Below are 54,975 nucleotides of genomic sequence, written 5' to 3'. Positions count from 1 at the left end.
CAGGATCAGGTCTACGCCGACCTGAAAAACGGCCGCCTCGACGCCTCGATCCAGGACATGCTGCAAGCCGAACTGGGCTTTTTGAAGTCGCCGGACGGTGCCGCATACGAAGTCAGCAAGCCGGTTGACAGCGAATTGCTGCCGGCCAAAACCGCTGTCGGTATTAAGAAAGGTAACAAAGAGCTGAAGGCGCTTTTAGATAAAGGTATCAAAGCGTTACACGACGACGGCAAATACGCCGAGATTCAAAAGAAACACTTTGGCGATCTGAATCTGTACAGCGGCAAATAATGCACCGGCGCCCATCCTTCGATGGGTGCCTTTTTCATCCGCTCAGGTTGCTGATTTATGTTCGAAAACCTCTTACAAAATCTGGGGCTCTCCGCCTTCAGCCTCAAGGGCTTCGGTCCGTTGCTGTTGGAAGGCACCTGGATGACCATCAAATTGTCGGCGTTGTCGCTGCTGGTGGCCGTGTTGCTCGGCCTGCTGGGCGCCAGTGCCAAACTGTCAAAATCAAAACTGCTGCGCTTGCCCGCCCAGCTCTACACCACGCTGATTCGCGGGGTGCCGGACCTGGTGCTGATGCTGCTGATCTTCTACAGCCTGCAAACCTGGCTGACCGCGCTGACCGACGTCATGGAGTGGGATTACATTGAAATCGACTCCTTCACGGCCGGCGTGATCACTCTGGGCTTCATTTATGGCGCGTACTTCACCGAAACCTTCCGCGGTGCGATCCTCGCCGTGCCACGGGGTCAGGTTGAAGCCGCCACGGCCTACGGCCTCAAACGCGGCCAGCGCTTTCGCTTCGTGGTGTTCCCGCAAATGATGCGCTTCGCCCTGCCGGGCATCGGCAACAACTGGATGGTGATGCTCAAGGCCACCGCGCTGGTGTCGATCATCGGCCTGGCGGATCTGGTCAAGGCCGCCCAGGATGCCGGCAAAAGCTCCTATCAACTGTTCTACTTCCTGGTACTCGCCGCCTTGATCTATCTGCTGATCACCAGTGCCTCGAACGTCATCCTGCGCTGGCTCGAACGCCGTTACGCCGCCGGTGCCCGGGAGGCCGTACGATGATCGAACTCCTGCAGGAATACTGGAAACCCTTCCTTTATACCGACGGCAACAACATCACCGGGCTGGCCATGACCCTATGGCTGCTCAGTGCGTCGATCTTCATCGGTTTCATCGTGTCGATCCCGCTGTCGATTGCCCGGGTTTCCCCGCACTTCTACATTCGCTGGCCAGTTCAGTTCTACACCTACCTGTTCCGGGGCACGCCGCTCTATATCCAGCTGCTGATCTGCTACACCGGGATCTACAGCCTGGCCGCCGTACGCGCCCAACCGGTGCTCGATGCATTCTTTCGCGATGCTATGAACTGCACGATCCTCGCCTTCGCCCTCAACACCTGCGCCTACACCACGGAAATCTTCGCCGGGGCGATCCGCAGCATGAACCACGGCGAAGTCGAAGCGGCCAAAGCCTACGGACTGACCGGCTGGAAGCTGTATGCCTACGTGATCATGCCGTCGGCGCTGCGTCGCTCGCTGCCGTATTACAGCAACGAAGTAATCCTGATGCTGCACTCGACCACCGTGGCGTTCACCGCAACGATCCCGGACATCCTGAAAGTCGCACGGGACGCCAACTCGGCGACCTACCTGACCTTCCAGTCTTTCGGCATCGCCGCGCTGATCTACCTGACCATCACTTTTGCGCTGGTCGGCCTGTTCCGTCTGGCCGAACGCCGATGGCTGGCCTTCCTCGGGCCGACTCACTAGGACTTCTCTGCAATGCGCCACCAGATACATGACCTGCTGGCCCCACTGCCGGGGACCGCACGACAGATCCACAGCTTTCACTTCGGCCCGGAAAAGGCCAAAGGCAAAATCTACATCCAGTCCTCGCTGCACGCCGACGAACTGCCCGGCATGCTCGTGGCCTGGCACCTCAAGCAACGCCTGGCGGAGCTGGAAGCCGCCGGGCGGCTGATCAGCGAAATCGTGCTGGTGCCGGTGGCCAACCCGGTCGGCCTTGAACAGGTGCTGATGGACGTGCCGCTGGGCCGCTACGAGCTGGAAAGCGGGCAGAATTTCAACCGCTGGTTCGTCGACCTCAGCGAAGAGATCGGCAACGAAATCGAATCGCAACTGTGCGACGACCCGCAGCGCAATCTCGAACTGATCCGCACCAGCCTGCGCAACGCCCTCGCCCGCCATACCGCCACGACTCAGCTGCAATCCCAGCGCCTGACCCTGCAACGGCTGGCCTGCGATGCAGACATGGTGCTGGATCTGCACTGCGATTTCGAATCCGTGGTTCACCTCTACACCACGCCCGAGGCCTGGCCGCAGGTCGAGCCGCTGGCACGCTATATCGAATCACAGGCAAGCCTGCTGGCCACCGACTCCGGCGGTCAGTCGTTCGACGAATGCTTCACCCTGTTGTGGTGGCAATTGAAGGAACGCTTCGGCGAGCACTTCGAGATCCCCCTCGGCAGTTTCTCGGTGACGGTCGAGTTGCGCGGCCAGGGCGACGTCAGCCATCCCGTGGCCAGTCGTGACTGCCAGGCGCTGCTCGATTACCTGACTCACTTCGGCGCTATCGCCGGGGCTTCGAAACCGCTGCCGGAGTTGCCATTCCCGGCCACTCCGTTGGCCGGTGTCGAGCCGGTGACCACTCCGGTCGGCGGCCTGCTGGTGTACACCGCCACGCCCGGGCAGCATCTGGACACCGGGCAGCAAATCGCCGAAATCATCGACCCGGTCAATGATCGGGTCACGCCAGTCCATTGCACCGCTTCCGGTCTGCTCTATGCCCGCTCGCTGCGGCGCATGGCCACGGCCGGTATGGTGATCGCCCACGTCGCGGGCATCGAAGCCTATCGCAGCGGCTACTTACTTTCGCCTTGAGGATGCCTGTCCCATGTACAAACTGACCGTAGAAGGCCTGCACAAAAGCTATGGCGACCATCAGGTGCTCAAAGGCGTTTCGCTCAAGGCCAAAACCGGTGACGTGATCAGTCTGATCGGCGCCAGCGGCTCGGGCAAAAGCACCTTTTTGCGCTGCATCAACTTCCTCGAACAACCCAACGACGGCGCGATGAGCCTCGACGGCCAGGCGATCCGCATGGTCACCGACCGTCACGGCATGCACGTCGCCGACGCCGAGGAACTGCAACGCCTGCGCACGCGTCTGGCGATGGTGTTCCAGCACTTCAATCTGTGGAGCCACATGACCGTGCTGGAAAACATCACCATGGCCCCGCGCCGGGTGCTGGGCTGCAGCAAACAGGAAGCCGACGACCGCGCCCGTCGTTATTTGGAAAAGGTTGGCCTGCCGGCACGGGTCGCCGATCAATACCCGGCCTTCCTCTCCGGCGGCCAGCAGCAACGGGTGGCCATTGCCCGCGCGTTGGCGATGGAGCCGGAAGTCATGCTGTTCGACGAACCGACCTCGGCACTCGACCCGGAACTGGTCGGCGAGGTGCTCAAGGTGATTCAAGGCCTGGCCGAAGAAGGCCGGACCATGATCATGGTGACCCACGAGATGAGTTTTGCGCGCAAGGTGTCGAGCCAGGTGCTGTTCCTGCACCAGGGGTTGGTGGAAGAAGAAGGTGCGCCGGAAGACGTGCTGGGTAATCCGAAAAGTGAACGCCTGAAGCAATTCCTCAGCGGCAATCTCAAGTAAAACTATTGCCCTGCCGGCGCGGTCAGTGAAGGAACACCTTCAGAGCACACGTCGCCGGCATGGGCACTTCCACCGATTTCGCCAGACACTGGTTCAGCGCCCGCGACTGGAAGCCGTTCGACTTTCAGAAGCAGGTGTGGGCGGCGGTCAAACGCGACGAATCCGGTCTGCTGCACGCCAGCACTGGCGCCGGTAAAACCTACGCGGTGTGGTTTGCCGCGCTCGATCGTTTTGCCCACTCCGGGCCTGCCAGAGAAATCACCCGCAAACGCCCGCCGCCTGCCGAACCGCTGACTGTCCTGTGGATCACGCCGATGCGAGCGTTGGCCGCCGACACCGCGCGTGCCCTGCAAACTCCGCTGGACGATCTGCACATTCCCTGGAGCGTCGGCCTGCGCACCGGTGACACCGGCAGCAGCGAGCGCGCCCGGCAAAACCGGCGCCTGCCGACCACGTTGATCACCACCCCGGAGAGCCTGACCCTGATGCTCGCCCGCGCCGACGCAAAAACAGCGCTGTCGACGTTACGCATGGTTGTGGTGGACGAGTGGCACGAATTGCTCGGCAACAAGCGTGGCGTGCAATTGCAACTGGCCCTCGCCCGCCTGCGGCGCTGGCATCCGGGACTGATTGTCTGGGGTGTGTCCGCGACGCTTGGCAATCAATCCCACGCCGAACAGGTACTGATTCCACAGGGCGGCGGCGTGAGTGTTCAGGGACAAAGCGAAAAAGCGCTACGTGTCGATACCCTGCTCCCACCGGCTATCGAGCGTTTTCCCTGGGCCGGGCATATCGGTCTGAAGATGCTGCCGCAAGTGATTGACGAACTGGACGCGTGCGCCAGCAGCCTGGTGTTCACCAACACCCGGGCGCAGTCGGAAATCTGGTATCAGGCCTTGCTGGAAGCACGGCCCGACTGGGCCGGCCTGATTGCCTTGCACCACAGCTCGCTGTCCCGCGAGACCCGGGACTGGGTCGAGCACGCCTTGAAGAACGGCCAGCTTAAAGCCGTGGTCTGCACTTCGAGTCTGGATCTTGGAGTGGACTTTCTTCCGGTGGAGCGGGTGCTGCAAATCGGCTCGGCCAAAGGCGTGGCGCGTCTGATGCAGCGTGCCGGACGTTCAGGCCATGCGCCCGGTCGAACGTCGCGGGTCACCCTGGTGCCAACCCACAGTCTGGAACTGATCGAAGCCGCTGCCGCCCGCGATGCCGTGACGCAGCGACGGATTGAACCGCGACTGTCACCACACAAACCGCTGGATGTGCTGGTCCAGCATCTGGTCAGCATTGCATTGGGGGGTGGCTTTACTCCTGAGGATTTGTACGAAGAAGTCCGCAGCGCCTGGGCCTATTGCGACCTGACGCTCGCGGACTGGGCTTGGGCGCTGGCTTTCGTACGCCATGGCGGGATGTCACTGACGGCTTACCCGGATTACCGTCGGGTCGAGCCGGACGAACAGGGTGTCTGGCGAGTGCCAGACGCGCGTCTGGCCCGGCGGCACCGGATGAGTATCGGCACCATCGTCAGCGACGCCAGCATTCATCTGAAATTCTGGAGCAAGGGCGGAGGCGGCAAGCAACTGGGCAGCGTTGAAGAGGGCTTCATCGCACGCCTCAAACCCGGCGACGGTTTCCTGTTTGCCGGACGCTTGCTGGAACTGGTGCGGGTGGAAAACATGACTGCCTACGTCAAACGCAGCACCGCGAAAAAAGCCGCCGTGCCGCGCTGGAATGGCGGGCGCATGCCGCTGTCCAGCGAACTGGCTGAAGCGGTGGTCACCCGGTTCAGCGCGGCGGCACACGGTGAGTTTGCCGGCCCGGAAATGCAGGCCTTGCGCCCGCTGCTGGAAACGCAGCTGCGCTGGTCGGGCCTGCCGACGGCCGACAGCCTGTTGGCCGAAGTGCTGAAATCCCGCGAAGGCTGGCACCTTTTCCTCTATCCGTTTGCCGGACGTCAGGTGCATCTGGGGCTGGCCAGCCTGCTGGCGTGGCGGGTCAGCCAGCGCCTGCCTGTGACCTTCTCGATTGCGGTCAATGATTACGGACTGGAATTGCTTAGCGCCACGCCCGTTGATTGGTCTGTGCAACTGGATGGCGCTCTGCTCAGTCCCGAGGATTTGTTGAGGGATGTGCTCGCCAGTCTCAACGCGGGCGAACTGGCGCTGCGCAGGTTTCGGGAAATCGCCCGGATTGCCGGTCTGGTGTTCGCCGGTTACCCCGGTGCGCCGAAAAGCACTCGTCAGGTGCAGGCCTCCAGCGGTCTGTTCTTCGAAGTGTTCAAACAATACGACGCCGACAATCTGCTACTGGCACAGGCCGGGGAAGAAGTCCTGCGCGAAGAACTGGATATTCTTCGGCTGGAACAGACATTGGAGCGAGTCAACCGGATGAAACTGGACATGCACCTGATCAAACGTCCTACACCGCTCGGTTTTCCATTGCTGGTGGAGCGCATGCGCGAAAGCATGAGTTCGGAAAAACTCGCCGACCGCATCCGCCGAATGGTCGGCGATCTGGAAAAAACCGCCGACAAGGGCCTATCCTGATGAACGCGCCCTATCCTGTGCGCCTGGCAGGCGAAGACCTATGGTTGCTGCCGGAAAAGGCGCTGTACTGGCCTGCGCAACAAGCGTTGCTGATTGCTGACGTACATTTCGGCAAGGCTGCCGCTTACCGGCGCCTGGGGCAACCGGTGCCGCAGGGCACCACGGCGAGCAATATCGCCGTGATCGAGCAATTGCTGGCGAAACTGCCCTGTCGGCAACTGATCTTCCTCGGTGATTTTTTGCATGGGCCCGGCTCCCATGCCACTGGCACCTTGCAGGCATTGGCGCAGTGGCGGGCGCGTCATGCCGATCTGCCGATCACGCTGGTTCGCGGCAATCACGATAAACGTGCCGGCGATCCGCCGCAGGCGCTGAATATTCGGGTGGTGCCGGAGCCCTTGCTGCTAGGACCCTTCGCCTTGCAGCATGAACCCGATCCGCACCCTGAACGCCATGTCCTAGCCGGGCACGTGCATCCGGTTTATCGATTGAACGGCAAGGGGCGTCAGTGTCTTCGGCTGGCGTGTTTCAGGCTGGGAGAACGCATCAGCCTGCTGCCGGCCTTCGGTGCCTTCACTGGCGGTTATCCGGTGGAGAAGGAAGACATCTGTCGGATCTTTGTCATTGGTGATAACGAAATATGGCCCGTCGGCTGAAGTCCTGTTCAGGATTCAGCCGACGGGCCATACATTCAATCAAGCGACAGGCGCAGGTGGCGGTTTGTCCGGCAATGTAGGTTCGCCGGGCTCGGTCGGTTCTTCGTTGGGGGTATCGGGATCGGGCTGGTGAGGAATTCCGCCAGCCATGGCGATAGGCGGGTGTGCCAACAAGGACCAGGCCAATACGCCAACCTGATTGGGCTCGAGCCTTGCCAGTTCGGCAGTGATTTGCGGATCGATCTTCATGGAGCACTCCTCGGCGAAGGCCCGCTGCGCTGTTCGCGAAACGGGCAGTACACCCCATAGAGTGTCTACCCGCCGAAGAATTCCCGGTAACTGCCGGATGGACGGCTCAGGTGCGCGGCAGGGTCACGCCACGCTGACCCTGGTACTTGCCGGCACGGTCCTTGTAGGAGACTTCGCATTCCTCGTCGGATTCGAGGAACAGCATCTGCGCCACACCTTCATTGGCGTAGATCTTCGCCGGCAGGTTGGTGGTGTTGGAGAACTCCAGGGTCACCTGACCTTCCCACTCAGGCTCAAGCGGAGTGACGTTGACGATGATGCCGCAACGGGCGTAAGTGCTTTTGCCCAGGCAGATGGTCAGGACATTGCGCGGAATACGGAAGTATTCAACGGTCGTGGCCAGGGCGAAGGAGTTCGGCGGGATGATGCAGACGTCGCTGTGGACATCGACGAAGCTGCCGGCGTCGAAGTTCTTCGGATCGACGATGGCCGAATTGATGTTGGTGAACACCTTGAAATGGTTGGTGCAACGCACATCGTAGCCGTAGCTCGAAACACCGTAGGAGATCACCCGGCTGTCGTCGCTGCCACGTACCTGGCGCTCGACGAACGGCTCGATCATGCCGTGTTCCTGCGCCATGCGGCGAATCCACTTGTCCGATTTGATGCTCATGGCGGGTGTCCTGAATAGCGAGGTGGAAAAAATCTGTCCGGCATCTTACCGGGCGCGTCGCCGGGTTCAAAGTCCGGGCTGCAATTCTCGCCGAACGTGCAGGAATTACGCGGTCTGGCGACGAACCGTCACACCGCCGATCCTTAAAACGGAGAAACCTTCGCAAGAAGCATTGGCACGTTCCGGAAAAAGGGTTAAGGTGGCGCCACTGTGCTGCTTGTGTCACTGAGAATCTCTACACGATATGTTGAATTTCGATCCAACCATCTACAAGAATTTTTCCTGCTCTTTGCACTCAGTCTCGGCCAGGGTTCTTCCTGAGTCGCAGTTATCTTTGTTCAAGGAGTTACACCATGTCTAATCGCCAAACCGGTACCGTTAAGTGGTTCAACGATGAAAAAGGCTTCGGCTTCATCACTCCACAATCCGGTGACGACCTGTTCGTTCACTTCAAAGCTATCCAGTCCGACGGCTTCAAAAGCCTGAAAGAAGGCCAACAGGTTTCTTTCATCGCTACCCGCGGTCAGAAAGGCATGCAAGCTGAAGAAGTACAAGTTATCTAACTTGTAGCTTCTTAGCCAAGAAGCCCCGCCCTTAAAGCGGGGCTTTTTTGTGGGTGTCTGTTTTGTCGAGACAAAAAAAATCGCAACCTGTCGAAGGTTGCGATTTTTTTAAATGGCGTTACCAGGCTACGCCGAAACCTGCGGTGTAGCGGGTCTTGTTCAGGTCCGCGTCCTTGGTACCACTGATGATGTCACGCTCGGCCTTGAGATTGAGCGAGGCCCAGTCCGTCACCTTGTAGCGCAGGCCCACTTCCGAATCCAGGGCATAGTTGGCGACGTCCGACAGTGGCTTGCCAAGTTCGCCGGTGGTGAAGAACTGCACCTTCTTGCCGATCAGGTAGCGGTTGTAGTCCCACTTCATGGCAACGGAATAGAAGTTGTCCTTGCCGCCATCGCTGTACTCGTAGTCGGTGCGGTTGAGCAGTGAGCCGAGCGAGAACGCTCCGAGCTCGTCATCCCAGAACTGGTAACCCGGACCAGTACCAACCACCCGCTGGCGCGACAGCTCTTCGACGTAATCACGCTTGTAGTTCAGACGCCCTTGCCAGAACCACTTGTCGGTGAGGAAGCGGTCCAGTGCGTATTCAGCACGCCAGTTGTTGGTGGTGACCACCTCATCCTGGACTTCGCGGTTGTACTCGCCCTCAGCGGTGTGTCGCCAGCGCCCGTGACGCGCAGAGGTCTTGAAGCCGATGTCGTAGTCATTGGTGTCTTTTTCAGCACGCTGATAATCCAGGGCCAGATCGACATTGCCCTTCCAGACCAGATCCTCGACCACCGGCTTGGGCTTTAGAATCTGCTGGATACTCGCCAGCTCGACGGTTTTCGGCGCTTCGCCGTTGGCCAGAGTGACCTTGCCGTCTTCGGCGGCAGTCAGCGACTTGGCTTTTTCGCCGTTGTACGCGTCCTGCTTGACCAGCAGTTCCTGATCACTCTCCAGAGTCTTGACCTGCTTCCAGTCAATGGTGACCGCGCCGGCGTACTGGGTCTGGACCAGCAACTTGCCGCCATCGAACAGGGTGATTTTGCCGCTCAGCCTGTCACCGTTCTTCAACCAGACGGTATCGGCGAGCAAAGGCGTGGACGCACTGAAGACAGCAAGGCACAGCAGGGTTCTGGACAACATAAGCGAATCGGGAGCTCAAGTTTGCAAAAAAAGGGTCGGCATTATCCGTAGGAATAATCCCCTGACAAGGAATGACTCGGCTATTTCTGTTGAGTTCATTTCTCAATTGCGCGATCACGGATTAACCTTTAATCCATGAATCGACCCTGTTCAGGAACGGCGCACGTGACAGACCCGATACAAGCCTGCGAAAACGATCCGCAAATCCGACGCACGGCACTCTACTCGACCCTTGCCCAGGTACCTGAGGGCAAGGTGGTCAGCTATGGTCAGTTGGCCGAACTGGCCGGGTTGGGGCGCGCCGCCCGCTGGGTCGGCCGTACCCTGAGCCAACTACCCGGCGACACAAAGCTGCCCTGGCACCGGGTACTCGGTGCCGGCGGTCGGATCAGCCTGCCGGTGGGCAGCCCTTCGGGTGATGAGCAGCGGGCACGATTGCGTATGGAGGGCGTTACGATCCTGAACAATCGTGTGGATATTCGGCGCCATGGCTGGCGTCCGGTAGAGCACAGCGGTTAGAGTGCGCGCTTTGTTTTCGCAATCTTGAGGCAGACTTCAGCCCATGCCCCGTAAAACCTGGCGCGCCGCGCTCGCCGCCTATGCCAGTCCTTCGACGCTCGTGCTGTTGTTGCTGGGTTTCGCCGCCGGCCTGCCGTACATGCTGGTGTTCTCGACACTTTCGGTCTGGCTGCGTGAAGCCGGTGTAGCCCGGGAGACGATCGGCTATGCGAGCCTGATCGGCTTGGCCTATGCCTTCAAATGGGTCTGGTCGCCGCTGCTCGATCAGTGGCGCCTGCCTTTGCTGGGCAAGCTGGGTCGACGCCGTTCGTGGCTCGTGCTTTCTCAATCGCTGGTGATCCTCGGCCTGATCGGGATGGGCTTCTGCGACCCGCAGAAACACTTGTCCTGGCTGATCGCTATTGCCGTAATCGTCGCCTTCGCCTCCGCCACCCAGGACATCGCCGTCGACGCCTATCGCCTGGAAATCGCCGAAGACAACCGCCAGGCCGCGCTGGCCGCCAGTTATATGTCCGGCTATCGGGTCGCAGCGCTGCTCGCGACTGCTGGCGCCTTGTTCTTCGCCGAAGGTTTCGGCTCCACCGGGTTCAACTATCAGCATTCCGCCTGGACCGGCACCTACGTGCTGTTCGGTGCATTGATGATCCCTGCCCTGCTCACAACCTTTCTGATGCGTGAACCGCCAGTACCGCTGCGCACCCAACTGCAGGCCGGGCGCTATACGTTCATGCATCAACTGATGTCGGTGTTCGTGCTGATCGTCCTGCTGGTCTCCGTACCGGCGATGTTCACCCAGCTCTACAACACCGATTTCGCCAGCGTGCTGTTCGGCACCATGAGCCCGCTGGACCTGCTGCTGGAAGACCGGGCCTTCCTGCGCGCCATCCTCTATACCCTGCTGACCGGCCTGTGCCTTTCGACCATGGGGCGCCGTGGCTTGGCGCCGGTGCTGACCCCGGTAAACGACTTCATCCTGCGCTACCGCTGGCAGGCCCTGCTGTTGCTGGGCTTGATCGCCACTTATCGGATGTCGGATACGGTCATGGGCGTCATGGCCAACGTGTTCTATATCGATCAGGGTTTCACCAAGGACCAGATCGCCAGCGTCAGCAAGATCTTCGGCCTGATCATGACGCTGATCGGTGCCGGCATGGGCGGCCTGTTGATCGTGCGCTTTGGCATCCTGCCGATCCTGTTCATTGGCGGCGCGGCGTCGGCGGGCACCAACCTGTTATTCGTGATGCTGGCCGACATGGGCCCGAACCTGAAGATGTTGATCGTGACCATCTCCCTCGACAACTTCAGTTCGGGCATGGCCACGTCGGCGTTCGTCGCTTACTTGTCCAGCCTGACCAACCTGAAATTCTCCGCCACCCAGTACGCGCTGCTCAGCTCGATCATGTTGCTGCTGCCTCGCCTCATCGGCGGCTACTCCGGGGTGATGGTGGAGAAGTTCGGCTATCACAACTTCTTCATGATCACCGCGCTGCTCGGCGTCCCGACCCTGGTGCTGATCGCCTTGCACTGGTTCCAGGAAAGCCGCCGCGAAGGCCCGACGCCGACACCGGAACCCGTGCCAGCGTCAGTCGCCGAAGAGTCGTAAGACATCTCGCACCCGGCGGGAGGGTTCCCGCCGGACCTGCACTTCTGTACGTCGGCAGCTCTCGCCGGTACACTGCTCCGTCATTTCCAGTCATAGCAACCGACAACGGCCAACCATGCGCACCAGTCAATTTTTGCTCGCCACACAGAAAGAAACGCCTTCCGACGCGGTCGTGATCAGCCATCAGCTGATGCTGCGCGCCGGCATGATCCGCAAACTCGCCTCGGGCCTGTACACCTGGCTGCCGATGGGCTTGCGAGTAATGCGCAAGGTAGAAGCCATCGTTCGCGAAGAGATGAACGCCGCCGGCTCTCTGGAAGTGTTGATGCCGAGCACCCAACCGGCCGAGCTGTGGCAGGAGTCGGGGCGCTGGGAAGAATACGGCCCTGAGTTGCTGCGCTTCAAAGACCGTCATGGTCGCGATTTCTGCGCGGGCCCGACCCACGAAGAAGTGATCACTGATCTGATGCGCAACGAATTGAGCAGCTACAAGCAGCTGCCAATCAACCTGTACCAGATCCAGACCAAGTTCCGTGACGAAATCCGCCCACGCTTCGGTTTGATGCGTGGCCGTGAATTCATCATGAAGGACGCGTACTCGTTCCACGCCGATCAGGCGTCGCTGCAGGTAACCTATGACCGCATGCACGAAGCGTACTGCAACGTGTTCACACGCCTTGGCCTGAAATTCCGTCCGGTTGAAGCCGACAACGGCTCCATCGGTGGCGCCGGCTCCCACGAGTTCCACGTACTGGCCGATTCCGGTGAAGACGATATCGTCTTCAGCAACGGTTCCGACTACGCCGCGAACATCGAGAAGGCTGAAGCCGTTCCGCGCGAAACCTCCCGCGCTGCGCCGACCGAAGAGCTGCGCCTGGTCGATACCCCGGACACCAAGACCATCGCGGCCCTGGTGGAGAAATTCAATCTGCCGATTGAAAAGACCATCAAGACCCTGATCGTGCACGCCGAAGAAGAAGGCAAGCTGATCGCCCTGGTGATCCGTGGTGACCACGAACTCAACGAAATCAAGGCTGCCCAGCAACCTGGCGTTGCCAGCCCGCTGGTCATGGCGTCCGATGCAGAGCTGCGTGACGCCATCGGCGCCGGCGCCGGCTCCCTCGGCCCGCTGAACCTGCCGCTGCCAATCATCATCGACCGTTCGGTCGAGCTGATGAGCGACTTCGGCATCGGTGCCAACATCGACGACAAGCACTACTTCGGCGTGAACTGGGAGCGTGACCTGCCGGTTCCGACCGTGGCCGACCTGCGCAACGTCGTGGCCGGCGACCCGAGTCCGGACGGCAAGGGCACTCTGGACATCGCGCGCGGCATCGAAGTCGGACACATCTTCCAGCTGGGCAACAAGTACAGCAAGGCGATGAAGTGCGAAGTGCTGGGCGAGAACGGCAAGCCTGTCACCCTGGAAATGGGTTGCTACGGCATCGGCGTGTCCCGCGTGGTGGCGGCGGCCATCGAGCAGAACAACGACGAGAACGGCATCATCTGGAGCGACGCTCTGGCGCCATTCCAGATCGCCCTGGTACCGCTGCGCTATGAAACCGAGCAGGTGCGCGAAGCCACCGACAAGCTGTACGCGGAACTGACCGCTGCCGGCTTCGAAGTGCTGCTGGACGATCGCGACAAGAAAACCAGCCCGGGCATCAAGTTCGCGGACATGGAGCTGATCGGCATTCCACACCGGATCGTGGTCAGCGACCGCGGTCTCGCCGAAGGCAACCTGGAATACAAGAGCCGTACCGAAGGCCAGGCGCAAGCGCTGCCGGTTGCCGACGTGCTGTCCTTCCTGCAGGCCCGTATCCGCCGCTGAAACCAGATAGAGACCTCATGTTCAAGCGAAACACCTTAGGCCTCGGAGGCGTCACCTTGTGTGGCGCCCTGCTGGTCAGCGGCTGTGCCAATCACATGTCACAGCGCAGCGAGCACGAAGAGCGGGTCGAGCGGAAGCTGCTCGATCACAGCCTGCAGATCGATGTCGGTGAGCCTAAGGTGCTTGAGCTACCGCAGCGACGTGTGAAGATCAACGAACAGAAGACCTTCGAAGTCACCGAGTTCGAAGTCACCCGTCGTTATGACCGCTACACGCCTTACCAACCCTGGCGCGAAATCTACGAGATTCCGCTGGGTGCAGTGGCGGTGGTGGCTGGTGTCGGTGCGAATGTGGTCAACGTGTTCGCCCTCGGCACCCTGCCGGACAGCGTGACCAAGGACTGGTTGAGCTACGGATTCGCCGGGCTCAACCCGTTCATGAACGTGCAGTCCCATGGTCGTGCGCAGCAGAACCTGGCCGGTATCGATGAAGTCCAGCGCGACAAGCGCATGGAGTACTCGAGCCTGCCATGGAGCGAGCGTCCGGTGCAGGTCAAGGCCGGCAAGCAGAGCTTCGACATGACCACCGACCGTAACGGTGTGCTGCGCCTGAACCTGCTGGACAGTCCGTTCGCTGAAAACGATCTGAACCATGTGGGCAAACTGCAGATCAGCGTCGAAGACGCCAAGGATGATGTGCACTCCGACTCGTCCCTGACGATCAGCAGTCACCTGCGCGGCAAACTGCTGGAAGCACACGGGCTGATTTACGACGATCTGGAAGACGACGAAGTGAGCCAGTGGGTTCACCGGGTCAAACGCCTGTCGGAACTAGGCCTGGAAGAAGAAGCCAGTGAGCTGGAACAGAGCCTGATCGAGCTGACACGCAACGATCCCGAGTTGCAGGCCGAGTTCCTCAAGTCGCTGACCAAGGATGCCGGGCGACTGGTGGCAGACCCGGGTCCGAACTGACAACGCTTATAGAAGAGCCCGAACCTGTTTCGGGCTTTTTTATGCGTCCTACCGCTCAAACAACTCCATCTGCTCAAAGCCGCCGCGCAAATCCTCCAGCCGCACGCCCACCCCCAGCAACCGTACCGGTTTGCCACCCCGATTGAACGCTTGCGTCAGCATCGATTGATAACTGCCCAGATCCCGCCCTGCCCCGGCCTGCTCCAGTGTGGTCTGGGTGAAATCGTGAAATTTCACTTTGACGAACGGCTTGCCCGGCCGGTAGCTGCTGTCGATCCGCGCCATGCGGGTTTTCAGGGTTTCCAGCAATTCAGGGAGCTTGTCCAGGCAACTGCGCAGATCCGGCAAGTCCACATCGTAGGTATTTTCCACGCTGATCGACTGGCGACGACTGTCGTTATGCACCTGACGGTCATCTATCCCACGGGCGAGGCTCCACATCCGCTCGCCAAAACTGCCGAATTCGCGCACCAGCACCAACTTGTCCCATTCGCGCAGTTGCAGGCAGTCATTGATACCGAGCTTGCCCAGCTTGTCGGCAGTGACCTTGCCGACGCCGTGTAACTTGCTCACCGGCAGGCCGCTGACGAAGTCTTCGACCTGGTCCGGGGTGATGACAAACAGGCCGTTGGGTTTTTTCCAGTCACTGGCGATCTTGGCCAGAAACTTGTTCGGTGCCACCCCGGCCGAGACCGTGATGTGCAATTGATTGGAAACCCGGCGCCGAATGTCCTGGGCGATCCGCGTGGCGCTGCCACCGAAATGCGCGCTGTCCGAGACATCGAGGTAGGCCTCGTCCAGCGACAGCGGCTCGATCAGGTCGGTGTAATCGCGAAAGATCGTGTGAATTTCCTTCGATGCCTCACGGTAGGCGTCCATACGCGGCTTGACGATCGTCAGGTCCGGGCACAGTTTCAAGGCATGCCCGGAGGACATCGCCGACCGCACACCGTAAGCCCGCGCCTCATAGTTGCAGGTGGCGATCACCCCGCGCCGGTCTGCCGAACCACCCACCGCCAGCGGTTTGCCGGCCAGACGCGGATCGTCACGCATCTCGATGGCGGCGTAGAAACAGTCACAGTCGATGTGGATGATTTTTCGCTGAGTCATAGCAGAAATGGAAAAGTGGCACGCCGGACCGGCAGTATCTCACTGACAACTGTATATAGCACCAGTGGTATGAAGGTTCTTTTCCAGCAGTAGGAAACTTCCTTTGAATTTATTTTCTCAATCGGGAATCGCTGACCAATAGAGCTGAAACCCACGCCCTGCCTGACCTGCGGCCCCGTCAGCGACCTCGAAAAATAGCTAACCAATTGAACCAGAACAGATTTTATCCGGATTCAAGGTTGACACTCCGGCAATCCTCTGTAGAATGCCGCCACACAGACGCGGGATGGAGCAGTCTGGTAGCTCGTCGGGCTCATAACCCGAAGGTCGTCGGTTCAAATCCGGCTCCCGCAACCAAACATCGAAAAAGGCCAATCGAAAGATTGGCCTTTTTTGTGCGCGCCTGTTTTTCATTGGGCAATCATCCGGGCCAAACAGGAATCCTTTGCAATTCCGAAACTTACCGCCCTCCTGCGACGGATTGACGCGTTTTCACGCTTATTTGACCCTTCGCGGTATTAACGGTTGACACCCCGCCGTTCGCCTGTAGAATGCCGCCACACAGACGCGGGATGGAGCAGTCTGGTAGCTCGTCGGGCTCATAACCCGAAGGTCGTCGGTTCAAATCCGGCTCCCGCAACCAAACATCAAAAAAGGCTGCTCGAAAGAGTGGCCTTTTTTGTATCTGTGGAAAAAGTCCTTTCGCAACAATGATCTGTCACTGTGCAGTGAACCGCTCAGGATCTTCAGACCCGCCGAGTTACGACTATGCTTGAGTCGCGGGCAAGACGTCTGCAATCCGAGACCTGCCCTCGCCGATACCCGACGAGAGGCGTAGTATTTTGTGATTATTTTTTTCTACAGGGATTGGTAACTTGGCTGGATACCCCCATCCTGTCGCGCACAATCCAAGAGGTGATTGATGCGCGCCAACTCGTCTGATCCACAAGACACCCTCACCGTGAATCCATCGATCAAGCCTGAGCGTATGCGCCTGCTGGATCGAATCAGCAAATACCGGCAACCGATTGGTCTGGCGGTCACTTTGCTGTTGTTCGCTATCGCGTTGATTGCCTGTCGCCATCTGCTCAGCGAACTCGACCTCTATGCTTTGCATGACTCGATTCTTGATGTACCGAAGCCCGCTCTGCTTGGCGCTTTCGGCGCGACCGTCGTCGGCTTCATTATTCTACTGGGCTACGAATGGTCGGCCAGCCGCTATGCCGGCGTAACCATTCCGCCGCGCACGCTCGCGCTCGGCGGCTTCACGGCGTTCGCGATCGGCAACGCCATCGGCCTGTCGATGCTGTCCGGCGGTTCGGTGCGCTACCGTTTATATGCACGACTTGGCCTGGGCGCTTCGGAAGTGGCGCACATGACCCTGTTCGCCAGCCTGTCGCTGGGCTGTGCCCTGCCGCCGCTGGCGGCGCTGGCCACCCTGAGTGACCTGCCGGCCGCCTCCCAGGCCCTGGGCCTGTCCGAGGGTCTGCTGGCCACGATTGCCTCTGCGGTGCTGCTGCTCGGCGCGATTCTGGCCATGGGCATTTATCGTCGGCGGCTGCCGGAACAACCCTATCGCGACAATCTGCTGGTCAAGGTCGGCCGCCGCACCCTGCGCCTGCCGGGCCGACGCCTGACGTTCCTGCAACTGGTCATCACCGCCCTCGACGTCGCCGCTGCCGCCACCGTGTTGTACATGTTGCTGCCGGAAGCACCGCCATTCGGCGCGTTCCTGCTGGTGTACCTGCTGGCCCTGGCTGCCGGCGTGCTCAGCCATGTACCGGGCGGGGTCGGGGTTTTCGAAGCAATTCTGCTCGCCGCGTTCGCGGACAAACTCGGCGCAGCACCACTGGCTGCCGCCCTGCTGCTGTATCGCATGATCTACGTGGTGCTGCCATTGCTGGTGGCTTGTGTACTGCTGCTGATCAACGAAGGTCAGCGTCTGTTCCAGACCCAGACCATGCGCGCAGCTTCTGGTCTGGCGGCACCGATCCTCGCGGTACTCGTATTCCTGTCCGGTGTAGTGCTGCTGTTTTCCGGCGCTACGCCCGAAATCGATACCCGACTGGAGCACATCGCCTATCTGATTCCCCATCGCCTGGTCGATGCTTCGCACTTCGGCGCCAGCCTGATTGGCGTGCTGTGCCTGATGCTCGCTCAGGGCCTGCGTCGCCGACTGTCAGCGGCGTGGATGCTGACCACCATTCTGCTGCTCGTAGGCGCCCTGCTCTCGCTGCTCAAGGGTTTCGACTGGGAAGAAGCCACGCTGATGACCCTCACCGCCGCGCTGCTGGGGGTGTTCCGTCGTTCTTTCTATCGGCCGAGCCGTCTGACTGAAGTGCCGTTCTCGCCGCTGTATCTGGTGGCGAGTCTGTGCGTACTCGGCGCATCGACCTGGCTGTTGCTGTTCGCCTATCAGGACGTGCCGTACAGCCATCAGTTGTGGTGGCAGTTCACCCTCGACGCCGATGCCCCGCGCGGTCTGCGTTCGCTGCTCGGCGCTGCGGTGCTGTTGCTGGTGATCGCCCTGACCTGGCTGCTGCGTACCGCCCGCCCGGTGATTCATCTGCCGACGCCCGATGAACTGGAGCGCGCCACAAAGATCCTGATGGCCTCCTCGCAACCGGATGGCGGCCTGGCCCTGACCGGTGACAAGGCACTACTGTTTCATCCCAACGACGAAGCGTTCCTGATGTACGCCCGTCGCGGTCGCAGTCTGGTGGCGCTGTACGACCCGATCGGTCCGGGCCAGCAACGGGCGGAAATGATCTGGCAGTTCCGTGACCTGTGTGACATTCACCACGCCCGTCCGGTGTTCTATCAGGTGCGTGCCGAGAACCTGCCGTACTACATGGACATCGGTCTGACCGCGATCAAGCTGGGCGAGGAAGCCCGGGTCGATCTGCATCGCTTTGACCTGGACGCCAAGGGCAAGGAGATGAAGGACCTGCGCTACACCTGGAACCGTGGCACCCGCGATGGCCTGTCGCTGGAGATCTTCGAACCGGGCCAGGCGCCGATGGACGAGCTCAAAGTGATTTCCGATGCCTGGCTGACCGGCAAGAACGTGCGCGAGAAAGGCTTCTCCCTCGGCCGTTTCAGCGACGATTACCTGAAGCATTTCCGCATCGCGGTGATTCGCTTCGAAGGCCGCCCGGTGGCGTTCGCCAACCTGCTCGAGACTTACAGCCATGACCTGGCCAGTCTCGACCTGATGCGCTCACACCCGGACGCCCCCAAGCTGACCATGGAGTTTTTGATGGTCGGTCTGATTCAACATTATAAGAGTCACGGATACGCGCGTTTCAGCCTGGGCATGGTGCCGTTGTCGGGGTTGCAACCCCGGCGTGGCGCACCGCTGACCCAGCGTCTGGGCTCGATGGTTTTCCGCCGTGGTGAGCAGCTGTACAACTTCCAAGGCTTGCGCCGCTTCAAAGACAAGTTCCAGCCTGACTGGGAACCCCGTTATATGGCAGTGCCCGCCGGACTCGATCCGCTGGTGGCACTGGCCGATACTGCTGCCCTGATCGCGGGCGGCTTGACTGGATTGGTGAAACGCTGATGATTCAACGCTCCCTGAAGTACATCCTGGCCGCACTGATCGTGCTGGCCGTGATTGCCGGCGGCGGTTACTGGTACCTCAAACGCCCGGCACCGGAACCGACCCTCGAACAGCTAAAACCGGCTGACGGCATCGCCATGACCCGGGTCATCCCCGGTACCAAGCCCAAAGCCCAGGTGCTGGTGGCGGTCGAGGACGACAAGAAACTCACCGACAATCAGCTGACCACCCTGAGCCGCAGCGCCTCGGCGCAGATCGTCCAGGTGATTCTGCCCAAGGACTGCCTGCAGCAAAGCCGCGCGCTGCAAAGCGGTCTGCGCGAACTGAACGGCCCGGCGACCCTGGTCAGCGGCATCGGCCCTGGCGCGGTGCTGGCCTGGCGCTGGCTGTCGGAACAGAAGGACGACAAGGCCCAGGCCGTGTCGGTTGATCTGGCCCTGGAAAAAGGCGGCTGCACTCACCTGCTGCCGAAGTCCGCTGCCCATGGCCATTGGCTGGTGGCCTGGAACGATAACCCGGACGACACCAGCGCCGGTTTCGTGCGTGATCAACCGAATGCCGAAACCAGCATCAGCGACTACGACATCAACCTGCCGCAAGTGCTGAACAATGAACTGCGCAAAATCCTCGTCGGTGGCGACAAAGCCAACGGCGGCCTGCAGATCCCGGTGGTGGAAGTCCCGGCCGGCCAGGCCAAGGACACCGTGACCCTGTTCCTGTCCGGTGACGGCGGCTGGCGCGACCTCGACCGCGACGTGGCCGGTGAAATGGCCAAGATCGGCTACCCGGTCGTCGGCATCGACACCCTGCGCTACTACTGGCAGCACAAGAGCCCGGAACAGAGCGCGCTGGACCTGACCGAACTGATGCAGCACTACCGCCAGAAATGGGGCACCAAACGCTTCATCCTGACCGGTTACTCGTTCGGCGCCGATGTCCTGCCGGCCATCTACAACCGCCTGCCGGAAACCGAGCAGCAACGCGTCGACGCAATCATACTGCTGGCCTTCGCCCGCACCGGCAGCTTCGAAATCGAAGTCGAAGGCTGGCTCGGCAACGCCGGCAAAGAAGCCGCCACCGGCCCGGAAATGGCCAAGCTGCCACCGGCCAAGGTCGTGTGCATCTACGGCGAAGAAGAGAAGGATGAAAGCGGTTGCACCGACAAGACAGCGGTGGGCGAAGCGGTGAAACTGCCTGGCGGCCACCACTTCGACGAGAACTACCCGGCGCTGGCCAAGCGGTTGGTGGATCTGATCGAGAAGCGTCAGAGCAAGGATCAGCCGGCAGAGTGATCTGAGGCGCTCCAACGAAAAGCCCCCGCAACCTCACGGTTGCGGGGGCTTTTTCATTCCCGGAGCTCCCACAGAGAGCCATACAGAACTCAGCTGACTGTCAGCGCTTCCTGGCCGTACCTCGCCCGCATGTCGTCATGGCTAATCGCTTGAGCCGGATTGAAATTGATCAATCGTGCCTCGGCTACCTCTTCAACCAGGAGATTCTCGAGTTCATCCAGCCTTTCTTGTTTCAAGCATTTCTTCATGAACACCCTTCTCCAAGAATGCCGCCTTTCACTCGAACTGCCCTCAGTCCTGGAACAAAGGACAGTTGCCAAGCGAAGCTAATTGAAGAATCAACACCTGCTTAGCGCATTGATTCTGTCCGACGCATAGTTTCGCTTACTTCCGGTGGCGCAATATCAGATGACGTCCGAGTACCTTGTAGGCAAACTCCTAATCTCGTGTTTGGGCACTTTGCCGCCCTATTGCACTGTTTTTTGACGGGATACTCTCCAGAGGTCGCTGACCCTTTCAGTGATCGGGTGTGGTAACCCGGATAAACCAGCGCAACAGCGCCCCATTCACAATCACAGGCACTTTCCTGTCTGTGATTTCGATTTATGGCAGCTGTGCGTGGGTCGCCTTCGGGCGTGCCGGTTTCCTTGGTTCCCGGTTTACCACCCTGCGTACAGCTGCCTCCCTTTCGTGTGGTAACGGAAGTTGCAGCTCCTCGAACCAAGGAGTAACACCATGACCGAAACGAAATCGTCTATACCCACAGACCTTACAACCATCGGCTTCACCTCCTTTCTCTACGGCTCTGGCTCCGATCAAGCGTCTTTCAACGTCCGCTCTGGCGTCCCCATCGTCGAAGCCCTGTCACAGGCTTCAGATCTGTTGTTTCTCGCCAAATCCTTCGCCGAAGATGCCGCCTACGACAAGGAAAGCGACCGCCACGCCTGGGCTGCGCATTACCTGACAATCACGGGCAAGGCCTTGATGGATGATGTGACGAAATCCCTGATGCCACGAGTAACGCGGACGAAAACCGAGTCTGAAGCAGAATTGCCCGAAAGTATGTAAACGGCACAGAAACGAAAAAGCCCCCGCCAGCCACAAGACTGACGGGGGCTTTCAGTTCAGACGGAGCCTACATCTCCACCTGCGTCCCCAACTCAATCACCCGGTTCAGCGGCAGATTGAAGAACCGCAGGTTTCCGTTGGCATTCTTCAACATGAACGCGAACAGCGCTTCACGCCAACGGGCCATGCCTTCGAGTTTCGAGGCGATCACCGTTTCGCGGCTGAGGAAGTAGGTGGTGCGCATCGGGCTGAAGTCCAGGTCGTCCAGATGACACAGCTTCAGCGCTTGCGGCACGTCCGGTTCGTCGGTGAAGCCGAAGTGCAGGATCACCCGGAAGAAGCCTTCGCCGTGGGCTTCGACTTCGAAGCGTCGGGATGGCGGTACGCGCGGAATGTCTTCGTAGACTACGGTCAGCAGCACAACCTGCTCGTGCAAGACCTGGTTGTGCAGCAGGTTGTGCAACAGCGCATGCGGTACTGCGTCGGAACGCGCAGTCAGGAACACGGCAGTGCCCTGCACGCGGTGGGGTGGCTGGACGCGGATGCTGCTGATGAAGATCGGCAGCGGCAATGCGCCTTCGTCCAGACGCTCGACCAACAGTTGCTTGCCGCGCTTCCAGGTGGTCATGAGGATAAACAAGGCAATACCGGCGACCACAGGGAACGCACCGCCCTGGACGATCTTCGGCACGTTGGCGGCGAAGTACAGACCGTCCACCAGCAGGAAGCCGATCAGCACCGGCACGGCCAGCACCGGCGGCCATTTCCACAGCAACAACATGACCGCCGACACCAGAATCGTGGTCATCAGCATGGTGCCGGTCACGGCCACGCCGTAGGCCGAGGCCAGGGCGCCGGAAGACTCGAAGCCCAGCACCAGCAGGACCACACCGACCATCAGCGTCCAGTTCACCGCACCGATGTAGATCTGCCCCTGCTCATCGCTGGAGGTGTGCTGGATATACATGCGCGGGATGTAGCCGAGCTGGATCGCCTGACGGGTCAGGGAAAACGCGCCGGAAATAACCGCTTGCGAGGCGATCACCGTGGCCAGGGTCGACAGACCCACCAGCGGAATCAGCGCCCAGCTTGGCGCCAGCAGGTAGAACGGGTTGCGCGCCGCTTCCGGGTTGTCCAGCAGCAAGGCACCCTGACCGAAGTAGTTGAGCACCAGCGCCGGCAGCACCAACAGGAACCACGCCCGGGCGATCGGCTTGCGACCGAAGTGGCCCATGTCGGCGTACAGCGCTTCGGCACCGGTCAGCGCCAGCACCACGGCACCGAGGATCGCCACGCCCATGCCGGCATGAACCATGAAGAAACGCACGGCCCAGATCGGGTTCAGCGCCTTGAGCACTTCCGGGGAATGGCTGATGCCGTAAACGCCGAGGGCGCCGAGCACCAGGAACCAGGTGACCATGATCGGCCCGAAGAGAATGCCGATCCGCGCCGTACCGTGACGCTGGATCAGGAACAGGCCCACCAGCACCACCAGCGACAATGGCACGACCCAATGGTCGATCCCGTCAAACGCCAGGCCCAGACCTTCAATGGCCGAGAGTACGGAGATCGCCGGGGTGATCATGCTGTCACCGTAGAACAGCGCCGCGCCGATCAGGCCGCAGACCACCAGCAGCGAACGCAACTTCCTGCGCTCCCCTGCCGCCCGCCTCGCCAGTGCGGTGAGCGCCATGATCCCGCCTTCGCCCTGGTTGTCGGCGCGCAGGACGAACATCATGTACTTGATCGACACGACCCAGATCAGCGACCAGAAGATCAGCGACAGAATGCCCAGCACTCCGTCGTGATTGACCGGTACGCCGTAACCGCCGGAAAACACTTCTTTGAGGGTGTACAACGGGCTCGTGCCGATGTCGCCGTAAACTACCCCGACTGCCGCGACCAGCATGCTCAGCGGTTTTGCAGCCGAATGCTCGGCGCCCGCCGCCTGACTACTTGCCTGACCCATCCAACACTCCTGATTTCCAGACTGGCTTCTTTTAACGAAGCACTATGCTTTTTGATGCAGCATGCGCTGTTTTACCCGTTGTTACAGTCGTTTTGTTGACTGTAAAAAATTGGTAAAGCCCAACGGCGCGAAGCATAGCGCAGCACTCGTCGTATTTCCCTGCATAAAGCTGGTCAAGTGCGCTGCTCGCCGCTAGAATTGCGCACTTTTTGATCAGAGGCGCAGTTCAAGCGCCCGTCCGTCGGCTTCCGCCATCAGGCAAGCGACGTCACAAAACACCGAGGTTAGACATGTCCACCACTCCTGCGCCGGCCAATCCAAAGGTTGGCTTCGTATCTCTGGGTTGCCCGAAAGCACTGGTCGACTCCGAGCGCATCCTGACCCAGCTGCGCATGGAAGGCTATGACGTGGTGTCCACCTATCAGGACGCCGACGTGGTCGTGGTCAACACCTGTGGCTTCATCGACTCGGCCAAGGCCGAATCCCTGGAAGTCATCGGTGAAGCGATCAAGGAAAACGGCAAGGTCATCGTGACCGGTTGCATGGGCGTGGAAGAAGGCAACATCCGTGACGTGCACCCGAGCGTGCTGGCCGTCACCGGTCCGCAGCAGTACGAGCAAGTGGTCAACGCCGTGCACGAAGTCGTGCCGCCGAAACAGGATCACAACCCGCTGATCGACCTGGTGCCGCCGCAAGGCATCAAGCTGACGCCGCGCCACTACGCGTACCTGAAGATTTCCGAAGGCTGCAACCACAGCTGCAGCTTCTGCATCATCCCGTCGATGCGCGGCAAACTGGTCAGCCGTCCGGTCGGCGACGTGCTCGACGAAGCCCAGCGTCTGGTCAAATCCGGCGTGAAGGAGCTGCTGGTGATCTCCCAGGACACCAGCGCCTACGGCGTTGACGTCAAGTACCGCACCGGTTTCTGGAACGGCGCGCCAGTGAAAACCCGCATGACCGAACTGTGCGAAGCGCTGAGCACCCTCGGCGTCTGGGTCCGTCTGCACTACGTTTACCCGTACCCGCACGTCGACGAGCTGATCCCGCTGATGGCCGCCGGCAAGATCCTGCCGTACCTGGACATCCCGTTCCAACATGCCAGCCCGAAAGTCCTCAAGTCGATGAAACGCCCGGCGTTCGAAGACAAGACCCTGGCGCGAATCAAGAACTGGCGCGAGATCTGCCCGGACCTGATCATCCGTTCGACCTTCATCGTCGGTTTCCCCGGCGAAACCGAAGAAGACTTCCAGTACCTGCTGGACTGGCTGACCGAAGCCCAGCTCGACCGCGTCGGCTGCTTCCAGTACTCGCCGGTCGAAGGCGCGCCGGCCAATGACCTGAACCTCGACATCGTCCCGGACGACGTCAAGCAGGATCGCTGGGAGCGCTTCATGGCGCACCAGCAGGAAATCAGCTCGGCCCGTCTGCAAATGCGCATCGGCCGTGAAATCGAAGTGCTGGTGGACGAAGTCGACGAGCAAGGCGCGGTCGGCCGCTGCTTCTTCGATGCCCCGGAAATCGACGGCAACGTGTTCATCGACAACGGCAGCAACCTCAAGCCGGGCGACAAGGTCTGGTGCAAGGTGACCGACGCCGACGAATACGACCTCTGGGCCGAACAGATCTAAACGCGAAAAATACAAAAAGCCCCGCTCTCTTTTACGAGATGCGGGGCTTTTTTACGGCTACCGTTTGTGGTGGGAAGGAGTCCCTCATCCATGACAAAGAGGCTATCGGGCATGCGCCACCATTCGGTCATTCACACGCCGAAACTCAGCGACTATCAAGAACTGACCCGGGTCTGGGAGGCCTCGGTTCGCGCAACCCATGATTTTCTTCCGGACAGCTATATCGAGCTGTTGCGCAATCTGGTGCTGACCCGCTACCTCGATGCGGTGATGCTGATCTGCACCAAGGACACCCACCAACGCATCACCGGGTTTGCCGGCGTGGCGGCGGGCAAAATCGAAATGCTGTTCATCGACCCCGAGCATCGTGGCCAAGGCCTGGGCAAAAAGTTGCTCAATTATGCGATGCAGCACTTGAACGCCGATGAACTGGACGTCAACGAGCAGAACCCGCAGGCCCTGGGTTTTTACTTCAAGCAGGGGTTCGAGGTGATCGGCCGCTCGGAAGTCGATGGCATGGGCCAGCCGTATCCGCTGCTGCACATGCGTCTGAAACAGCCGGAACAGCGCGCCGTACGCGGCTAAAAGCCACACGGTACAAATGCAATCGCGATTAACCGGCGCCAGGCAGGTACAATGCCCACCCCTTTTTTGTTACGGCCCTGTCATGACTGACCCGATTCGCCTCTCCAAACGCCTCATCGAACTGGTCGGTTGCTCCCGCCGGGAGGCCGAGCTGTTCATCGAGGGCGGCTGGGTCACCGTGGACGGCGAAGTCATCGACGAGCCGCAGTTCAAGGTCGGCGACCAGAAAGTCGAGCTCGACAAGGACGCCAAGGCCACCGCGCCGGAGCCGGTGACCATTCTGCTCAACGTGCCGGCCGGTATGGATGTCGACACCGCGATGCAGTCGCTGAGCGCCGACACCCTCAGCGAAGAACACCGCTACGGCAAGCGTCCGCTGCGCGGGCACTTCCTGCGCCTGACCGCCAGCGCCGACCTGCAACCCAAGGCCAGCGGGCTGCTGGTGTTCACCCAGGACTGGAAGGTGCTGCGCAAGCTCACCGCCGACGCAGCGAAGATCGAGCAGGAATACGTGGTCGAAGTCGAAGGCGAAATGGTCGCCCACGGCCTCAATCGCCTGCAGCACGGCCTCACCCACAAGGGCAAGGAGCTGCCGCCGGTCAAGGCCAGCTGGCAGAACGAAAACCGCCTGCGCTTCGCCATGAAGAACCCGCAGCCGGGGATCATCGCCCAGCTCTGCGAAGCGGTCGGGCTGAAGGTCGTCGGCATCCGCCGTATCCGCATCGGCGGCGTATCGATCGGCAAGGTGCCGGCCGGCCAATGGCGTTACCTGTCCGGCAAAGAGAAGTTCTAAGGCCTCCGTTGCCGCCACACATTCCGGCATCGCGCCTGCGCGGTGCCCACAGCGAACGATCAGGATTGCAAACATGGTTCATAACGACGTATTGCGCAGCGTGCGCTACATGCTCGACATCAGCGACAAGAAAGTCGTCGAAATCATCAAACTCGGCGGCATGGACGTCACGTTGGCTGATGTCGTGACGTATCTCGACAAGAAAGAAGAAGACGAAGAAGGTTTCGTGCGCTGCCCGGACGAAGTCATCGCGCACTTCCTCGACGGTCTGGTGATCTTCAAGCGCGGCAAGGACGAAAGCCGTCCGCCGCAGCCGATCGAAGTGCCGGTGACCAACAACATCATTCTGAAAAAACTGCGCGTGGCCTTCGAACTGAAAGAAGACGACATGCATGCGATCCTCAAGTCTGCCGATTTCCCGGTATCCAAGCCTGAGCTGAGCGCACTTTTCCGCAAGGTCGGCCACACCAACTACCGCCCGTGCGGCGACCAGTTGCTGCGCAATTTCCTCAAGGGCCTGACGCTGCGCATTCGCGGCTGATCCTTGAAAAAACGGCGACTTCGGTCGCCGTTTTCATGCATGGTCCTCCATTCCCTCGAAAAATAGTGGCTCCGCTTTTCGCGGCCGGCGACTAGGGTGTACTGAACCCTAGCCCTCAGGATTCGCCATGCACCCGTATTTCTCCCTGCAAGGCCGCACCGCCCTGGTGACCGGCGGCACCCGTGGTATCGGCAAAATGATCGCCAAGGCCTATGTCGAGGCCGGCGCCCGTGTCTACGTCTGCTCCCGTGACGCTGAAGCCTGCCATCAGACCGCTGAAGAACTCGGTGCCCTGGGCACTTGTCAGGGCGTGGCGGCGAATCTGGCGACCGAAGAAGGTGTAAAAGAACTGGCAGCTCGATTAGGCGAACAGATCACCCATCTGGACATTCTGGTGAACAACGCCGGAACGACCTGGGGCGCGCCGCTGGAGAGCTACCCGGTCAAGGGCTGGGAGAAAGTCATGCAGCTCAACGTGACTTCGGTGTTCAGTTGCATCCAGCAATTCCTGCCGCTGCTGCGCAAGGCTGGCTCGGCAGCGAATCCGGCGCGGATCATCAACATCGGCTCGGTGGCGGGGATCTCGTCCTTCGGTGAACAGGCCTACGCCTATGGGCCGAGCAAAGCGGCGCTGCATCAATTGTCACGAATCCTCGCCCGGGAACTGGTGAGCCAGCACATCAACGTCAACGTCATCGCGCCGGGCCGCTTTCCGAGCAAGATGACCCGGCACATCGGCAACGACCAGCAGGCACTGGCCGAAGACACTGCGCTGATCCCGATGAAACGCTGGGGCCGCGAGGAAGAAATGGCGGCGCTGGCGATCAGCCTGGCGAGTACCGCCGGGGCCTACATGACCGGCAACATCATTCCGCTGGATGGCGGGTTCAGTCTTTAGGTCGGCGACGCGGCCGGACGGGTTATCATGCCCGCCCTGCTCCGTTTCGAATGCAAACCATGACTTACAGCGTCTCCCCCATCGGCTTCGTCCGCTCCTGCTTCAAGGAGAAGTTCGCCATCCCGCGCCAGCCGCAACTGGCCCCCGCCGCCCGTGGCGTGCTGGAACTGGTGGCGCCGTTCGATCAGGGCGATGCGGTGCAGGGACTGGAGCAGGTCAGTCATGTCTGGCTGTTGTTCCTGTTCCATCAGGCGCTGGAAGAAAAGCCGCGACTCAAAGTCCGCCCTCCGCGCCTGGGCGGCAACAAGTCCATGGGGGTGTTCGCTACTCGCGCCACTCACCGGCCAAACGGCATCGGTCAGTCGGTGGTGAAGCTGGACAAGGTCGAGGCCAATCGCTTGTTCATCTCCGGCATCGATCTGCTGGATGGCACGCCGATTCTCGACATCAAACCCTACGTGCCCTACGCCGATATCATCGCTGACGCCTCCAACAGCATCGCCAGTGCCGCGCCGCAACTGATCGACGTGCAGTGGACGGACGCGGCGCTGCAACAGGCGCACACGCACGCTCAGCGCCTTGCCGAACCTTTGGTCGAGCTGATTGAGCAATGCCTGGCCCAGGATCCGCGTCCGGCCTACCAGACGCCCGCACCGGAGCGCGAATACGGCGCACAGCTCTGGGATCTGGACGTACGCTGGCATTACCCGACACCGGAGCAGATCCGCGTCCTGGAAGTCATCCCCGCCGAAGCATGATCCCCGGAAACGAAAAAAACCCGCGTTGCCTTTTAAGGCAACGCGGGCTTTTCTTTGGCGTCGTCGGGATTACTTCTCGACGAATGCGCGCTCGATCAGGTAATCACCCGGCTCGCGCATCCGCGCCGAGATCTTCAGGCCGAAGCTGTCGAGTACTTCGCTGGTCTCGTCAAGCATGCTTGGGCTGCCGCAGATCATCGCGCGGTCGTCCTGCGGATTGATCGGTGGCAGGCCGATGTCGCTGAACAGCTTGCCGCTGCGCATCAGGTCGGTCAGACGGCCCTGATTCTCGAACGGTTCGCGGGTCACGGTCGGGTAGTAGATCAGCTTGTCACGCAGCGCCTCGCCGAAGAATTCGTTCTGCGGCAGGTGCTCGGTGATGAATTCGCGGTAGGCGACTTCGTTGACGTAACGAACACCGTGAACCAGGATCACTTTCTCGAAGCGCTCGTAGGTTTCCGGGTCCTGGATCACGCTCATGAACGGCGCCAGACCGGTGCCGGTGCTCAGCAGGTACAGGTGCTTGCCCGGGTTCAGGTCGTCCAGAACGAGGGTACCGGTAGGCTTCTTCGAGATGATGATCTCGTCGCCTTCCTTCAGGTGCTGCAGCTGGGAGGTCAGCGGGCCATCAGGTACCTTGATGCTGAAGAACTCGAGATGCTCTTCCCAGTTCGGGCTCGCGATCGAGTAAGCGCGCATAAGCGGGCGGCCATTTGGCTGTTGCAGGCCGATCATCACGAACTGACCGTTCTCGAAGCGCAGGCCCGGATCGCGGGTGCACTTGAAGCTGAACAGAGTGTCGTTCCAGTGATGAACACTGAGGACACGCTCGTGGTTCATGTTGCTCATGTACGTGGGACTCCTGGAGATTGATCCGCGCTTGCCCGGCCCGCGTTGAAGGATGCCGACGGTGCGCAATTGCATCGCATTCTAATAGCACCGACAATATCTGTTAACTGGATTATTAAGATAAGGGTTATCGGTTATATCGATATGCGATTTACTCTTCGTCAACTGCAAGTCTTCGTCGCCGTCGCCCAACAGGAAAGCGTGTCCCGTGCTGCGGGGCTGCTCAACCTGTCGCAGTCGGCCGCCAGCACTTCCATCACCGAACTGGAGCGCCAGTCCAGCTGCCAGCTGTTCGACCGCGCCGGCAAACGCCTGAGCCTCAACGCCCTCGGCAAACAATTGTTGCCGCAAGCGGTGGCCCTGCTCGATCAGGCCAAGGAAATCGAAGACCTGCTCAACGGCAAATCCGGTTTCGGCTCGCTGTCGGTGGGCGCCACCCTGACCATCGGCAATTACCTGGCCACTCTGTTGATCGGCGGCTTCATGCAACGCCATCCGGAAAGCCAGGTGAAGCTGCACGTGCAGAACACTGCCAATATCGTGCAACAAGTGGCGCATTACGAAATTGATCTGGGTCTAATCGAAGGTGATTGCAGCCACCCGGACATCGAAGTGCAGAGCTGGGTCGAGGATGAACTGGTGGTGTTCTGCGCCCCGCAGCATCCCTTGGCCAAACGCGGCAGCGCGACCATGGAAGAGTTGACCCACGAAGCGTGGATTCTGCGTGAACAAGGCTCCGGCACCCGCCTGACCTTCGATCAGGCCATGCGTCACCATCGCAGTGCGTTGAACATTCGTCTGGAACTGGAACACACCGAAGCGATCAAGCGCGCCGTGGAATCAGGTTTGGGGATTGGCTGTATTTCGCGCCTGGCGCTGCGTGACGCCTTCCGGCGCGGCAGCCTGGTGCCGGTGGAGACGCCGGATCTGGACCTGGCGCGGCAGTTCTATTTCATCTGGCATAAGCAGAAGTATCAGACCTCCGCCATGCGCGAGTTTCTCGATCTGTGCCGCGCCTTCACCGCCGGGGTCCAGCGCAGCGACGAGATCGTCCTGCCGACAATCGCTTAAAGCAGAATCACCGCCCACACCAGGGCAATCATGCTCAGTGCCACGAATTGCGCGGCGCTGCCCATGTCCTTGGCGTTCTTGGACAGCGGGTGCAGTTCCAGGGAGATGCGGTCAATGGCCGCCTCCACCGCAGAATTCAGCAGCTCGACGATCAGCGCCAGCAGGCACACGGCAATCAACAACGCCTGCTCGACACGGCTGACATTCAGGAAAAACGTCAGTGGAATCAACACCACGTTAAGCAATACCAGCTGACGGAACGCCGCTTCGCCGGTGAAGGCTGCGCGCAGGCCGTCCAGCGAGTAACCGGAAGCGTTGAGGATGCGTTTCAGGCCCGTCTGGCCCTTGAAAGGTGACATAAAGTAAACAACCGACCAAAAAGAAGTGGGGAAGCTAGTTCAACGAAAGTCAAAAAAGCGTGAAGACGCTAGCCTTTACTGGCTTGGAATTGACTCAAGTTGTTGCAAGAGTAAAGCCGCCTGGGTGCGAGTCCGCACGTTCAGCTTGCGAAAGATCGCCGTGACGTGGGCCTTGATGGTCGCTTCCGACACACTCAACTCATAGGCAATCTGCTTGTTGAGCAGGCCTTCACAGACCATGGTCAACACCCGGAACTGCTGGGGTGTCAGGCTCGCCAGACCATCGCTGGCGGCTTTGGCTTCATCCGAAACGCTGACCGCTTCGAACGCCTGCGGCGGCCAGAACACGTCGCCGTCCAGTACTTTGCGCACGGCTTCCTGAATCACGCTCAAGTCGCTCGACTTGGGAATGAAACCGCTGGCACCGAACTCCCGCGACTTGACCATCACCGAAGCTTCTTCCTGCGCCGAAACCATCACCACCGGAATCTGCGGGTACTGACCGCGCAGCATCACCAGCCCGGAAAACCCGAAGGCGCCCGGCATGTTCAGGTCCAGCAGCACCAGATCCCAGTCGGCCTTCTCGGTCAGCCGCGCCTCCAGCTCGGCGATGCTCGCCACCTCCACCATTCGTACATCCGGACCAAGGCCCATCGTCACCGCTTGATGCAGTGCGCTACGAAAAAGAGGGTGATCATCGGCAATCAGGATGTCGTATGTGGCCATTTTTCAAATGATCCTGTTTTTGATGGCAGACCCGATGCATTCGGGGCTCACCAAGGCAAATCAAGATGCCGGCGCTTGTGCAGCGGCATCCACAGGGGCACGTTCAACGCCAATCACGGACAAAAAACGGCGCTTCAAACCTTGGCCGCACCCCAATCGGCGCCAAGCATGCCCAGCGAAGCCGGGGTGGTCAAGCAACACGGCCACTGCTTTAGCAGTATGGGCCAGGATCAGGCCGGCACCGGCTGCGGGTTGGCTATAAAAGGCAGCAACTCGGCATGGGCCGGTGTCGACACATTCACTTCAAGCTGCTGCTTGGCGCCCAGGTAATGCTGGCTGAACACATCAAAATAGGCGTCCAGCGCCGACGCGGCATCCGTGTCGCCCGCCAGTTCCAGGCACAGCGCCGCCACTTCAGCGGTGCACAGGTGCTCGCTGCGGGTCGAACGGCGCAGGCGATAACGCGACAGTTTGTCGGGTAGCAGACTGAGGATCGGCAGGCGATCGAAATACGGGCTTTTACGGAAGATCTTGCGCGCCTCGGTCCAGGTCGCGTCCAGCAGAATGAACAGCGGACGCTTGCTGCTGTCGAGTTCCACGGTGTTGGTGACCCGCGAAGGCTCGACGTACTCGCCCGGGAACACCAGATACGGCTGCCATTGCGGGTCGTTCAGCAGCGCCAGCAGTTGTTCGTCCGGTTCGGTCCGCGACCAGATGAAGGCGTGATTGTCCCGCACGATGTCGGCGATCAGCCAACCGGTGTTGCTTGGTTTAAACACTTCCTTGCCGGTCATGATCAGGCAGACGCCGGATCGGGTGTCGACAGTCGGGCGCCAGGCGCATAGACAATGGCTGATGATCACCCGGCAGTCGCGGCAACGCTCGGAGCGAAAACCACGGGCCTGAATCGGCTTGATGCCCTCGTCCTCGCGCTGATCGCGCAGGCGGGCCACGGCGTTGGGGGCATGGTTCATTGCGGGCGACGCCGACTGACAGGAAAACTCGACACGAACAACTCTCGGCAAGGCAATAAAGGCCGGCAGTTTATCAGAGCAGCGAGCACAAGCCTGTACCCTCCCGACCGGCTCCCCTATAATTCGCCGCCACTGAACGCACAGCCCCGGGGCTGGTCGAACCACCAGTCACTGAATCAGGAGAGTTTCATGCTGCGCCTTATCGTTCCTACCGCGGCCATTGCGCTGGCGTTGTCCTTCAGCGCACAGGCTGCGTCCCTGAAAGAGCAGAACCTGAACAAAGAGCTGCAAAACGTCGCCGCACAAAGCAGCGTCGGTACACCACGGGCGATCAACGAAGACATCCTCGATCAGGGTTACACCGTTGAAGGCACCACGCTGATCAACCACCTGAGCGTCCAGGCAAGCCATGCCGAGAAGATGCGCGCCGACCCCAAGGCCGTGTATTTCCAGCTGGGTGCTTCGGTCTGCAACAACCCGTCGTACCGCAAGTTGATGGCCAAGGGTGCCGTCATGCGCTATGACTTCAGCGAAGTGAAGACCAACCGGGCGATCGGTTCGGCCAGTTATCAGGAATCGGATTGCCCGAAAGCGGGCCCGGCGAAGAAAAAGTAATTAGCGAGAAGTGGCGCGCCGCTGTTCATCCTCGGCGCGCAGTTCGGCCAGCAAGGCCTGCAGATAGCGCGAGCGGCGCTCCCCTCCCGAAAGACGTCGGCAGCACTCCTCTTCGAGACTGACATGATTGGTCTCGGCCGATGCCTTTAACATTCGATACAGCTGCGTATCGATCTCCAGAATGACTCTGGTCATGTGTCCCGCCTCCTTGCCACCCGCAAATCCTTGAATCGCGTGCACCTTGCGTACGGTCGTTGACGCAAAGTTGTCGTACGGCGCCTTTAACTTAGTAAATCAGAGCATTTTGCCCTCGGCGCGCCATCGGACGAGCGGTGAAAGCACTTCGCAAAATGACAATAAGCAGTTGCCAGGCAAGACTTTGTGGCGCAATGCTCAATGAGCGAGAAATGCTTTGAGGGTCTAGATTCAAAGTATTCCCGATCATTTTATCAACGGCAGGAAAGGAGCTGCCGGACGTTTGTTTTTCTTGCAGCGCGGCACTGACGCCGCACGTCAGGGCCGAATGCTCTGTGCAGAAGGAGAAGTTGCATGCCTTACCAACCGAATGACCTGCTCAGCCGTCATTTTCAGGAAAGCGGCCACGACCTCATCAGCAAGGTCGAAGAACAACTCAACCTGGTTTCCCCCAACAGTCCGAACACCCCCATCTACCGCGACATGATCCTGACCGTGCTGCGCATGGCCCAGGAAGATCACAACCGCTGGAACGCCAAGATCACCCTGCAGACCCTGCGTGAACTGGAACAGGCGTTTCGAACGCTCGAACAGTTCAAGGGGCGGCGCAAGGTCACGGTGTTCGGCTCGGCACGTACACCGGTAGAGCATCCACTGTATGCCCTCGCCCGGGAACTTGGTGCCTCACTGGCCCGCTCGAACATGATGGTCATCACCGGTGCCGGCGGTGGAATCATGGCCGCTGCCCATGAAGGGGCCGGTCGCGACAACAGCCTGGGGTTCAACATCACCCTGCCCTTCGAACAACATGCCAACCCCACCGTGGACGGCACGGGAAACCTGCTGCGCTTCCACTTTTTCTTCACGCGCAAGCTTTTCTTCGTCAAGGAAGCGGATGCACTGGTGCTCTGCCCCGGCGGCTTCGGCACCCTGGACGAAGCACTGGAAGTACTGACACTGATCCAGACCGGCAAGAGCCCGCTGGTGCCGGTGGTGCTACTGGACGCGCCGGGCGGCACGTTCTGGCAAGGAGCGCTGGACTTCATCCGCCAACAACTGGAGGACAACCGTTACATCCTGCCAACCGACCTGAAGTTGATGCGCCTGGTCTACAGCGTTGAGGAGGCGGTGGAGCAGATCAATCAGTTCTACGGCAACTTCCACTCCAGTCGCTGGCTCAAACAGCAATTCGTGATACGCATGAATCACAGGCTCAGCGATCCGGCACTCGCTCATCTGCACAAGGCCTTCGCCGATCTGTGTCTGAGCGACGGGTTCCATCAACACGCCTACAGCGGCGAAGAACACGACGAAGTTCAATTCAGCCATCTGACGCGACTGGCCTTTGCTTTCAATGCCCGGGACCACGGGCGCCTGCGAGAGCTGGTGGACTTCATCAACTTGCCGGAAAACTGGGCCCAGTCAAGGCCACAAACAACACAACCCTCCCGTGAACCGTCAAAGGTAATCTGAAGGCAAAAAAAAACGGCCCGCTATCAAAATAGCGGGCCGTTCGTTTTGCTCACATCGGTTAATCGTCCATCCCTCTGCCGCTGAACAAGCGGTTGATCATCTCCATCGAGAACCCCCGATACGCCAGAAACCGGCCTTGTCTGGCTCGCTCCTTGGCGTCGGCGGGAAGCTGGCCGGAGAATTTCCGTTGCCACGTGTCTGTCAGCTGCTCTTGCCAGTTGATACCGCTTTCACGCAAGGCAAGTTCGATATCGGCACGCTGCAGGCCTCGCTGGCTCAGTTCTTCACGAATCCGTAACGGGCCATAACCTGAGCGGGCGCGATAAGAAACAAAGCTTTCCAGATAACGGGCTTCGGAAAGCAGCCCTTCTTCCGTCAATCGGTCGAGGGCTGTTTCGATCATTTCGGGTGGAGCGCCGCGCTGGCGCAGTTTACGCGTCAGCTCGACTCGACCGTGCTCGCGACGTGCGAGCAGATCCATTGCGGTTCGCCGCACCGCGACGAGGGTATCGAGTACGGCGGTTGTCATCGGTGCAATCAGATGTCAGCGTCAGCCAGGTCGTCTTCGGTCTCTGTGACCGCAGAGGCCTTGGAGTCAGCGATCACGGCTGGCGACAGCAGTTTGTCACGCAGTTGCTTCTCGAGCTTCGCCGCGACTTCCGGGTTGTCTGCCAGGAACTTGGCCGAGTTGGCCTTGCCCTGACCGATCTTGGTGCCTTCGTAGGCATACCAGGCGCCGGACTTCTCGACGAAACCGTGCAGCACGCCCAGGTCGATCATCTCGCCGTTCAGGTAGATACCCTTGCCGTAGAGAATCTGGAACTCGGCCTGACGGAACGGCGAAGCCACCTTGTTTTTCACAACCTTGACACGGGTTTCGCTGCCGACCACTTCGTCGCCTTCCTTCACCGCGCCGGTACGGCGGATGTCGAGACGAACCGACGCGTAGAACTTCAGCGCGTTACCACCGGTGGTGGTTTCCGGGCTACCGAACATCACGCCGATCTTCATGCGGATCTGGTTGATGAAGATCACCAGGCAGTTGGCGTTCTTGATGTTACCGGTGATCTTACGCAGCGCCTGGGACATCAGGCGGGCTTGCAGGCCCACGTGCATGTCACCCATTTCGCCTTCGATTTCAGCCTTCGGCACCAGTGCCGCCACGGAGTCGACGATGATCACGTCAACGGCGTTGGAGCGCACCAGCATGTCGGTGATTTCCAGGGCCTGTTCGCCGGTGTCCGGCTGGGACACCAGCAGGTCGTCGACGTTGACGCCCAGTTTGCCGGCGTACTCAGGGTCGAGGGCGTGTTCGGCATCGACGAATGCGCAGGTCGCGCCGGCCTTCTGGGCCTGGGCGATCACGGACAGCGTCAGTGTGGTTTTACCGGAAGATTCAGGACCGTAGATTTCAACAATACGGCCTTTTGGCAGACCGCCGATGCCGAGCGCGATGTCCAGACCCAGAGAGCCGGTGGAAATGGCCGGGATCGCTTGACGATCCTGATCGCCCATACGCATTACGGCACCCTTGCCGAATTGACGTTCGATCTGACCCAGGGCCGCAGCCAAGGCTTTCTTCTTGTTGTCGTCCATTAAAGTCCTCACGTAATCAATAAGGCCTGACGGCCAACACCTGTATAAGTAGACAGTATTATTCCACAGCGTTCGCGGATCGCCTACCCCTGATTTTCGATTTCTCGTGCCGCTAGTCGCAGCAGCCCCTCTAGCGCGGCCTTCACCGTTTGTCGGCGGACTTCATCGCGATTGCCGGGGAAGTGCTGCACTTCGCTGGAAACCGCATCCCCCACGCCCCAGGCCAGCCACACCGTGCCCACCGGTTTGTTCGGCGAGCCGCCGTCCGGCCCGGCGATACCACTGACCGCCACGGCGAACCGCGCACGGCTGTGTTTCTGTGCACCGCGCACCATCGCCTCGACCACCTCGCGACTGACGGCGCCCACCGTCCCGAACAGTTCGGCGGGCACGTTCAGTTGCTGGGTTTTCTGTCGATTGGAGTAGGTCACATAACCGGCCTCGAACCATGCCGAACTCCCCGGAATCCGGGTAATCGCTTCGGCAATCCCGCCACCGGTACAGGACTCGGCGGTGGTGACGTGGGCGTTAAGCAATTGCAGGCGTCGGCCAAGTTCGGCCGCCAGTTGGGTGATTTCTTTCACGGCGCGCTCCGGATCGGATGGAATGCGTACCACCGTACACGAGCCGGTTGCGCTTTCAATACACAGACTCATTCAAAATGTGCAGGCGCCAGCGCTCTGATATAGGCCTGACAGGCCTGCAGGGCAATCAGTCCGCGATCGCCTTCACCGGTGATGGCGACAATTCGTTGAGCATGCGCCGGGTCAAGTCGGGCGCGTACGGTTGCATGATCCACGCCGCCGGTGCCGGAGGCGGCTGGCACACCGCAGCCTTGGGCAGCGTCGCCTGCGTCGATGAGGACTGACAGGCGCAGATCAGCAGTGGCAAGGCGATCGCGCAGGCGATCCTGATCACGTTGGGCATCGCTGAGTGCTCGATAATGGGTTTGTTCACTGGCCGCGAGCCGTTGCTCCAGGGCCAGACGCTTGTCCTGCTCGGCCTGTTGCGCCGTAGCGGCGGCCAGAGTCAGTTGATTGAGAGTTTCGGCATGCTGTCGGGCCTGCTCGGCCAGTTGGCGGCCGTAGCGCCAGTCCTGGAATTGCCAGGCCAGCGCGGCAGCCCCCAGGACCAGCAATACAACACCGGTTACACGCCAGGAGATGGACATAACACCGCCCTCGCCCGCGCCCAGATATCCAGGCGATCCTGCAAGCCGTTCAACCCGCCGTTGATTCGACGGGTGATGGTGTTGAACTGATCGCGATCCGCCAGTTCGTTCAAACCGTTCTGCTCCCAGAACCACGCGGCGGACTCCGCCGCCCACTGTGGTTGCTCGAGCAATTCGGGTAACGACAGCAGACGCTCATCGCCAAACAGCCCGAGACTGCACTGGCGATAGTTGGTGCGGCCGGTGATCTGGATCAGACCGCGACCGCGATACTTCTGCCCGTCACCATCGGCTTCCGGCGTATTGCCCAGGCGCAGGGCCAGCGTCCCCGTGTCGTACTTGCTCAGATACTGGTTGTTGCCCAGTTCGCGCACGTAGCGCAGTTGCCCGGACTCATGGCCGACCTGAGCGAGAAACGCAGCGACGCGCTTGGGCGTATCGATGCGATGACGCGCCATGGCGTCGTTGAGCGGTGAAACAAAAACGCCCGCTTGGGAGCGGGCGTTGGGCATGATGTTGCTAAGGTTGTTTTCTGTGATTTGCATAATGCTTGATCCTCCCTGGATTGCGCCGATTGAATCATGGCTGGCGACCGAATCCGGTCAGCCATTTCTTTGCCAGGGTTTTCAGGGCGCCATCAGGGGCACTGTCTTCTTGCGACGAAAACACCCAGCCGAGGGTGCCGAAGTTCGCCGACCAGTCGATTTGTGGTGCTGGAGTGATCTCGGTGATATCGACCCAGAGCAGATCCGGGTGAAACATCTCGACCATGTTTCCGTCGGTCGAGAACAGTTCGACCACCGTGTCGTTGACGATGCGTGCGTAGGTTTTCATCAAGCGTACTCGTAGATGATCACGACACCAGGGGCACCTGATGTTCCTGATTTACCAGCCAGATTGGGGCCGATTGCGACCCCGCCGCCACCGGATCCATATCCCGAGCCGGGGAAGCCGGGGAAGCTGGTAATGACGGTGGTGCCGAACCCGAGGCCACCACTGCCCAACGGAGAGCTGCCACCATGCCCCGCCAGCGTCGAACTATTGACCGAGATGCCCGGTGATCCCGGGGCCCCGGCTGAGTTGACGATGTTCCCGCCAGACGCAGTTTCACCGGGATACCCGCCCACACAAAGTCCTGCCGACGATCCGGAAACAACACCGACCCAGAGGGAACCCTGACCTCCCGGTGCCGATACCAGCGAGCCCAGCGAGCTGGTTCCTCCGACGCCGCCGTTCGCCTGTGCAGCTCCGGCAGCCCCACCGGCACCGATCGTGACGATCTGGCTCGCACCGATCCTGTCGCTCGGCAACCGGGTCTCGGCGTAACTGCCGGAAGCACCACCACCGGAGACGGCATATTGATTCGCACCGGTCGCTGCAATACCCGCACTCCCGCCACCACCGCCCACGACTTTGACCAATACGGATCGCATCCCCACGGTCGGTGTATAAACACCGCTGACAGCAAATGTCTTCACATTCAACAAACGACCACCCCCGGCATTGCCGCCACTGGCATACACCAGCAACCAACTGTCCAGCGCGGCGCTATACACCACCGAACACACACTGCCGCCGACAATCTCGGCTGACCGTAATGCACTCTGTGCCAGACTCAAAAGCGGTTTGGGCAGAAGACCATTCGGCGCAAACGTGCTCGCGCCGGTATTGGCATTGCCTGCCGTGAAGCGCAGCGTCAGCCCGTCCTTCAACGCACTGATGGCCGGCACATAATTGGCCATGTAGAGATTGGCAGCGCCAATATCCACTGCATGCTTGTCTTCACCGGCCTGGCTGATTTTCTTGATCGCCAGCAGCAACTGCGTCGCATCATTTTCGCTGGGTTCAAGTCCGGCAGACTTGACGACATTCAGCAGCTCATCGGTGATGCCATTGCCCCAGGTCGCGGGGATCAGCGATCCCGGCAACCCGCCGACAACATCTTCATTGACGAACTTGCCGTTCACCAGCCCGATGCCGGGAACGCTTTTCGGGTAGTCCATTTCAGTTTTCCTGATCCATTAGAGTGCCGTTGCCAACCAGCGCGGCGCCACCGGACGATGCTCGCTGAACGGGAAAAACGAAGCCTGTGGCCAGTCCCGCAGCGCGCGCCGAAACGCTTGCAGTTCGGCATATTGCTCGGTGGTCAGCGTGGTGCCGCCGCCATCCTCCAGCTCATCACGGTCGCGGGCCACCAGACCATCGGTGGCTGACAGTTGTGCGGTGCGCCAGCGGCGTTCGATATCCGCCGCTTCATCCGCCGTCGGAGGTGGCGGATCGACCAGGATCGGAAAACCGTTATCGGCCCGCACGCCAATCACCTTCGCAGTGACCGCCAACTCTTGTAGGAGCGAAGTCCAGTAGGCCTGAGGAATTTCGATGACATCGTCGGGAATGTCCGACGAGTTGATACCCGGTACATAGGCGCCCCGGGTACTGGCGCTGAACAACACGTTGAACGGGTTCATTCAATAGCCCTTTGCAAAATAGCTCACGGAACAATTGGCGGCGAGGCTGCCGGCCGCATCACGGATTCTCAGCGTGCAGCCCTGTTGGTTGACTGCAATCAACGCGAGCATCGCTGCATCACCTCCGGCGTGAGTGGCCACGAGCGAAAAGAATCCCCTGGGAAAAGAGATCGGAAACGTCACCACGACATTCCCGCTGGCATTCGACATACCTGTGCCCCACTGATCGATATTCCCACTGAGGTGCTTTTGATAACCGGGATTGGCCACCAGGCCGGAAAACAGTGGGGCATATTTCAGACTGGCCGTACCGTGTACCGTCCAGATACCGTTCTCTTTGACAACGTTGGCACTCTCGCCACTGTTCATCACAATCGAACTCAGATAAGCGCCTTGCGGGCTTATCTGCGTACTGCCCATGCAGGCAATGGTGATCGCTGCGTTGCTGCGACAGTGAAAGCCGATCGTCGCGCCGTTGGGCACACTGAGGATGTCCGGCAAGGTCACGGTGTATGACGAATTGCCACCCAGGCCGATTGAACATCCGAAATCCGCAGCCGTCAGTTGCGTGGCCGCAGACACACTGCGCGCGCTGGCATAGTTGCCAAGTGCTCGCTGAACAAACTCGGACGTCGCCGCCGAACGACTGACATCGAATGGCGCAGCGGTCTGGAACAGTTGAGAACCGCGAAGAGCACCCAACAATTGAGTATTTGACGCCTCACTCGGCGTCAGGCCGCCCGCACGCACAACACCAAGAATTTCCTGCGTGACACCATTGCCCCAGCTCGCCGGGATCAATGAACCCGGCGAGCCTTTGAGCGGGTCTTCATCGACAAACTGTCCGTTCACCAGACCTGCGCTGGGAACACTATTGGGATAGTCCAAGGCTTATCTCCTTATCTGAAAACATGGATTGCGTGATGGCATCAGCCAATCGGGCCGGCCAGCCACTGCGGCGCTGATGGCCGAGAAACGGATGACGGGAATGCGCCGGAATCGGGCCAGTCGCGCAATGCCTGGCGGTACTCGAGCAGCTCCAGGTAGTGCTGGGCCTTGAGCGTTGTCCCACGCCCCAGCTCCTGCTCATCGCGATGGCGGGTGACCCGCCATTCGGTGGCTGCGAGAGCCGACTGACGCCAGGTGCGCTCTACTGCCAGAGGCTCGTTGCCCTCGACCATGGGGGGCTTGTCGACAACGGGACTTTGCGGTTCGTACACAGGCTCGATAGCGGGAGCTATCTCATACATCGACGCGCCGATTTCGACGTTCACGCCATCGGGCACTTGCACCATCGCAGCGACAAAAGCCGGCGCAAACAGTTGCTCGATCGCGTAGTCACCGGTGTCGATCACTTCGACCGCGACACCGTTTTCAATACGTGCATAACGGGCCATCACTCGTACTCCCAGATTTCACAGAAGGCATTGCCGCCGGCGCCGCTGACGACAGATGCGGAAGCGTTGCTCGAACAGGAACCGCTGCCTCCCGAGCCGCGAACACCGGCGGTGCCATTGCCATTCACGCCGACCAGCGGAGCGCCACCATCAAACGGGCTCGGCCCCCCGCCTCCGCAGAGCACTCCCCAGTTGGCGTTGTACATCGCATAGGTGCCGGGGATGCCACGAGCGCTGCAGAGGTTGCCGCCCGTAACGACCTGCCCACCCGCGCCGCCTTGAACAAATCCGGACGCCGTTGCGGACGTCAGGACCGTAATCGTCTGCCCGCCCATGCCGCCCGAAACACTCAAATAAGAACCGAAAGACGCACCGCCGCCCGCCTGACCAATCGCGTTACGTGCGGCACCGCCGGCGCCCAAAGTGACTGGAACACCGGACAGCATTTCCGGCGTGACGTCATACAGGCTCTCCCCGTAAGCACCCGCTCCGCCACCGCCGCCAATCCCTTGATATGTAGCCGGGATCGGCGCACATCCGCCCCCCGAACCACCTGCGCCCACCAACCGCACACGAATCCGTCTGGCTCTCGGGTTTGGCTTGTAAACCGTGATCCCGACAGTTTCGATCTGCCTGACCGTCAGCAGTCGCCCGACCGCATCGGTGATGCCGTAACCGGCCAGGGTGGTCGGGGTATTCTTCAGTTTGGTGAAGTCGACCAGCGCGCCGATGGCCGTGGCCAGCTGATTGGTCTTGCTCTCGTCCGGCGTCAGCCCGGCCGCCTTGATGGCGTTGAGAATTTCTTGCGTGACACTGTTGCCCCAGGCGGCGGGGATCAACGAACCGGGTGTGCCGGCAACGGGGTTTTCATCGATAAAACCACCGTCGACCAGGCCGACGCCGGGGATGCTTTTTGGATAGTCCACGTCTGCACTTCCGAGGTTCTACAGGCAGCCGGATGCCGGCAGCAATCGTCCGCCTGTGAGATTGATAAGGGGGTAGGTTCAGTCAGGCAGCAGGCGAAACAACCACTTTGGCCGGCGCTACAGGCCAGTCGATCGTCAACGGATAATCCGTTTGCAACTCAATCTGGGCCAGCTTGACGGTGTAGCGTTTCCACGCCTGCAGAGCGGTCAACTGTTCGTTGGAAGCTTCGCCCAACTCATAGGCGTATTGCAGCGGTGCGACACGAATGACCACTTCACGCAGGCGATTGTCACGCTCGACGTCAGCCTCGGCGACTTTACCCGCGCGCTCCGCCGCGACATCCAGGACCCAGTCATCGGTGCCCCAGACGTAAAATTCGCTCGGACGCGGTTTGAGCGTCAGGTACTCGGGCAACGGGCCCAGTTCGTTCCAGTAGAAAAAGTTGCCGTTGTCTTTGCGATAGACCGGTCGGTTGCGCAAATCGATCAGTTGCAACGCCGCTCCGTCACGCCACACCCAGACATGACCCGACTCGGCCGGTGGCAAAACCTCGGGCAACTCGATAGCGTTGCCCGGAAGAACGACACCCATGCCCGGGATGACCGGCAACTCGACCGGGCCGTTCAATTCCTGCGTTCTTTCATTCACATAGTAATAAGCCATATGCACCTCAAATAAGTTTCAATCGACCGGGGTACGCAACGTTTCTGGGACGGGTCATCCCCCAGAAGCCACTCGATAGAGGCTCCGCAACTGCGGCAGTGCTGTAGTAGACCAGCCCCCCGAACGTTGTCGGATCAACTCCGATCGTCGAAATGTCGCCGATCCCATGAATGGCCGGAGCGTATCCGTTATCACCGGTTATGTTGGTGCCGCTTTGCCAAGAGCCGGCCACTCGCCCAGTATCGATGTTGCGTTGTTCATCAAGCACCCGGATGAATTCGCCCCGAACCTCCGGCCCGCGGAATGTCTTGATGCCGTCACCACTGCTCCAGCCGCCAGCACGACTGGCTTCTGCACGCAGCATTCCGGATTGAACGGCGTGATCCCACAACCAGGGCCATTCGGCGCGCAGGAATTCCCGACCGTTCAAGGCGCCATAACCGCCGGGGTTCAAGGTGGTCGAGCTTTCGAACACAATCCGCCCCAAAGGCGTCGCATCGAAGCGCCCAACCGGCCACCAGTTACCCGAACCATCACTGCGCAGATGCCACCAGTCACCCGCGCCCACCAGCACCAGAAACGGATAACCGCTGGCGGACAAATGCGTGTGAAACCTTATGCGGTCGTTACCGGCGGCCTGAACCACCAATCGGTTGGCACTGTTGTCGGTACGACGGACGATCACATCCCGTACTCCCGCCAGCGTACTCACTGCCGGCAAGGTAATGGTGGTATCAGCCGTATTGGCGCTGATCAGCACGAGCCCAAGCTCATCGGCGATCAACGCTTTCGAGGCAGACACCTCCGTCACCCGCGAGGTCATGGGACTGGCCAGGCTAAGAAGCTTCTTGAAAGCCGAGAGCAACTGATCGTTGATGCCTTCGGCCGGCGTCATGCCGGCCGCTTTGATCACCCCCAGCAACTCTTCGGTGACACTGTTGCCCCACACCGCCGGAATCAGCGAGCCCGGCGTTCCCGCCACCGGGTTTTCATCGACGAAGCGGCCATCGACCAGGCCTATGCTGGGGACACTTTTTGGATAGTCCACTGTTTGTATCCTTGAGTTAGAAACTGATAGTCCGGCGACGGGACTTTGGATTGCGCGCTCCCCAAAAAAAACGCCTGCGGAGGGCAGGCGTCAGATATGAGGTGAACTCATGATTGTTCCTGGCCTGCATTGCTCATCAAGACAGTCGTGCAAGCCACTTCGGTGGCTGAGGGCGCGCCGAGTCGTCCAGGGTTGGGCTGCTGGCAGGAAGATCGCGCAGGGCCTGGCGATAAGCCTGCAGTTTCGAGAATTGCTTGCTGCTCAGCGAGGGTTGCGCCCCGACATCCAGTTCGTCGCGATGACGGGTCACCAGCCAGTCAGTGCCCGTGAGTTCTTTCGTGCGCCATTGACGCTGTGCCTCGGCTTGCACGTCCGATGCGGCATCCACCTGTGGCGGCGCGCTGAAACGCTCGTTGTCGTACAGCCAGCCTGTGGAAACCGGGAGGCTGACCGGCACCGCAATGCCGCAATCGACATCGCCCGTCACCAGCGCCGTCACCTCTCCATTTTCGATAATGGCCTTCATCCTCAAACCTCCCATCTGACGCGAGCGTTTATCCGGCCCGAAGTGGTCAGGTTCTGTGACCACGCAGTGATCGCCACACGCGCCGTGTAACGATCAGTGAAGCCTCCCTCAGGCATGATCTGGACACCGCCGAAGTTGACCCCGATTTCCTCACTGATCACGCCATAGTCAGTTTTGACGTTGTCATCAAAATCGCTGATCCCAGCCATGTACGCACGAGGTTTGCGTGCCCAGTTCAAGGCAACTGAGTAGTTGCCATTGGCACCGGACCAGACACCGATCGCCTCCAACCGGGCCTTGTTCGCCAGCAGCGTGAGCTTGGGTAAAGTCCCGGCACCGGCGGTCACCACTCTGGCCACCAACATGTCGATGCAGGTGGAGTCGAAACCACCGCCACTGCTGCCGGTTCCCGCTTTCATCGCCGCAGGGATCACATCGGTATCGAGGCCTTTTTGCATGTAACAGACCAGCGCGCCGTTGCGTACCTGCATCCGCAGAAAATAGGTGCTGTTGATATCCAGCACGGGCGAAGCCCACGCGGAGGTGAGCAACCCGCGCGGCCGGGCTGTCATGCCGGCGCTGACTTCCTCGCAGAGGCTGACCAGCACACCGCCCGGCACCGACACGGTGCCGCCAGCGGAAGCGCTCGCGGCACTGACCGCAATACGTCCGTCGGCCGTGGCCACGGTTGGAAACGCCAGCGCGGCGAACGGCAGCGCATCCTGTGACAGAACACTCTTGAGCGACTTGAGCAGTTGGTCCGACTCACTTTCCGAGGGCACCAGCCCCGCCGCGCGGATCACGTTCAGCAATTCCTCGGTCACGCCGTTTCCCCAGGTTGCGGGAATCAGCGAACCCGGCGTTCCGGTCAACGGGTTTTCATCGACAAAACGTCCGTCCACCAGCCCGGAGCTGGGCACACTTCTCGGGTAATCCATCCCGTCACTCCTTCCTAGTCATAGTTGATATGCACCTTGGTATGCGCCGGCGCCGCCCGATGAATCAGGCACTCGAGCGCCGAGCCCGGATTCACGCCGAAGCGCTCGCCCCAGTAACTCGCGCCGAAACGCCGGCCGAGCAGCAAGCGGCCGCCGGTGTTCAGCGTCCACATGAACTGCGCTTCCCAGGTGCCCCAATGCGCCGCACCGAAGCGCGAGCGGCCCATGCGCGGGGCTTCGAGTTCGGTGATGGTGGCGTTGGGGTAACCCTGGCTTTTGGCGATTTCCAGGTAGTAGCCGACGGCCTGGCTGCCGACCGCGAGCAAGCGGCGGCGCACGGCGAGGCGACGGTCATCGAACAGCGGTGTGGCGCCGAGGCACGGGTCGGGCAGGTTCATCACCTGTTCCCAGTCCGGCACCAGTTCGCTGACGCCGGCCGGGTCCATCTCGTTGAGCAGGTCGGCGGCGCGGGCGTCGAGGCGCGCCAGTTCGACGGCGACGCCCTGCAGCACTTCATCAAGTTCCGGCACCCGCTCCGGGTCCCACGCCGGGCCGCTGGGCAGCAGTGCGCGAAGCTGCGCCTGATATTGCGCGGCGGTTCTTATGCCCCCCATACGCAACCTCCGAAGGTGAGCAGTTCGCTTTGACCGGCAGGCACGTCAGCGGTCGGCGCGGTCAAGGTGTGATCGTACTCACCGCCGGCGCTGCTGATGGCTTCGCGGATATGGCTGATCAGCAACGGCACACCCAAATCGGCTTCACGGTTGTGCAGGTCGCGCAGCTGCGCTTCAACGGCGGCGCGCACGGCAGTGGTGTCCGGGTTGACGCTCTTGAAGCGGTACACCACCGGCACTTGAATCGGTCGCTGCACATGCACTTCCGCCGTCACCGGTCGCAGCGGTTCGATGTAGTTCTGGACTTCCGCCAGTTGCTCGTCGTTGGGCACCGGTTGCGGATCTTCATCACGCATGATGAACACCGTCACAGTGCCCGGCCCGAGCAGACCGCCCCGGCACCAGGCGCGAGTAACACCCGGCACTTCCAGCGCCCAGGTTTCATAGTCGCTGGCTGAACCGCCATGGGGGATGACGCGATAGGAACGAATCACCCGCGAACGCAGCGACTCCAGACTCTCCCGCGCCACGCCGCCGCTCAGGCCCGGCGCCAGCACCACGAAACTGTTGCCGACCACGCCGGCAACCGGTTGCACCGGGGTCAGCGCCAGTCCGGCGTCGGCGTTGCCGAGGCTGCCGGCCTCCAGCGCCGCGATGGTGGTGGTGTTACTGCCATTGACGGTGGTGCGCGCGGTGGTGACTTTGTAGGTACGGCCATCGCTCGATTGCAGCAGCGTATCGACGTCCAGAACCGCGCCCGCAGTGGCAGTAAAACTGACGCTACCGGTGGCGACTTGCGCCGGTTTGCGCGGCTGGTTCAGGCGCAGTGCGGCGATGCGTTCCAGAGTCGATTCGTCGGCGGTGTCGGGCAGGATCTGCTCGGCAATCCAGTCAAGGTAGCCATACAGACCGTAAGCGGCACCACCGACGGTGCGGGCCAGGACTTGCGCATCGGACTGGCGCAGCGAATCGCCGGCCAGGTCGCTTTGGGTGCGCTTGATCAGCACCGGCAGCGAAGGGGTTTCAAACGGCATAGATCACCTGCCAACTGTTATCGGGGTTGATGTCCAGGCGTTCGCCGTCGGCCAGGGTCAGGACCGTACGCAGGTTCAGGCGCTGGGCGTCGAGGCGTTCGCTGATGATGTCGATGGCGCTGCAGTGGCCGTCATCGATCAGCCATTGCAGCGCTTCGCGGGCGTAGAACTCGGCGTCCATCTGGGTCTGCCGGGTCAGCTTGACCCGGCGCAGCAGCCACAGCCGCGAGCCGATGCGGTCATCGGCCACGGTTGGAAAGGTGTCGCCCCACCAGCCGTAACGCTCCTCGTCGTCGAGGGCATCGTCGTCGGCCGCACGGCGCCAGGTGAACAGGCTGATCAGCACCGCACGGGTCAGCGCGGCGTGAAGGTTCTGACTGAAGAGCATCACTGACCTCCCGCCGGCACACCGGTCTGGCCGCTGCCGCCCTGCACGCCGCCATGTACGTGCTTGATCTGGCTGACGCCAGCGGCCACCTGATCACCTTGGGAAACGATCTTGCCGGTCTGGTTGATCAGCGGTGTGTCGAAGTTCACGGCGGTGCTGGCGCGAATGTTGAGGGTGGAGGTTTCGATGTCGATGATCCGCCCGCGCTTGAAGTGAATCTTGTCGCCTTCGTCGGTGTAGATCGCCACTTCGCCGGCCGCCAGCGATTGCAGGCGATAACGGCGGTCAGCGACCACCAGCGCGATGGCGTGGGAACGGTCGCCGCCGAGGAACGTGACGACACCCTCGGCGCCGGCCAGCGGATGGCTGGTGAAACCGTAGGGTTCGAAGTGCTCCATGTCGTCGTTCACTTCACCGGCGGTGAGGCGCATTTGCAGCGATTGCAACTTGGAGGCCGAACTGGCGAGCACGACAGTGCCGCGCGCCAGCAGGCGTGTCAGTAGGCTCATAGGGTTTTCCTTGGAGGACGGTGTCGGGCTCAGGTCTTTTTCGGGGGCGTCGGGTTCGCGTCGAAGGTATGCGGCGGCGCCACTTGCAGGGTGGTCACCGAACCTTGCGCCGACAGCGAATACGTCACCTTGGAAATCAGCATGTCTTCATCGAAGCCAAGCACCGGATCCTTGACCCGCACCAAAGTGTTGTGACGCCACAGATCACCGTTGGACTGACGCCAGCCCTGTACCTGATAGGTAGTGGTCAGCGCACGGCCCATGCGCGTCGCGCTCTCCCATTGGGCCCGTTGCTGGGCCAGTTCGAACGTCAGTTGCGAGCCTTCGTTGATGATCGTGGTACGTCGGCGTTTGAAGCTCAGGTCGGCCGCCGTCGATTCCACTTCGCTGGACGCCGCCCCGCTTTTCTTGTCGTTGCCCTTCTGCTGGCCGATCACCCGGTATTCGGAAAACACCTGGCTGAAATCCATCGGCGCATTGGCCGAGAGAATGTTCTTGCCCAGCTCCAGTGCATCGCTGGCGCGGCCGCCACTGCCGGGTCTGGCGAGTACCAGCCGGCCTTCGGCGTCATCGGTGGAAAACACCCGGTACAGGGAGAGCAAACGGTCGATCGACTGAAACGCCGTTTCACCCGGCACGATCGTGTGTTTGCTCAGGCGTGCAGTCTCGGGAATTTCATTGACCACCATCAACGCGTACTCCATGGCCAGAGCCTGGACGATGTTCAACAGTGACTGATCCTGCCATTGGCCAGGGTTGTTTCGCGCCGCACAATCCACCAGATCCTGAGTCTTGGAGCTGCCCTCGATGCTCAGGCTGATCTGCCGCCCGTCATAGCTGATCGGGGCCTTGAACACATAACCGGTGAGCACCAGATCCTTGCCGATCCGCACTTCGCACGGGTCTCCGGCCTTGATCCGCTGATCCACCGTCTGCCCCGGCCATTGCCAGGTGATGTCGAGTTTGAAGGTGCGGAACTGGCGCTCCAGGTCCGCGGTGATCTGCACGCTTTTCCAGCCGCCGTATTCCATGTCGCCGACGGTCAGCGTCACGCGGTTGTCAGTCTCGCTCATGGCTCACTCCCCGGAGACTTTCACTTCGTTGGGTGAATACCCCGGATGAGACAGACCGTTGCGCTGAATGACCTCGGTCACCCGAGTGGCATCGCCAAACTGCTTGTAGGCCACGACCACTGCCGGGAAAGTTTCCTGGAAGGTTTTGCTGACCAGGCGCACACCGGACGAAGCCACTGCCTTGAGGTGCGCGATCAGCGCTTCCTTCACATCGGCGATGGCCTGGTAGTGCGCGGGGTCGGCCTTGTCCTGGGCCTGGGAAAGCGCTTCGGTCAACTCTTTTTGCAGTGCCTGCAGATCATCGGTGACCGGCACTTCCTGACGGGTGATCGGTTGCTTCGATTGCTGGTCCAGCGAAGGTGTCGAGTTCAATTTCACCGGCTTCGACGCTACTGGCATCGAGGCAACCCATTGCGCCACTTTGACGATCAGCGTGTCCTGCACCAGGTTGGCCATCGCTTGCGCGGCGGCGTTGGTGTCCTTGCCCGTGGTGATTTTCGGTGCGTCGGCTTTGCGGATGGCTTCGAGTTGTTGGGACACGTCGGCAATCACGCCACGGTAGCCCTCCTTCGCGAACTCCTTCAGCTCTTTGATATCGCCGAGCAAGCCCTTGAACTCCGCTGCCACTTCCTTGGGCAGTTCCTTGACGGCCCTGACCAGTTCGGTGATCTGCTTGTATTGCGCGATCAGCGGTTTGAGCTGTTCCTTGATCACGTCGTAGACGCCGGTGAGGCTGTTGCGCAGATTGGTGATACCGATCCGTGCCGCCTTGATCAGGGTCATCGCCTGTTCGAAGCGTGCCACCGCCGAGCCGAGCAAACCGTCGGCCTTGATCAGCAGGACTTTTTGCGTGCTGACCGTCGCCGTCGGAAACGGCAGCGGCCGGTCCGGGTAGAACTTCAGGGTGAAGGTCACCATCCCGCCGTCCTGGCGGGTGTGGGTCATGTCGCACTCGCCGACCTTGACCTGCAAGCGGCCCAGCCACGGGTGCACCAGTTCGCCGCTGCCCTGCTCCAGGGCCTGGAGCAGCTTGTCGCGCTGCTCCAGGCAATCGGCACCGATGATGAACGCCGTCAGGTCGTGAGTCTTGGCCTGCTGGCCGAGATCCTCGAAAAACGGCAGGTCCCGTTGCGGATACTCATGCAACTGCCCCTTGCGACCGACCGGGGTTTTCGCCTGGTCGATCCAGAAGCCGACACCGCGAAAGGATGCCGGCAACAAACGGTCACGCCAGTTCATTCGAACCTCCTGCCGATAGCGAGCGATAGCCGATGCGCGAACTGAGCGCCAGCCCCGGTTGATTGGTTTGCGGTTGATCGGTGCGCAGCCCCGCCGGTGCATTTTCGAAGCGAACCGTCAGGCCACCTTCGAGTTGCGTGCGGTTGTTGGCGGCGCTTTGCTGGATCAGGGCGCTGGAGGATTGCGGCAACGGACTGGCCATTGCTGACGAACCGGAAGCGGCCGCCGGGGATTGCCCGGTGATCGTCGCCACAACGCCGGAAAAATTGCCATTGAGCAATTCCCGGATCGGTGCGACGACACTTTGCAGTTTTGCCCACAGTTCGCTGAACCAGCCGAGGATCGGCTCCCAGGCTTGCTTGATCGACTCCATCGGCGATTGACTGAACAATGTGCCGAAGGCGTTCGCGACCGCTAGTGCATCCGTGGTCAACGATGCCCACAAACCGGAAAAGTAACCCTTCAAACCATCCCACTGCGCCATCGCCGATTCCATCGGCGAGAAGTTGAACAGGTTCTGGAACTCGCTTTTCAGCATCAACGCACTCGCCCGCAACACATCCCAGAGCGCGGAAAAGACCTCACCCAGCGGGTGCCAGTTACTTTGAATCAGCGCAAACGGCGACCATGAAAACGTTGATTTCAGTTGCTCCCACCCGGCTGAAGCGGTGGCTTTCATGTTGTCCAGCACACCGGTGAACATCCCCAGAGCCGAACCCCACACGCTGGAAAATCTCTCCGCCAGCGAGCCATCGAATGTTGCCTTGAGCGTGGCCCAACCGGTGGTCGCGCTGGTGGCTGCACGGTTCCAGAATCCGCTGAACACCGTTTGCGTGGAATCCCAGACTTCGCCCAGTTTCGCCTTGGGCGATGTGTACAGATTGGTCTTCAGTGCTTCCATGCCAGTCGCAGCTTTGGCCGCCGCACTGTCCCAGAATTCGCTGAACACCGTTTGAGTCGCACCCCAGACCTCGGCCAGTTTCGCCTTCGGCGAGGTGTACAGATTGGCCTTCAGTGCTTCCAGACCGGCGACGCTTCCGGCGACTGCGTCGTTCCAGTAATCCTTGATGACCACGCCAGCGGAATCCCACAGCTCGCCCATCTTCGCCCCGAAGGCATCCAGGCGTGCGGATGCGCCCTCTGCAAGACGACTGGCACCGGCAACGGCGTCAGCCTTCATTTCTTCCCACTTCTGTTTGGCCGAGGCTCGCATCGAGTCGAATTTCAGCCGCGCGTCCGTTGCCATCTCGTCCCAGCCTTTCTGAACCTTGTCGATACCGCGATGGGTTGCATCGCTGACCGACTGCCAGGTCTCGCTGAAGAATCCGCTGATGGACGCCCAGTTGTCGGTAATCAGTCGCGCGCCAATCACGATCAGCGCTACCGCCGCCGCAATGGCCGCCGCAATCAGGCCAATCGGTGACGTCAGGATCCCCAGAACCGCGACGAGCCCCATCGCACCGACTGTCACGACCGTGAACGCCACCGCCGCTGCCGCCAGTCCCTCGACGAGGTACGGGTTATTCGCAACGAACTGACCAACCGAAGTGATCACTGGCGTCAGCGCCGTGACGATGCCGTTGACGGCCGGCAACAGCGCCTGACCGATATTCAGCGAAATCTTGTCCAGCGCCTCGTTGAATTTCTCGAGGTTGGCCGAGGTCTCGCCGTGGACAACCTTGGGGACTTTCAGCCCCTTGTTCGCCCGGGCTTTTTTCGCCAGCGCATCCTGCGCCTCGATGGCTTTCTTGATGCCGTCCTGGAACGGCTTGAGCAGGCCACCTTCGGAGATGAATCCGGCGACATCCAGCGGCTCGAGACCGCTTTCTTCCATGCTTTTCTTGAATGCTGCGACCTTGCCGCGCAGCCCCTTCATCTCGGCCTCCATTTTCTCGGCGCCCTTGAGCACCACGAGCATGTTGACCGTGACGGGGAAGTTCTGCGGGATCAGGCTCAATTGTGTATTAGCCATCACTGCACCTGCTGCATCGCATTGATCCGTTGCGCGTGCTCCAGCGATTCGCGAAGCACATCCAGTGGCCTGGCCATCATCTGTTCGGGGTCAACCTTCCAGAACCAGGCCAGGTCATAGGCGACCGAAATCAGGTCGGTGATGGCTCCGACGCCGCACTCATGAAAAAACTCGCAACGGCCCAGCTCAGCGCGTTGAGGTCAGCCAGGTCCAGCTGGTTGACCGACGACGGCGGTATGCCGGCGCACACGGCGATGTACTTGGCCGCCACGTCCATGTCGAGGCTGACCTCTTCGCTTTTGTCGATCTTGTACGGCAGCGCCTTGATCGCTCGCACCTCCTGCACCGTCGGACGGCGCAGGACGAGTTCGGTCAGGGGCTCGCCGTGAGCTTCGATCGCAACTTGAAGCTTCACGGCGCCGCTCATTGCCAGGTCCCCTTGATGCCTTCGAATTTCAGTTCGATGGTGGCGTCATCACCCTTGGAGACTGGTTCTTCGACCAGGTAGGCACCGGCCAGTACGTAGACTTTGCCGTTGCTGAATTCGCAGGTGACGGTGATGTCGGTGCCTTCGATCAGCTTCTTCAGCGGGAAGTCGGCGGTGTGCAGCGCGGTCACCTTGAACGACGGCGCGATGTCGGTTTCCTTGTAGAAACCCGGTACGACGGTTTCGCGTTTGACCGCCATCAGCGGGGCTTCGCAGCCGCCATTGATAGTCAGTTGTGCACCGTCGACCTTGACGTAGCAGGTGCCTGCAATCAGTTGACCCATGGTGTTACTCCCTTCAAATAAAAAGCCCACGCAAGGTGGGCTGAAATCACAGTGTCAAACGGGCCGATCAGGCGACGTCGTCGTACTGCAGACGGAACTGGTTGAGCAGTGCGAACACGCGCAGACCGTTGATGTAATCAGGCGGGAACAGCACGTTCACGCGGCTCGGGTCCTGCACGTCGCGCTCGACGATCAGGTGCTCGGCGAACAGCTCGGCGTTTTCCACGTGGCCTTCCAGTTCGAGCTTGGCATATTGGGCGATCAGCTCACCGCGAATGGTCGCCGGGGTGACGATCGGCTGGCCGGCACCGAAACGGGTGCCGTCGGAAGCCAGTTTGTGGCGACCGTATTTGCTGGTGATCACGCTTTGCAGACGACGCACGATGAACGCCGACTGGTGCATGGTTTCGCTGTCCAGGTACGAGTTGTCAGCCTGGCCGTAGGCGTTCTTCTGGTAGGTGGTGATCGAGCGCTGGATGCGCACGTAACCGCCTTCGTAGTACGCGGTGGCGATGCCGTAGTTGAGCAGCGATTGACGCTCGGTCAGGGTGAAGCGCTCGCTGGCCGGAGCCGGATCCACGCCTGGCAGGCTGCCGCTCTGGGTCGGACGGCTGGCGTCAGCGGAGATGAACACCGCAGTGCGTGCAGCCAGTGCCGCAGCTTGTACCCACACCGGTTGCGGAACACCCGGCTCCAGCGCCTGAATGGTCATGTGCTGGTCGTTGCGCGCCTGACCGGCGGCCACCAGAGTGCCGACGGTGCCGCGCTTGGCACTGTAGACGTGACCGAACAGTTGCTTGGCCCACGACCAGCGACCGGTGCTGTCGTCCATCACCGCTTGCCAGGTATTGAGGGTGGCCAGGTCGGACCACGGCAGCGCGATGAATTCGAACGGTTCGTCGCCCAGTGCGGCAACGGCCGCCACTTGATCCGGCACACCGACGCCACCGGTCATGGCGGTGATGGCGGTGGTCAGGCCGGCCGGGGTTTCTTCGCCGTTGCTCTTGCCCAGGCGATTGAATTGCAGGCTGATGTCGTTGCCGCTCTCGCCGGTCCATTTGGCGTTCAGGGTGACGACGCCTTCAGCGGCTGCAGCACTCACCGGCAGATCGGCGGTGGCGTTGATTTTCTGTGCCAGGGCGGTGGCCGCCTGGGCAGCGGTGGCACCGTTGACCACGGTGGCCTGCACGCGGACGCCGCCGACATACAGGTTGAGCACGCCAGCCTGAGTCGCGGTGCCGGTCAGGGTCACTACACCTTTGGCGATGGCGCCAGTGGCGTTGTGCAGTGGCAGGCACCAGATCTCACCGATCGGGTCGGCCTTGCGGAAGGTCTCGTACATGGCAGCCAGCATCGAGCCTTGGCCGCCAATGCTCTTGGCCAGCGCTACACTGGAAACCAGCACCAGTTTGCCGACTTCGCTCGGGGCGATGTTGTCGTTGACCTGCGCCACGATCAGGCGGCGCATGGACGACGACGCGCTATTGGCGGCCGAGTTGTCCATTTCGGCATAGAACAGCGGTACACGAATGTCCGCAGGAATGTTGCTGAATCCGATCGCCATTATTTGGCTCCCTTTTGTTTGGCTGTTGCGGTTTTGAGGGTGATATCGCCGTCGGCCAGACGCCGACGCCACCAGGCGCTGTCCAGCACTTCACGGCCTTCCAGTGGCAGCAGGTCGCCGGCTTCCGGGTCCGGCACGGCACGGCCGGTGGCCGGCACTACGGTGATGCGGTTGCTCATGG

62 protein-coding genes and 2 tRNA genes (2 of these 64 only partly in view) are annotated in these 54,975 nt (G+C 60.7%); 26 read left to right on the top strand and 38 right to left on the bottom strand.

All coding sequences use genetic code 11. From position 1 onward, the window contains the following. The 7 genes in view from CAF87_RS09490 to pdeM are tightly spaced (at most 59 nt apart) and all read left to right on the top strand, a layout consistent with a single transcriptional unit that may run on beyond the window. A protein-coding gene (locus tag CAF87_RS09490; protein WP_065259277.1) for a transporter substrate-binding domain-containing protein crosses the window boundary here: on the top strand, positions 1–291 show its end. It extends 492 nt beyond the left edge of the window; 291 of the gene's 783 nt are visible here — the last part of the coding sequence; its start codon lies off the left edge, out of view; its stop codon occupies positions 289–291. Between the two features lie 57 nt (positions 292–348). Then, positions 349–1,077 carry an ABC transporter permease gene (locus tag CAF87_RS09485; RefSeq protein ID WP_065259276.1) on the top strand — a complete coding sequence of 243 codons (729 nt, stop codon included), beginning with the start codon at positions 349–351 and terminating at the stop codon, positions 1,075–1,077. Then, complete coding sequence (locus CAF87_RS09480) at positions 1,074–1,784, top strand: ABC transporter permease (protein WP_085729888.1); 711 nt, start codon at positions 1,074–1,076, stop codon at positions 1,782–1,784. The genes CAF87_RS09485 and CAF87_RS09480 overlap by 4 nt, the downstream gene beginning before the upstream one ends. A 12-nt stretch (positions 1,785–1,796) precedes the next feature. Further along, positions 1,797–2,915, top strand: a complete 1,119-nt coding sequence (locus CAF87_RS09475) for a succinylglutamate desuccinylase/aspartoacylase family protein (RefSeq protein WP_085729887.1) — start codon at positions 1,797–1,799, stop codon at positions 2,913–2,915. A 13-nt stretch (positions 2,916–2,928) separates the two neighbouring features. Then, positions 2,929–3,693 (top strand): ABC transporter ATP-binding protein, encoded by a 765-nt coding sequence (locus CAF87_RS09470; RefSeq protein WP_085729886.1) that lies wholly within the window; start codon positions 2,929–2,931, stop codon positions 3,691–3,693. A 59-nt stretch (positions 3,694–3,752) separates the two neighbouring features. After that, positions 3,753–6,239, top strand: coding sequence for a ligase-associated DNA damage response DEXH box helicase (locus CAF87_RS09465; protein WP_085729885.1), 2,487 nt, complete (start codon positions 3,753–3,755; stop codon positions 6,237–6,239). Next, positions 6,239–6,895: a ligase-associated DNA damage response endonuclease PdeM gene (gene pdeM, locus CAF87_RS09460; protein WP_085729884.1), complete on the top strand. Its 657-nt coding sequence runs from the start codon at positions 6,239–6,241 to the stop codon at positions 6,893–6,895. Before CAF87_RS09465 ends, pdeM begins: the two co-directional genes overlap by 1 nt. Positions 6,896–6,934: 39 nt before the next feature. On the opposite strand, the gene CAF87_RS09455 is transcribed toward pdeM, so the two are convergent. Continuing rightward, entirely contained in the window at positions 6,935–7,144 is a 210-nt protein-coding gene (locus CAF87_RS09455; protein WP_085697404.1) for a hypothetical protein, read from the bottom strand. A gap of 106 nt (positions 7,145–7,250) precedes the next feature. After that, positions 7,251–7,817, bottom strand: a complete 567-nt coding sequence (dcd, locus tag CAF87_RS09450) for a dCTP deaminase (RefSeq protein WP_007954988.1) — start codon at positions 7,815–7,817, stop codon at positions 7,251–7,253. Positions 7,818–8,170: 353 nt separating this feature from the next. Here dcd and CAF87_RS09445 point away from each other — a divergent pair, with 353 nt between their 5' ends. After that, on the top strand, positions 8,171–8,380 hold the full coding sequence (locus tag CAF87_RS09445) for a cold-shock protein (RefSeq protein WP_002554837.1): 210 nt from the start codon (positions 8,171–8,173) through the stop codon (positions 8,378–8,380). 118 nt (positions 8,381–8,498) lie between these two features. Here the strand turns inward: CAF87_RS09445 and CAF87_RS09440 are convergent, their stop codons facing one another. After that, entirely contained in the window at positions 8,499–9,506 is a 1,008-nt protein-coding gene (locus CAF87_RS09440) for a DUF481 domain-containing protein (RefSeq protein ID WP_085729883.1), read from the bottom strand. A 135-nt stretch (positions 9,507–9,641) separates the two neighbouring features. Between CAF87_RS09440 and CAF87_RS09435 the strand changes: the two genes are divergently transcribed. The 4 genes from CAF87_RS09435 (at position 9,642) to CAF87_RS09420 (ending at position 14,430) form a co-directional block, all read left to right on the top strand. Beyond that, positions 9,642–10,025, top strand: coding sequence for an MGMT family protein (locus CAF87_RS09435; RefSeq protein ID WP_170929612.1), 384 nt, complete (start codon positions 9,642–9,644; stop codon positions 10,023–10,025). 43 nt (positions 10,026–10,068) lie between these two features. Then, entirely contained in the window at positions 10,069–11,628 is a 1,560-nt protein-coding gene (locus CAF87_RS09430) for an AmpG family muropeptide MFS transporter (protein ID WP_085729881.1), read from the top strand. Positions 11,629–11,743: 115 nt separating this feature from the next. Next, a complete protein-coding gene (locus CAF87_RS09425) occupies positions 11,744–13,459 on the top strand; it encodes a proline--tRNA ligase (RefSeq protein WP_085729880.1) in 1,716 nt (571 codons plus the stop codon). Positions 13,460–13,476: 17 nt separating this feature from the next. Then, on the top strand, positions 13,477–14,430 hold the full coding sequence (locus tag CAF87_RS09420) for a hypothetical protein (RefSeq protein WP_085729879.1): 954 nt from the start codon (positions 13,477–13,479) through the stop codon (positions 14,428–14,430). A gap of 48 nt (positions 14,431–14,478) precedes the next feature. On the opposite strand, the gene dinB is transcribed toward CAF87_RS09420, so the two are convergent. Continuing rightward, on the bottom strand, positions 14,479–15,540 hold the full coding sequence (gene dinB, locus CAF87_RS09415) for a DNA polymerase IV (protein WP_085729878.1): 1,062 nt from the start codon (positions 15,538–15,540) through the stop codon (positions 14,479–14,481). A 280-nt stretch (positions 15,541–15,820) separates the two neighbouring features. Between dinB and CAF87_RS09410 the strand changes: the two genes are divergently transcribed. From CAF87_RS09410 to CAF87_RS09395, 4 genes are all read left to right on the top strand, one after another. Continuing rightward, positions 15,821–15,897 (top strand) — tRNA-Met (locus CAF87_RS09410). Between the two features lie 209 nt (positions 15,898–16,106). Then, positions 16,107–16,183: transfer RNA gene (locus tag CAF87_RS09405), tRNA-Met, on the top strand. A 279-nt stretch (positions 16,184–16,462) separates the two neighbouring features. Next, on the top strand, positions 16,463–19,102 hold the full coding sequence (gene mprF, locus CAF87_RS09400; protein ID WP_085729877.1) for a bifunctional lysylphosphatidylglycerol flippase/synthetase MprF: 2,640 nt from the start codon (positions 16,463–16,465) through the stop codon (positions 19,100–19,102). Then, a complete protein-coding gene (locus tag CAF87_RS09395; protein ID WP_085729876.1) occupies positions 19,102–20,394 on the top strand; it encodes a virulence factor family protein in 1,293 nt (430 codons plus the stop codon). The genes mprF and CAF87_RS09395 overlap by 1 nt, the downstream gene beginning before the upstream one ends. A gap of 89 nt (positions 20,395–20,483) precedes the next feature. Here CAF87_RS09395 and CAF87_RS29250 read toward each other — a convergent pair whose 3' ends face one another. After that, entirely contained in the window at positions 20,484–20,642 is a 159-nt protein-coding gene (locus CAF87_RS29250; protein ID WP_170929611.1) for a hypothetical protein, read from the bottom strand. 487 nt (positions 20,643–21,129) lie between these two features. Here CAF87_RS29250 and CAF87_RS09390 point away from each other — a divergent pair, with 487 nt between their 5' ends. Next, on the top strand, positions 21,130–21,462 hold the full coding sequence (locus tag CAF87_RS09390) for a DUF3077 domain-containing protein (protein WP_085729875.1): 333 nt from the start codon (positions 21,130–21,132) through the stop codon (positions 21,460–21,462). A gap of 67 nt (positions 21,463–21,529) precedes the next feature. On the opposite strand, the gene CAF87_RS09385 is transcribed toward CAF87_RS09390, so the two are convergent. Further along, positions 21,530–23,371, bottom strand: a complete 1,842-nt coding sequence (locus tag CAF87_RS09385) for a potassium transporter Kup (protein WP_371321039.1) — start codon at positions 23,369–23,371, stop codon at positions 21,530–21,532. 350 nt (positions 23,372–23,721) lie between these two features. On the opposite strand from CAF87_RS09385, the gene rimO reads away from it, so the two are divergent. The 6 genes from rimO to tsaA all read left to right on the top strand — a co-directional run bounded on the left by rimO (position 23,722) and on the right by tsaA (position 28,634). Further along, positions 23,722–25,059: a 30S ribosomal protein S12 methylthiotransferase RimO gene (rimO, locus tag CAF87_RS09375; RefSeq protein ID WP_085712910.1), complete on the top strand. Its 1,338-nt coding sequence runs from the start codon at positions 23,722–23,724 to the stop codon at positions 25,057–25,059. A gap of 111 nt (positions 25,060–25,170) precedes the next feature. Beyond that, the gene (locus CAF87_RS09370) at positions 25,171–25,644 is read left to right on the top strand and encodes a GNAT family N-acetyltransferase (protein WP_085729874.1); all 474 of its coding nucleotides are present in this window, start codon (positions 25,171–25,173) and stop codon (positions 25,642–25,644) included. An 82-nt stretch (positions 25,645–25,726) separates the two neighbouring features. After that, positions 25,727–26,437, top strand: a complete 711-nt coding sequence (locus CAF87_RS09365) for an rRNA pseudouridine synthase (protein ID WP_085729873.1) — start codon at positions 25,727–25,729, stop codon at positions 26,435–26,437. Between the two features lie 73 nt (positions 26,438–26,510). Then, positions 26,511–26,978 carry a DUF1456 family protein gene (locus CAF87_RS09360; RefSeq protein ID WP_085729872.1) on the top strand — a complete coding sequence of 156 codons (468 nt, stop codon included), beginning with the start codon at positions 26,511–26,513 and terminating at the stop codon, positions 26,976–26,978. 127 nt (positions 26,979–27,105) lie between these two features. Next, on the top strand, positions 27,106–27,876 hold the full coding sequence (locus CAF87_RS09355; RefSeq protein ID WP_085729871.1) for an SDR family oxidoreductase: 771 nt from the start codon (positions 27,106–27,108) through the stop codon (positions 27,874–27,876). A 59-nt stretch (positions 27,877–27,935) separates the two neighbouring features. Beyond that, positions 27,936–28,634: a tRNA (N6-threonylcarbamoyladenosine(37)-N6)-methyltransferase TrmO gene (gene tsaA / locus CAF87_RS09350; RefSeq protein WP_170929610.1), complete on the top strand. Its 699-nt coding sequence runs from the start codon at positions 27,936–27,938 to the stop codon at positions 28,632–28,634. Positions 28,635–28,703: 69 nt separating this feature from the next. Here the strand turns inward: tsaA and fpr are convergent, their stop codons facing one another. Then, positions 28,704–29,483: a ferredoxin-NADP reductase gene (gene fpr, locus CAF87_RS09345; protein ID WP_003222277.1), complete on the bottom strand. Its 780-nt coding sequence runs from the start codon at positions 29,481–29,483 to the stop codon at positions 28,704–28,706. Positions 29,484–29,627: 144 nt separating this feature from the next. Between fpr and CAF87_RS09340 the strand changes: the two genes are divergently transcribed. After that, complete coding sequence (locus CAF87_RS09340) at positions 29,628–30,554, top strand: LysR family transcriptional regulator (protein WP_085729869.1); 927 nt, start codon at positions 29,628–29,630, stop codon at positions 30,552–30,554. On the opposite strand, the gene CAF87_RS09335 is transcribed toward CAF87_RS09340, so the two are convergent. The 3 genes from CAF87_RS09335 to CAF87_RS09325 all read right to left on the bottom strand — a co-directional run bounded on the left by CAF87_RS09335 (position 30,551) and on the right by CAF87_RS09325 (position 32,613). Beyond that, positions 30,551–30,913 (bottom strand): diacylglycerol kinase, encoded by a 363-nt coding sequence (locus CAF87_RS09335; protein ID WP_003222276.1) that lies wholly within the window; start codon positions 30,911–30,913, stop codon positions 30,551–30,553. The two genes, CAF87_RS09340 and CAF87_RS09335, sit on opposite strands and share 4 nt — an antisense overlap. 75 nt (positions 30,914–30,988) lie before the next feature. Beyond that, positions 30,989–31,639, bottom strand: coding sequence for a response regulator transcription factor ErdR (gene erdR, locus CAF87_RS09330; protein WP_085647827.1), 651 nt, complete (start codon positions 31,637–31,639; stop codon positions 30,989–30,991). Positions 31,640–31,869: 230 nt separating this feature from the next. Continuing rightward, positions 31,870–32,613: a tRNA-uridine aminocarboxypropyltransferase gene (locus CAF87_RS09325; protein ID WP_085729868.1), complete on the bottom strand. Its 744-nt coding sequence runs from the start codon at positions 32,611–32,613 to the stop codon at positions 31,870–31,872. 189 nt (positions 32,614–32,802) lie between these two features. Between CAF87_RS09325 and CAF87_RS09320 the strand changes: the two genes are divergently transcribed. Next, on the top strand, positions 32,803–33,228 hold the full coding sequence (locus CAF87_RS09320; protein WP_085712902.1) for a PA3611 family quorum-sensing-regulated virulence factor: 426 nt from the start codon (positions 32,803–32,805) through the stop codon (positions 33,226–33,228). Here the strand turns inward: CAF87_RS09320 and CAF87_RS09315 are convergent, their stop codons facing one another. Beyond that, on the bottom strand, positions 33,229–33,423 hold the full coding sequence (locus CAF87_RS09315; protein WP_085729867.1) for a hypothetical protein: 195 nt from the start codon (positions 33,421–33,423) through the stop codon (positions 33,229–33,231). It lies immediately after the preceding gene. 354 nt (positions 33,424–33,777) lie between these two features. Between CAF87_RS09315 and CAF87_RS09310 the strand changes: the two genes are divergently transcribed. Then, complete coding sequence (locus CAF87_RS09310; RefSeq protein WP_085729866.1) at positions 33,778–34,896, top strand: TIGR00730 family Rossman fold protein; 1,119 nt, start codon at positions 33,778–33,780, stop codon at positions 34,894–34,896. 58 nt (positions 34,897–34,954) lie between these two features. Here the strand turns inward: CAF87_RS09310 and recX are convergent, their stop codons facing one another. From recX to CAF87_RS09175, 27 genes are all read right to left on the bottom strand, one after another. Next, the gene (gene recX, locus CAF87_RS09305) at positions 34,955–35,425 is read right to left on the bottom strand and encodes a recombination regulator RecX (protein ID WP_085712899.1); all 471 of its coding nucleotides are present in this window, start codon (positions 35,423–35,425) and stop codon (positions 34,955–34,957) included. An 8-nt stretch (positions 35,426–35,433) separates the two neighbouring features. Beyond that, entirely contained in the window at positions 35,434–36,492 is a 1,059-nt protein-coding gene (gene recA, locus CAF87_RS09300; RefSeq protein WP_085712898.1) for a recombinase RecA, read from the bottom strand. 83 nt (positions 36,493–36,575) lie between these two features. After that, positions 36,576–37,076: a CinA family protein gene (locus tag CAF87_RS09295; RefSeq protein ID WP_085729865.1), complete on the bottom strand. Its 501-nt coding sequence runs from the start codon at positions 37,074–37,076 to the stop codon at positions 36,576–36,578. A gap of 68 nt (positions 37,077–37,144) precedes the next feature. After that, entirely contained in the window at positions 37,145–37,663 is a 519-nt protein-coding gene (locus tag CAF87_RS09290) for a lysis system i-spanin subunit Rz (protein WP_085729864.1), read from the bottom strand. Continuing rightward, positions 37,642–38,208: a glycoside hydrolase family 19 protein gene (locus CAF87_RS09285; RefSeq protein ID WP_085729863.1), complete on the bottom strand. Its 567-nt coding sequence runs from the start codon at positions 38,206–38,208 to the stop codon at positions 37,642–37,644. Before CAF87_RS09285 ends, CAF87_RS09290 begins: the two co-directional genes overlap by 22 nt. Before the next feature lie 34 nt (positions 38,209–38,242). Beyond that, entirely contained in the window at positions 38,243–38,497 is a 255-nt protein-coding gene (locus CAF87_RS09280) for a hypothetical protein (RefSeq protein WP_085729862.1), read from the bottom strand. Then, positions 38,497–39,666, bottom strand: a complete 1,170-nt coding sequence (locus CAF87_RS09275) for a hypothetical protein (protein WP_085729861.1) — start codon at positions 39,664–39,666, stop codon at positions 38,497–38,499. Before CAF87_RS09275 ends, CAF87_RS09280 begins: the two co-directional genes overlap by 1 nt. Positions 39,667–39,684: 18 nt before the next feature. Further along, a complete protein-coding gene (locus CAF87_RS09270; RefSeq protein WP_085729860.1) occupies positions 39,685–40,131 on the bottom strand; it encodes a phage tail assembly chaperone in 447 nt (148 codons plus the stop codon). Further along, positions 40,132–41,019: a phage tail protein gene (locus tag CAF87_RS09265; protein ID WP_085729859.1), complete on the bottom strand. Its 888-nt coding sequence runs from the start codon at positions 41,017–41,019 to the stop codon at positions 40,132–40,134. It abuts the gene before it with no gap. A gap of 41 nt (positions 41,020–41,060) precedes the next feature. Then, positions 41,061–41,528 (bottom strand): phage tail assembly chaperone, encoded by a 468-nt coding sequence (locus tag CAF87_RS09260; protein WP_085729858.1) that lies wholly within the window; start codon positions 41,526–41,528, stop codon positions 41,061–41,063. Beyond that, positions 41,528–42,454 (bottom strand): hypothetical protein, encoded by a 927-nt coding sequence (locus CAF87_RS09255; RefSeq protein WP_085729857.1) that lies wholly within the window; start codon positions 42,452–42,454, stop codon positions 41,528–41,530. The genes CAF87_RS09260 and CAF87_RS09255 overlap by 1 nt, the downstream gene beginning before the upstream one ends. A gap of 82 nt (positions 42,455–42,536) precedes the next feature. Beyond that, positions 42,537–43,118 (bottom strand): tail fiber assembly protein, encoded by a 582-nt coding sequence (locus CAF87_RS09250; protein WP_085729856.1) that lies wholly within the window; start codon positions 43,116–43,118, stop codon positions 42,537–42,539. Between the two features lie 7 nt (positions 43,119–43,125). After that, entirely contained in the window at positions 43,126–44,166 is a 1,041-nt protein-coding gene (locus CAF87_RS09245; protein ID WP_085729855.1) for a phage tail protein, read from the bottom strand. 136 nt (positions 44,167–44,302) lie between these two features. Further along, the gene (locus tag CAF87_RS09240; RefSeq protein WP_085729854.1) at positions 44,303–44,692 is read right to left on the bottom strand and encodes a phage tail assembly chaperone; all 390 of its coding nucleotides are present in this window, start codon (positions 44,690–44,692) and stop codon (positions 44,303–44,305) included. Positions 44,693–44,694: 2 nt separating this feature from the next. After that, the gene (locus tag CAF87_RS29245; protein WP_085729853.1) at positions 44,695–45,630 is read right to left on the bottom strand and encodes a hypothetical protein; all 936 of its coding nucleotides are present in this window, start codon (positions 45,628–45,630) and stop codon (positions 44,695–44,697) included. A 14-nt stretch (positions 45,631–45,644) separates the two neighbouring features. Continuing rightward, complete coding sequence (locus CAF87_RS09230) at positions 45,645–46,244, bottom strand: YmfQ family protein (protein WP_085712884.1); 600 nt, start codon at positions 46,242–46,244, stop codon at positions 45,645–45,647. After that, complete coding sequence (locus CAF87_RS09225; protein ID WP_085729852.1) at positions 46,232–47,278, bottom strand: baseplate J/gp47 family protein; 1,047 nt, start codon at positions 47,276–47,278, stop codon at positions 46,232–46,234. The genes CAF87_RS09230 and CAF87_RS09225 overlap by 13 nt, the downstream gene beginning before the upstream one ends. After that, positions 47,268–47,666 (bottom strand): phage GP46 family protein, encoded by a 399-nt coding sequence (locus CAF87_RS09220; protein WP_085729851.1) that lies wholly within the window; start codon positions 47,664–47,666, stop codon positions 47,268–47,270. The genes CAF87_RS09225 and CAF87_RS09220 overlap by 11 nt, the downstream gene beginning before the upstream one ends. Beyond that, a complete protein-coding gene (locus CAF87_RS09215) occupies positions 47,666–48,175 on the bottom strand; it encodes a phage baseplate assembly protein V (RefSeq protein WP_085729850.1) in 510 nt (169 codons plus the stop codon). The genes CAF87_RS09220 and CAF87_RS09215 overlap by 1 nt, the downstream gene beginning before the upstream one ends. 29 nt (positions 48,176–48,204) lie before the next feature. Further along, positions 48,205–49,248, bottom strand: a complete 1,044-nt coding sequence (locus tag CAF87_RS09210; protein WP_085729849.1) for a phage baseplate assembly protein — start codon at positions 49,246–49,248, stop codon at positions 48,205–48,207. 3 nt (positions 49,249–49,251) lie between these two features. Further along, positions 49,252–50,487, bottom strand: a complete 1,236-nt coding sequence (locus tag CAF87_RS09205) for a DNA circularization protein (RefSeq protein ID WP_085729848.1) — start codon at positions 50,485–50,487, stop codon at positions 49,252–49,254. Continuing rightward, entirely contained in the window at positions 50,474–52,459 is a 1,986-nt protein-coding gene (locus tag CAF87_RS09200; protein ID WP_085729847.1) for a hypothetical protein, read from the bottom strand. Before CAF87_RS09200 ends, CAF87_RS09205 begins: the two co-directional genes overlap by 14 nt. A 130-nt stretch (positions 52,460–52,589) precedes the next feature. Further along, entirely contained in the window at positions 52,590–52,886 is a 297-nt protein-coding gene (locus CAF87_RS09195; protein WP_003222226.1) for a phage tail assembly protein, read from the bottom strand. Then, entirely contained in the window at positions 52,883–53,230 is a 348-nt protein-coding gene (locus CAF87_RS09190) for a phage tail tube protein (RefSeq protein WP_007908779.1), read from the bottom strand. Before CAF87_RS09190 ends, CAF87_RS09195 begins: the two co-directional genes overlap by 4 nt. A 67-nt stretch (positions 53,231–53,297) precedes the next feature. Then, entirely contained in the window at positions 53,298–54,794 is a 1,497-nt protein-coding gene (locus CAF87_RS09185; RefSeq protein ID WP_085729846.1) for a phage tail sheath subtilisin-like domain-containing protein, read from the bottom strand. After that, positions 54,794–54,973 (bottom strand): DUF2635 domain-containing protein, encoded by a 180-nt coding sequence (locus CAF87_RS09180; RefSeq protein ID WP_085729845.1) that lies wholly within the window; start codon positions 54,971–54,973, stop codon positions 54,794–54,796. Before CAF87_RS09180 ends, CAF87_RS09185 begins: the two co-directional genes overlap by 1 nt. Beyond that, a protein-coding gene (locus tag CAF87_RS09175) for a hypothetical protein (protein ID WP_085729844.1) crosses the window boundary here: on the bottom strand, positions 54,970–54,975 show its 3' portion. It continues 579 nt past the right edge of the window; 6 of the gene's 585 nt are visible here — the last part of the coding sequence; the start codon falls outside the window, past its right edge — the gene reads right to left on this strand; the stop codon is at positions 54,970–54,972. Before CAF87_RS09175 ends, CAF87_RS09180 begins: the two co-directional genes overlap by 4 nt.

The sequence above is a fragment of the Pseudomonas sp. R38(2017) genome, from assembly GCF_002112395.1.
Taxonomy (GTDB): domain Bacteria; phylum Pseudomonadota; class Gammaproteobacteria; order Pseudomonadales; family Pseudomonadaceae; genus Aquipseudomonas.
Note: the sequence above shows the minus strand (reverse complement) of the source record. Positions and strands in the feature narration are given on the sequence as shown.

Excerpts from the sequence above, each read along its gene's own strand:
- CAF87_RS09445 (WP_002554837.1), top strand. The coding sequence starts at position 8,171 with ATGTCTAATCGCCAAACCGGTACCGTTAAGTGGTTCAACGATGAAAAA.
- CAF87_RS09285 (WP_085729863.1), bottom strand. The coding sequence starts at position 38,208 with ATGCAAATCACAGAAAACAACCTTAGCAACATCATGCCCAACGCCCGC.
- CAF87_RS09270 (WP_085729860.1), bottom strand. The coding sequence starts at position 40,131 with ATGAACCCGTTCAACGTGTTGTTCAGCGCCAGTACCCGGGGCGCCTAT.
- pdeM (WP_085729884.1), top strand. The coding sequence starts at position 6,239 with ATGAACGCGCCCTATCCTGTGCGCCTGGCAGGCGAAGACCTATGGTTG.
- CAF87_RS09210 (WP_085729849.1), bottom strand. The coding sequence starts at position 49,248 with ATGAGCGAGACTGACAACCGCGTGACGCTGACCGTCGGCGACATGGAA.
- CAF87_RS09240 (WP_085729854.1), bottom strand. The coding sequence starts at position 44,692 with ATGAAGGCCATTATCGAAAATGGAGAGGTGACGGCGCTGGTGACGGGC.
- CAF87_RS09440 (WP_085729883.1), bottom strand. The coding sequence starts at position 9,506 with ATGTTGTCCAGAACCCTGCTGTGCCTTGCTGTCTTCAGTGCGTCCACG.
- CAF87_RS09395 (WP_085729876.1), top strand. The coding sequence starts at position 19,102 with ATGATTCAACGCTCCCTGAAGTACATCCTGGCCGCACTGATCGTGCTG.
- CAF87_RS09435 (WP_170929612.1), top strand. The coding sequence starts at position 9,642 with ATGAATCGACCCTGTTCAGGAACGGCGCACGTGACAGACCCGATACAA.
- CAF87_RS09390 (WP_085729875.1), top strand. The coding sequence starts at position 21,130 with ATGACCGAAACGAAATCGTCTATACCCACAGACCTTACAACCATCGGC.
- CAF87_RS09385 (WP_371321039.1), bottom strand. The coding sequence starts at position 23,371 with ATGCTGGTCGCGGCAGTCGGGGTAGTTTACGGCGACATCGGCACGAGC.
- tsaA (WP_170929610.1), top strand. The coding sequence starts at position 27,936 with ATGACTTACAGCGTCTCCCCCATCGGCTTCGTCCGCTCCTGCTTCAAG.
- CAF87_RS09485 (WP_065259276.1), top strand. The coding sequence starts at position 349 with ATGTTCGAAAACCTCTTACAAAATCTGGGGCTCTCCGCCTTCAGCCTC.
- mprF (WP_085729877.1), top strand. The coding sequence starts at position 16,463 with ATGCGCGCCAACTCGTCTGATCCACAAGACACCCTCACCGTGAATCCA.
- rimO (WP_085712910.1), top strand. The coding sequence starts at position 23,722 with ATGTCCACCACTCCTGCGCCGGCCAATCCAAAGGTTGGCTTCGTATCT.
- CAF87_RS09190 (WP_007908779.1), bottom strand. The coding sequence starts at position 53,230 with ATGGGTCAACTGATTGCAGGCACCTGCTACGTCAAGGTCGACGGTGCA.
- CAF87_RS09225 (WP_085729852.1), bottom strand. The coding sequence starts at position 47,278 with ATGCCGTTTGAAACCCCTTCGCTGCCGGTGCTGATCAAGCGCACCCAA.
- CAF87_RS09200 (WP_085729847.1), bottom strand. The coding sequence starts at position 52,459 with ATGGCTAATACACAATTGAGCCTGATCCCGCAGAACTTCCCCGTCACG.
- dinB (WP_085729878.1), bottom strand. The coding sequence starts at position 15,540 with ATGACTCAGCGAAAAATCATCCACATCGACTGTGACTGTTTCTACGCC.
- CAF87_RS09355 (WP_085729871.1), top strand. The coding sequence starts at position 27,106 with ATGCACCCGTATTTCTCCCTGCAAGGCCGCACCGCCCTGGTGACCGGC.
- CAF87_RS09310 (WP_085729866.1), top strand. The coding sequence starts at position 33,778 with ATGCCTTACCAACCGAATGACCTGCTCAGCCGTCATTTTCAGGAAAGC.
- CAF87_RS09275 (WP_085729861.1), bottom strand. The coding sequence starts at position 39,666 with ATGGACTACCCGAAAAGCGTTCCCGGCATCGGGCTGGTGAACGGCAAG.
- CAF87_RS09250 (WP_085729856.1), bottom strand. The coding sequence starts at position 43,118 with ATGGCTTATTACTATGTGAATGAAAGAACGCAGGAATTGAACGGCCCG.
- erdR (WP_085647827.1), bottom strand. The coding sequence starts at position 31,639 with ATGGCCACATACGACATCCTGATTGCCGATGATCACCCTCTTTTTCGT.
- CAF87_RS09260 (WP_085729858.1), bottom strand. The coding sequence starts at position 41,528 with ATGGCCCGTTATGCACGTATTGAAAACGGTGTCGCGGTCGAAGTGATC.
- CAF87_RS09220 (WP_085729851.1), bottom strand. The coding sequence starts at position 47,666 with ATGCTCTTCAGTCAGAACCTTCACGCCGCGCTGACCCGTGCGGTGCTG.
- CAF87_RS09315 (WP_085729867.1), bottom strand. The coding sequence starts at position 33,423 with ATGACCAGAGTCATTCTGGAGATCGATACGCAGCTGTATCGAATGTTA.
- dcd (WP_007954988.1), bottom strand. The coding sequence starts at position 7,817 with ATGAGCATCAAATCGGACAAGTGGATTCGCCGCATGGCGCAGGAACAC.
- CAF87_RS09185 (WP_085729846.1), bottom strand. The coding sequence starts at position 54,794 with ATGGCGATCGGATTCAGCAACATTCCTGCGGACATTCGTGTACCGCTG.
- CAF87_RS09340 (WP_085729869.1), top strand. The coding sequence starts at position 29,628 with ATGCGATTTACTCTTCGTCAACTGCAAGTCTTCGTCGCCGTCGCCCAA.
- CAF87_RS09370 (WP_085729874.1), top strand. The coding sequence starts at position 25,171 with ATGCGCCACCATTCGGTCATTCACACGCCGAAACTCAGCGACTATCAA.
- CAF87_RS09290 (WP_085729864.1), bottom strand. The coding sequence starts at position 37,663 with ATGTCCATCTCCTGGCGTGTAACCGGTGTTGTATTGCTGGTCCTGGGG.
- CAF87_RS09230 (WP_085712884.1), bottom strand. The coding sequence starts at position 46,244 with ATGGGGGGCATAAGAACCGCCGCGCAATATCAGGCGCAGCTTCGCGCA.
- CAF87_RS09470 (WP_085729886.1), top strand. The coding sequence starts at position 2,929 with ATGTACAAACTGACCGTAGAAGGCCTGCACAAAAGCTATGGCGACCAT.
- CAF87_RS09365 (WP_085729873.1), top strand. The coding sequence starts at position 25,727 with ATGACTGACCCGATTCGCCTCTCCAAACGCCTCATCGAACTGGTCGGT.
- CAF87_RS09480 (WP_085729888.1), top strand. The coding sequence starts at position 1,074 with ATGATCGAACTCCTGCAGGAATACTGGAAACCCTTCCTTTATACCGAC.
- CAF87_RS09280 (WP_085729862.1), bottom strand. The coding sequence starts at position 38,497 with ATGAAAACCTACGCACGCATCGTCAACGACACGGTGGTCGAACTGTTC.
- CAF87_RS09425 (WP_085729880.1), top strand. The coding sequence starts at position 11,744 with ATGCGCACCAGTCAATTTTTGCTCGCCACACAGAAAGAAACGCCTTCC.
- CAF87_RS09475 (WP_085729887.1), top strand. The coding sequence starts at position 1,797 with ATGCGCCACCAGATACATGACCTGCTGGCCCCACTGCCGGGGACCGCA.
- CAF87_RS09430 (WP_085729881.1), top strand. The coding sequence starts at position 10,069 with ATGCCCCGTAAAACCTGGCGCGCCGCGCTCGCCGCCTATGCCAGTCCT.
- CAF87_RS09195 (WP_003222226.1), bottom strand. The coding sequence starts at position 52,886 with ATGAGCGGCGCCGTGAAGCTTCAAGTTGCGATCGAAGCTCACGGCGAG.
- recA (WP_085712898.1), bottom strand. The coding sequence starts at position 36,492 with ATGGACGACAACAAGAAGAAAGCCTTGGCTGCGGCCCTGGGTCAGATC.
- CAF87_RS29250 (WP_170929611.1), bottom strand. The coding sequence starts at position 20,642 with ATGAAGAAATGCTTGAAACAAGAAAGGCTGGATGAACTCGAGAATCTC.
- CAF87_RS09205 (WP_085729848.1), bottom strand. The coding sequence starts at position 50,487 with ATGAACTGGCGTGACCGTTTGTTGCCGGCATCCTTTCGCGGTGTCGGC.
- CAF87_RS29245 (WP_085729853.1), bottom strand. The coding sequence starts at position 45,630 with ATGGATTACCCGAGAAGTGTGCCCAGCTCCGGGCTGGTGGACGGACGT.
- CAF87_RS09325 (WP_085729868.1), bottom strand. The coding sequence starts at position 32,613 with ATGAACCATGCCCCCAACGCCGTGGCCCGCCTGCGCGATCAGCGCGAG.
- CAF87_RS09335 (WP_003222276.1), bottom strand. The coding sequence starts at position 30,913 with ATGTCACCTTTCAAGGGCCAGACGGGCCTGAAACGCATCCTCAACGCT.
- CAF87_RS09180 (WP_085729845.1), bottom strand. The coding sequence starts at position 54,973 with ATGAGCAACCGCATCACCGTAGTGCCGGCCACCGGCCGTGCCGTGCCG.
- fpr (WP_003222277.1), bottom strand. The coding sequence starts at position 29,483 with ATGAGCAACATGAACCACGAGCGTGTCCTCAGTGTTCATCACTGGAAC.
- CAF87_RS09465 (WP_085729885.1), top strand. The coding sequence starts at position 3,753 with ATGGGCACTTCCACCGATTTCGCCAGACACTGGTTCAGCGCCCGCGAC.
- CAF87_RS09420 (WP_085729879.1), top strand. The coding sequence starts at position 13,477 with ATGTTCAAGCGAAACACCTTAGGCCTCGGAGGCGTCACCTTGTGTGGC.
- CAF87_RS09360 (WP_085729872.1), top strand. The coding sequence starts at position 26,511 with ATGGTTCATAACGACGTATTGCGCAGCGTGCGCTACATGCTCGACATC.
- CAF87_RS09455 (WP_085697404.1), bottom strand. The coding sequence starts at position 7,144 with ATGAAGATCGATCCGCAAATCACTGCCGAACTGGCAAGGCTCGAGCCC.
- recX (WP_085712899.1), bottom strand. The coding sequence starts at position 35,425 with ATGACAACCGCCGTACTCGATACCCTCGTCGCGGTGCGGCGAACCGCA.
- CAF87_RS09320 (WP_085712902.1), top strand. The coding sequence starts at position 32,803 with ATGCTGCGCCTTATCGTTCCTACCGCGGCCATTGCGCTGGCGTTGTCC.
- CAF87_RS09215 (WP_085729850.1), bottom strand. The coding sequence starts at position 48,175 with ATGAGCCTACTGACACGCCTGCTGGCGCGCGGCACTGTCGTGCTCGCC.